Here is a 46,566-nt window from a genome sequence, read left to right as displayed (position 1 = left end):
GCGACGGCGCTGATGCGCTGCAAGCCTTGCCCAGAGCGAGTTTTGCGCATGGCAAGCAACTTTCTTGGCTGAGGGATGGGGCTAATCAGGAATGGATTTGAAGGGCGAGGTGTACTGGATCGTGGACGACACGGGTTTTCGCAAGAAGGGCAAGCATTCGGTCGGTGTGGCCCGACAGTACTGCGGGGAGATCGGCAAACAGGACAATTGCCAGGTGGCGGTGAGCGTCTCGCTGGCGACGCCGGCGGCGAGCGTGCCGATCGCCTTTGGGCTGTATCTTCCTGAGGCTTGGGCGGCCGATGCGGCGAAGCGGGAGAAGGCAGGTGTTCCGGAAGAGATCGCGTTCACCACCAAGCCAGAGATAGCGCTAGCGCAGATGCAGGCCGCGTGTGCTGCAGGTGTCGTCCGCGGCACCGTGTTGGCCGATGCAGCCTATGGCAGCAATACGGCTTGGCGTGATGCGCTGACTGCCTTGGAACTGACTTATGCAGTGGGGATTGTTTCGAGCGTCAAGGTCTGGCCGCCAGGGCAAACGCCCGAGCCGCCCGCGCCATGGAAGGGAAAGGGCCGTCCTGCGATTCGCCATCGCCGCACGGCCGATCGCCAGCCACAGTCGGTGGAGGCACTGGCGCAGTCCTTGCCTAGGCGTGCCTTCCGAACGGTGTCATGGCGGGAAGGCAGCAACGCAGCGTTGTCCGGACGCTTTGCGGCCTTGCGTGTGCGTGCCGCGCAGGGGGATCGTTTGCGTCAGGAAGAGTGGCTGTTGATCGAATGGCCCAAAAGCGAAGACAAGTCAACGCGCTACTTCCTCTCCAACTTGCCGGCAAACACGCTTCGCAAGGATCTGGTGAATACAGTCAAGGCGCGCTGGCGGATTGAACGCGATTATCAGGACCTGAAGCAGGAGTTTGGCCTGGATCACTACGAAGGACGCGGTTGGCGGGGGTTCCATCATCACGCCACGCTATGCATTGCTGCTTACGGGTTTCTGGTTGCTGAGCGCTTGCGTGGGGCGCATCAAAAAAAACCGTCACAACGCCCGCAACCTGCCCTACCCGAAGATTACCGCCCGCGCGGGGCGGCCGATGCGGGCTCAGCGCCATGTAGTGGGCTCGATCGCGACGCTGCGTTGGACAATCGCCGTAGAAATCGCAGTGATACTACTTGGAACGATGTCTCCGCACCTTCGTATTTAATGACACAGTAGGACTAGGGTCCGCCGCGGATAGGGTCAGACTGCGCCTCGCGCACGCATCCGGCACAATGCCGCACATATGCACCTTGCTTCCGCGCCCGATTTCCGTCTTTATCCTTCCAACACGCTGGATACCCTGGCTGCCCTGCTGGCGCAGGAGCTGCGCCGGCCGGTGCCCGGGCAGCCGTTGTTGCAGCCGGAAGTGGTGCTGATTCCGCAGGTGGCGATGCGGCGCTGGCTGCAGTCCACGCTGGCGGCCGAGCACGGCGTGGCGGCGAATCTGGAGTTTCTGACCCCCGGCGAATTCGTGGCGCGCGCGCTGGAGCGCAACCTCGGCCCGGCCGACGACGATCTGGACATGGCCACCACGCAGTGGCGGCTGTACGCCGCGCTGCAGGCCGATCTGGGCAGCGATGCGGCACTGGCGCCGCTGGCCGGCTATCTGTCCGATGGCGATGTGCTCAAGCCGTGGGCGCTGGCCGGCGAGCTGGGCAGCGTGTTCGAGAAGTACCAGGCCTGGCGCCGCGACTGGTTGCTGCGTTGGGAAGGCGGCGCCGATGCCGATGATCCGCAGGCGCGGCTGTGGCGTAGCATCGCCACTGGCCGGCAATACCGCGCGCGCCGCATCGGCCAGTACCTGGATCGCTATGCGCGCGCTGACGGTCCGCTGCCGCAGGGCTTGCCGGCGCGGCTGTTTGCCTTCGCCATCCTCAATATCTCGCCCGACGTGTTGCGCGTGCTGGCCACGCAAGCGCGCGTGGGCACGCTGCATTTCTATCTGCCCACGCCCACGCAAGGGTATTGGGGCGATCTGCAAACCCTGTGGCAACGCCGCCGCGAGGGCGGGGCGGCGGCATTGTTCGCCGATCAGGTGCAGGAAAACCCGCTGCTGCAGGCCTGGGGTGCAGCCGGCCGCGACTTCATGGCCTTGATCGGCGATTACGAAGTGGTGCACCCGCTGGCCGAAATCGCCGCCTATGCCGATCCGCTGGAGTCCGGCCGCCGCCTGCTCGCTGACGGCGGCCTGGGCGACAGCCTGTTGCGGCGCATGCAGAGCGACCTGTTCCATCGCCGCGCCCCGGCGGTGCCGGCCGCATTGCCGGCGGTGAATCGGCACGATCCCAGCCTGCAGGTGCACGCCTGCCATACGCGCTTGCGCGAGCTGCAGGTGCTGCACGATCAGCTGCGTGCATTGCTGGACGATGCGCGCTTCGAACCGCCGCTGCAGCCGCGCGAGATCGCGGTGCTGTCGCCGGATATCGACCCGTACGTGCCGTATCTGGACGCGGTGTTCGGCAGCCACGGCAGTGAGGATGCATTGCCTTATGCCTTGGCCGACGCCAGCCCGCTGGCGAGCGAACCGCTGGCCGAGGTGTTTCTCACCCTGCTGAAGTTGCCGATCGCACGCTTCGGCCTGCACGAAATCCTGGACCTGATTGCCAGCGCGCCGATCGCCGAAGCGGCCGGGCTGGACGAGGCCGGGCTGGAACGCCTGCGCGGCTGGCTGCATGCTGCCGGCGCGCGCTGGGGCCTGGATGCGGCGCATCGGCGCCATCACCAGGCACCGGGCGACGACGCCTACACCTGGCGCTTCGCGCTGGACCGGCTGCTGCTTGGCCACGCCAGTGGTGCCGAGGACGATATCGACGGCGTGGCGCCGTGGCCGCAGCTGGAAGGCAGCGCACTGGCCGCGCTGGACACGCTGCTGCGCCTGCTGCGCGTGCTGGAGCGGCACCAGGCCGCACTGGCCGAGGCGCTGCCGCCGGCCGCCTGGCGCGAGCGCCTGCTGGAGCTGCTGGACGCGCTGATTCCCGCCGCCCCCTCGGCCGCGCGTGCGCAGCGCGCGTTGGACCGGCTGCGCAGCCTCATCGACCAGTTCGCCCGCGATGCGCAGCGCGCGCAGTACGCCGGCAGCGTGCCGGCCGAGGTGGTGCGTGCGCACTTTGCCGCAGTGCTGGGCGAATCGGATACACGCGCGCCGCTGCTCACCGGTGGCATCAGTTTCGGGCGCATGGTGCCGATGCGCCTGCTGCCATTCCGGGTGATCTGCCTGCTGGGCATGAACGACGGCGATTTTCCGCGCCGCGACCCGGCCGCCGGGCTCAATCGCCTTACCGCCGAACTGGGCACCGAGCGCCGCCGCCACGGCGACCGCTCCACCCGCGAGGACGACCGCTTCCTGTTCCTGCAATTGTTCGCCTCCGCACAGGACGTGTTCTACCTGAGCTATCTCGGCGCCGATGCGCGCGATGGCAGTCCGCGCGAGTCCTCGGTGCTGGTCAGCGAATTGCTGGCTACCGCGGCGCACTCCCACGCCGCCGCCGATGCCGACGACACCTTGGTGGTGCACCACCCGCTGCAGCCGTTCGCCGCGGCCGCCTTCGGTGCGCAGAGCGAAGCGGGCATGGACCCGCGTCGTTTCAGCTATCGCCGGCAATGGCGTCCGGCGGTGGACAGCCTCACCGGCCAGCGCCAGCCGCTGGCGCCGTGGGTGGCCGGCGCGCTGCCGGCCGACGACAGCGGATTGCCGGGCAGCATCTCCATCGACGCGTTGCGCCGGCTGTTCGGCGACCCGGCCGGGCAGTTCCTGCGCCATCGCCTAGGGATGCGCCTGCCCGATCCGGCCAGCGAAGACAGCGACCTGGAACCGCTGCTCGCACCCACCCGCGGGCTGGATCACTACGGCTTGCAGCAACAGGTGTTCGAGGCTGCAGTGGCCGACGACGTGGACGGGCTGTACGAACGTCTGCGCGCACGCGCGTTGCTGCCGTCCGGCCCGCTGGGGCGTCGCCAGCTCGACGAGCGGCTGGCGCAATTGCGCCCGTACGCGCAGGCCTTCCAGCAATGGCGTGGCGAGGCCGACGCGCAGTCGCAGCGGCTGCAGGTGCAGATCGGCGATGTCGCGCTGCATGGCCGCGTGCCCGGCTGGTATGCGCACGGCGTGGGCCGCGTGCAGGTGGGCGCGCTCACCGGGCGCAATGCGATTGGCCACGGGCTGGAATGGTTGTTGCTGCGCGCCGCTGGCGAGCAGGTGCCATACGTGCGCTTCTTCGAGCACGACGACGGCCTGGGCCCGCATCCCATCGATGCGCAGCCGCTGTCGCCGGCGCAGGCGCAAGCCGCGCTGGGCGAACTGCTGCAGCTGTATCGACAAGGCCTGCAGGCACCGCTGCCATTTGCGCCGTACAGCAGCTGGAAATATCACCAGGCCGCGCGCAGCGACGATCTGGACAAGGCCATCAAGGAGGCGGCGGGGCAGTGGCAGTCCAGCTTCGGCTGGAGCGAATCGCACAGCCCGGAACTGCGCTTGGTCAACCGCGGACGCGACCCGTTCGCCGATGCGCAGCGGTTCAGTGCGTTTGCCAGCACCAGCCATCGGCTCTACGACCTGCTGGAACGCGCCAACACCGAGGCCGCGCTGGATCCGCAGCGCGTGATCGACAGCTGGCGGCACTGGCATGGCGCACAGGACGACGGCGAATGAGCGCGCCCACCGTCACCGACCCGTATCTGCAGCTACCGCTGGATGGCGTGCGCCTGATCGAAGCCAGCGCCGGCACCGGCAAGACCTTCACCCTGGCCACGTTGTTCACCCGTCTGGTGGTCGAGCGCGGCCTGCGCATCGGCCAGATCCTGGCGGTGACCTTTACCGAGGCCGCCACCCAGGAACTGCGCCGGCGGATCCGCGAACGCCTGGTGCTGGCCGCCACGCTGGTGCCCGACGCCTCGCGCGCCATCGTAGGAGCGCACCCGGGCGCGACCGATCCAACCACCACGCAGACGTACGATGCGCCTTCTGCATCCGTAGGAGCGGCCCAGGCCGCGACCACCCACACCGCCGACGCACCATCACCCGCAAAGGAAGCCCCCGACGCGCTCCTCACCCGCGCCATCCTCGCCACGCATCTAGCCAACGGCACCGAAACCCCGGCCGCGCTGCACCGCCGCCTGCAGCAGGCAGTGGAAGAAATCGACCTGGCCGCGGTGTTCACCATCCACGGCTTCTGTGCCCGCGTGCTGCGCGAACATGCACTGGAAAGCGGCCAGGCCTTCGCCGCTCCGCAACTGCTTGCCAACGATCGCGAACTGCTGGGCGAAGTGGCCGCCGACCTGTGGCGCCAGCGCGCCGCCGATGCGGTGATGGCCGAAGACCTGATCGCCCTGTGGTCCGGTGGCCCGCCGGCGCTGGCCACGGATCTGCGCGCCTTGTTGCGCCACACCGTGCTGCTACCGGCGGTCTGCGCCGACACCGACGATGCCGCCGCCTTGCTGCAGGCCGTGCATGCCGCCAGCCACGCCCTGGCGGTTGCCTTCCAGGCCCATGGCACGGCGTTTTTCGAAACCCTCATGGCCGCCATCGACGGCGGCGTGCTGAGCAAGGTCAGCTACAAACCCGACTGGCTCACCGCGCTGTGGCACTGGTTCGAGGATTTCGCTGCGACACCGTCGCAGGACAGCACCCCGCATCCCAAGCTGGTCAAGTTGACCGCGGCCGACCTGGCCGCAGGCACCAACAAGAAGTTCGTCGATCGCACCCCGGCCTCGCCGCTGAGTCACGCCATCGATGGCTATCTCACCGCGCTGGCCCGTGTCGAGCAATGGCGGACACGCCGCCGCATCCGCCTGCTGCACGCCCTGCGCGAAGATGCCATCGCCCGGCTGGCCCTGCTCAAGCGCCAGCGCCGCGTGCAGACCTACGACGACCTGGTCGATGGCGTGGCGCACGCGCTGGAAGGCCCGCAGGCCGACGCCCTGGTCAGGCGCCTGCGCGCGCAGTACGCCATCGCGCTGGTGGACGAATTCCAGGACACCGACGACCGCCAGTGGGCGATTTTTTCCAACGTGTTCGGCAACGGCGCGCTCGCGCTGGCGGCCGGGTTTGCGCCGTCGCTGTTTCTGATCGGTGACCCCAAGCAGGCCATCTACGGTTTCCGCGGCGGTGATGTGCGCACCTACCTGGCTGCGGCCGTCAGCGCCGAACTGGCCCCGCCGTTGAGCCACAATTTCCGCTCCCGCCCGGGCGTGCTGGCGGCGATCGATGCGCTGTACGCGCAGGCCGGCTACACCGATGCCTTCCTCACCGACGGCATCGCCTTCCACCCGGTGCAGCCGGGCACCAAGCGCCTGGACACCGACCTGCAACACGAAGGCGCCACCGCCCCGGCGCTCACACTGTGGCGCGCCCCAGAACCACCGCCGCCCACGAAAGGCAAACCCAAGCCCTGGAGCGCCGGCCGCGCCCGCGAGCTGGCCACCGCCGCCTGCGTGGCCGCGATCCGCGGCTGGCTGGCCGCTGGCCGCGATGGCACCGCCACCATCAACGCACGTCCGGTGCAGGCCGGCGACATCGCGGTGCTGGTGCGTAGCCATGGCGAGGCCACCCGCATCCAGCAGGCGCTGGGTGCGGTGGGCATTCCCGCCGTGGCCGCCGGCAAGCAGAGCCTGTTCGCCACCGACGAAGCGCTGGAACTGCTGGCGCTGCTGCAGGCCTTGCTCGACCCGGGCGACGACAGCCGCCTGCGCGCCGCACTGGCCACGGTGCTGATCGGGCAGGACGCCATCGCCATCGCCACCCTGGAACACGACGGCGAGCGTCACCGCCGCTGGCAGCAGCAGGCGCTGGACTGGCGCGAACGCTGGCAACGCGGCGGCCCGCTGGCGCTGATCGGCGAACTCGGCGCCGCGCACGGGCAACGCCTGCTCGCCCTGGTCGATGGCGAACGCCGCCTCACCAATTACCTGCAACTGGCCGAACTGCTGCAGGAAGCCGACGCGCGCGCACTCGGCCCGCACGGCCTGGTGGACTGGCTGGCGCGCCGCATCGCCAATGCTGACGACAACGACGAGGCCCAGCAACTGCGGCTGGAATCGGACGCACGCCGCGTGCAGATCGTCACCCTGCACAAGAGCAAGGGCCTGGAATATCCGCTGGTATTCCTGCCGTACATCGGCATCGGTCGCAGCGACAAGGGCGCCGGCCGCCATTGTGTGGTGCATGCGCCGGACCTTGGCCGCCAATTGCACTGGAACGTGTCCAAATGGAGCCGGGATAAGAACGACCCCGCCTGGAGCGATGCCGAAGCGGCCTGGAAGCAGGAACAGCGCGCCGAAGATGCGCGCCTGCTCTACGTCGGCCTGACCCGCGCCGAGCACGCGCTGTGGATCGCCAGCGGCAGCTTCCACCAGCACGAACGCACCCCATTGGCCGACATGCTGCGCGCGCCCGATGCGCTGCAGGGCGCGGCGGGCGAGGGCACGGTGGTGATCGACACCAGCACCCCGCCGGCCAACCTGCCGCGCCTGCCGCCACCGCCCGACGCGCAGGTGCCGCCTGCGCGCATCCCGCATCGGCATATCGCCCCGGAATGGTGGGTCTACAGCTTCACCCAGCTGGCCAACGCCGATGCCGGTGCGGCCACCGACCCCATGGCCAGCGCCACCGTGGTGGGTAGTGGCGGCACCGACGAACCGGCCGCCAGCGACGCCGCGGCAGTGGTCACCGAAGCCGAGCCGTTCGATGCGCGCTTTGCCGGCAACCGCTTCGGCGTGGTGATGCACGACGTGTTCGAGCGCTGCGACTTCGCCGCCTGGCAGCGCTGGCGCCCTGGCGACCCCGCCCCCGACGGCCAGGCCGCCCCCATCATCGACGCGCTGCAACGCGGCGGCTATGCGCAGGACGAACACGATGACGGCCTGCACATGCTCACCGCGCTGATCGGCAACACCCTCACCGTGACCCTGCCCGAAGGCACCGCCCTGGCCGCCGTCCCCGAGCCGCAGCGCCGCAACGAAATGGAATTCCACTTCGCCATGCAGCCCACCCGCGTGGACGCGTTGCTGGCGCTGCTGCACCGCTTCGGGGTGGCCGGCGATCGCCAGGCCTTCGGCGCACGCCAGCGCCTGGAAGGCCTGATGACCGGCCTGATCGACCTGACCTACACCGTCGACGGCCGCTGGTACGTGCTGGACTACAAATCCAACCGTCTGCCCAGCTACGCCCCCGACGCCCTGGCCCGCGCCATGGCGCATAGCGAATACACCTTGCAGGCACTGATCTACACCGTAGCCCTGCACCGCTGGCTGCGCTTCCGCCTGGGCGAGGCCTACGACTACGCCCGCGACTTCGGCGGCGTGCGTTACCTGTTCTGCCGTGGCCTGGATGCCGGACGCCAGTGCACGGACCAGGCCGTGCCCGACGCCATGGACGTACCGCTCGCCGGGGCCGACTCCCCGCGCGACAGCGCACCCGCGCCCGGCGTCTACGCCTGGCGTTTCGACCCGATGCTGGTCCAGGCGCTGGACGCCCTGTTCGCCGGCAATCCGATAGACCCCGGTTCCAGCGACGCCCTAACGCCCCTCTCCCTGCAAGAGAGCGCCGCCCCAAAGCCCCTTTCCCCTCGGGAGAGGGGTTGGGGTGAGGGTCCGTCCGCCCTGGGACCCCCCACCCCATGAGTCATCCACCCCTGCTCACCGCCCTCAACCAGGCCGGCGCCCTGCGCACGCTGGACCTGGCCTTCGCACAAAGCCTGCAGCGTCTCGCCTCTGACACCGACCCACTGGTCCTGGCTGGTGCCGCGCTCGCCTCGCTGGCCGTCACCAGCGGCCATGCCGGGCTGGACCCGGCCCGCGCCGCGATGCTGCTGGACCCGCGCGATGGCCTCCCGCCCACCTTGCCGGATCCCACCGACTGGCAACGCGCACTCGCCGCCTCGCGCTGGGTCGCCCAGCCCGCGCCCGACCAGCCTGCCGCCGCCGACTGCCCGCTGGTGCTCGAACATGGCCTGCTCTACCTGCGCCGCTACCGCGAGTACGAACGTCGCCTGGCCCTGGGTCTGCGCCGCATCGCCGCCCAACCCATGCCCGCGTTCGACCCCGCCGCGCTGGCGCCGCGCTTCGCCCAGCTGTTCCCCAACGCCGCCACCTCATCCCCTCTCCCCCCGGGAGAGGGTGCCCGAAGGGCGGGTGAGGGTACGGGCCTGCCCGAGCCATCCATCGACCGCCAGGCCCAGGCCGCCGCGCTGGCGCTGCGCCGCGCGCTGCTGCTGGTCACTGGCGGCCCCGGCACCGGCAAGACCACCACCATCGCCCGCTTGCTGCTGCTGCGCATCGCCCAGGCGCAGGTCGCCGGCCATCCACCGCCCCGCATCGCCCTGGCCGCCCCCACCGGCCGCGCCGCCGAGCGCATGGCCGAGAGCCTGCGCCTGGCGGTGGCCCGCGCCATGGAACAGGGCCTACCCCAGCACGCTGCCGCACAGCACTCAGACGCCTCCCCTCTCCCGCCTACCGCGCCGACCCCGGATACGTCCCCTCTCCCGCCTGCGGGAGAGGATGCCCGCAGGGCGGGTGAGGGCAACGCCCCCCCCGCCCCCCACCGCGACACCGCCCTCCCCACCGGCGCCAGCACCCTGCATCGCCTGCTCGGCGTCATCCCCGACTCCCCGCAGTTCCGCCACACCGCCGACAACCCGCTGCCATTCGACCTGATCGTGGTCGACGAGGCCTCCATGATCGACCTCCCGTTGATGTGCAAGCTGGTCGACGCCGTCGCCGACGGCACCCAGCTCATCCTGCTCGGCGATGCCGACCAGCTGCCCTCGGTGGAAGCCGGCGACGTACTCGCCGCCATCCTGCAGGCCGCCGGCCCCGGCGATGCGCTGCAGCCGGATGACGCCCACGCCCTGCAACCGCTGCTCGGCAGCCCCCCAGCCGCCTCCCCACCGGCCGCCGCCGACACCAGCCCCCTCACTGGCCACCGCGTGCACCTGCTGCGCGGCTACCGCCAGGCAGACGATTTCGCGCTGGCCCCACTGGCCGACGCCATCCGTGCAGGTGATGCCGACACCACGCTCGCCCTGCTGCGCAGCGGCGAGTTGGCCGGCGTGCACTTCCACGAAGACGGCGACGACCCGCTGGCCCTGGGTCACGACGCACTGCTCGCCCACTGGCGCGCGCTGGCCGACGCCCACGACCCGGCCGACGCCCTGCGCGCTGCCGGTCGCCTGCGCCTGCTCACCGCCGTACGTACCGGCCCGCAGGGCGCGCGTGGCCTCAATGCGCGCATCGAGCAACTGCTGGCCGACACCGGCGCCGGCACCCGCCGCCTCGGCAGCGGCTCGCCCTGGTTCCACGGCCGCCTGTTGCTGATTACCGAAAACAGCTATCGCCACGGCCTGTTCAATGGCGACGTCGGCATCTGCCTGCGCAGCGAAGCCAACCCCCTGCAAGGCCATGCCCAAGGCCCGTTGGTGGCCTGGTTCGCAGGCGATGGCGACGGCCAGGTGCGCGGCTTCCACCCCGCCGCACTGCCGGCCCACGAGAGCGCCTTCGCCATGACCGTGCACAAGGCGCAGGGCAGCGAATTCGACACCGTCTGGCTGCAGCTGCCCACCCGCGATGCCCGCGTCCTCAGCCGCGAACTGCTCTACACCGGGATCACCCGTGCCCGCCAACGCCTGCACCTGGCCGGCAGCGAGCCGGTCATCCGCGCGGCCCTCGCACGGCATGCCGCGCGCATCTCTGGCCTGGCGTGGCGCTTGGGTGCCAACGATGATAAACCGACGCCGAGTGCTGCCCCCACGCCAGCGCCAGCCCAGCCGCCGCCTGGCAGTGCGCCGGTACAAGGTGCATTGTTCTGATCGAACCCAACTGGCGCCCGCGGCCAGCGACCCACGGCTACGGACCATTCGGTCATAACGGGTTGCGTTATATGACGTAATCCGTTATGGTTGGGTCATGATTAGAAGCTTTATCGACAAGGAAGCCGAAAGGATCTGGTTGGGTGAGCGCTCCCGCCGGCTGCCGGCCGACATCCAGCCGGTGGCGCGCCGCAAGTTGCGCATGCTCAACGCTGCCGCGCACCTTGACGATTTACGCATTCCGCCCGCCAACAGGCTGGAGGCATTGAAAGGCGCACGGCGCGGCCAGTACAGCATCCGGATCAACGACCAGTGGCGCATCTGCTTTCGATGGATGGAAGGCGATGCAGCCGAGGTCGAGATAGTCGATTACCACTGAGCACGAGGCATCTGTCCATGACAGTCCTACCCAACATTCATCCTGGCGAAATTCTGCTTGAGGAGTTTCTCGAGCCTCTGGGCATCAGCCAGAACGCATTGGCGCGGGCCACCGGCGTGCCGCCGCGCCGCATCAATGAAATCGTACTGGGCAAGCGTGGCATCACCGCCGACACCGCCGTGCGCCTGGCTGCAGCGCTGGGAACCACCGAGCGCTTCTGGCTGGGCCTGCAAGCCGACTACGAACTGGAACAAGCGCATCGCGCGCTGGGCGATCTGCCGTCACGGATCAAGCGGCTGGCGGCTTGAGTCGGGAGTCACACCATCGCGATGTGGATCGTGAGTGATAACCTGCCAGCGAAATGCACCGTCAGATCCATGCGCTCATGCAAGAGCGCCATGATCGATACTGAAGCGTGCTCTTGCAGCAGGCAGCATACATAGTGGTATCCCAGGTCATTCCAGTACATGGGCAACTCTGGAACTGCCGAACTCGCAAGCCAGCACTCAGCGCCTCGCGCCTGCGCAGCGAGGTCAGGCCTGCACCTGACCTCGTTTGCCGCTTGACGGCCCGGGCAGCTTACTTGCCCTTCTTTTCCTGCTTGGCCGCACGCTTTTCCTTCAGCGTCTTGGTCGGCTCCTTCTTCTGGTTCTTCTTCTGGTCCATCCCCTTGCTCATGACACCCTCGTAGTTACTGGATTGATTGGGCTGGCAGCGCCACGACCCTGGCGTGCCTGCGCACTGTAAAGCTTGCACGCTATGGAATGGCAGAGGACTCGCCAGGCGAGGCGACGAACGGCGCTACAGGCATCGTACTGCCGGGCCGGAACAGGCGCCCTCCGCCGGCCGCTGAGGCAGGCGATGGCAGCGTGCGAACGCCGGCCACTGCCAGTGGTCGGCACGAGCGCGGCTGATGGCCTTACTGGCCGGTACGCGCCGGTACTACCCGACGGCAGTGTTACATCGGCTCCGCCCGGGACCGTACCAAGAACGTTCAAAGGAGCCGAGGTCGATCTACTACACCGCCGGCCTACTGTCCTTGACATGTTCGCTGTGCTGATCTTTCCAGGTACCGGTGCTGGACCATGGCAAGACGCAAGGACGCATCAAGTGGCCCCGATACTGCGTTGCGCGCAGGCCAGTTTGCACTTGCTTTGGAGGGGCCACAGCCCGTCGCAACGAGCCGCCCAGCGGAAGCTAAGCTGCCGGATCGCTACAGCAAGTACATCAGCACGAAATCCGCAAGGAAAAAGGTGATTTCAGGTTTGCCGGCCGATTGCAAAAGCAGGGCTTCCTGGAGGAGCTGACCGAGATCATCGATCACAACAATTTCATCTTGATCAGTTGCGTGATCGACAAGGCTCGCCTACGCGAGCGATCACAGTTGGAGAACAACCCCTATCATTTGGCGCTGGGCTTTTGCCTGGAAACGCTGTTCGAATTCCTCGGGGAGAAAAGACAGGTCCATTGTCCCACCCATGTAGTGGTGGAGTGCCGGGGCAAGAAGGAAGATCGCGATCTGGAATTGGAGTTCAGGCGGATATGCGATGGAGCCAACCGCTGGGGGAGCCCGCTACCCTTCAACATCGTGTTTGCGGATAAAAAGACCAATTCGTCCGGCTTGCAACTGGCCGATCTGGTCGCGCGCCCCATCGGTCTATCTGTCATCCGTCCGCAAAGCGCGAATCGGGCGTTTGAGATTCTTCGGCAGAAGTTCTTCTGCAAAGGGGGAAGGGGGCGGCTCGGGATCGACTTTGAGGGCTGGGGCTATAAAATTTTCCCACCCCCAGACAGCGAAAAGCCCCGGTGATCGCACCGAGGCTATAACGCCGACCGGGTACTCCCAGTCCACTTGCCAACAACTCTAAAGGTTGGTCTACCCAAATTCAAGCTGTCAACCCATTGGCCGTCATGCGACCGGCGATACAAGAGCGCTGCGGCAACAGCCGCCTCGCAAGCGTGTCGGTCTGATCGACACGCCCCTGGAGCCCGGGGTAGCCCGTTTTTAACGCGCTTACTTGGCCGGCACGCGCCGGTACTGCTCGCCGCCGGTGTTGAGTTGGCCGTTGCTCTCGTCGATGACGAAGTTCACAGTCTCCCCATCATTGGTGACCTGCAGCGCCCCGTCCTTGTAGACCGCCGGGTAGCTCTCGGTCTGCGGCTTGCGGCTGAAGAACTTCGGCGTAGTGCTGCGGACCATGAAGGTCTCGCCATTGCGCTCGACGTCCATGGTCTCTTCCTGCGTCTGCACATTGACCCAGTGGCCGACGAACTTCTCGCCCTCCACCTTGGCGCAGCCGCTCACCAGTAATGCCGCGGCCAGCGCGGTGCCCATCCACTTCATCATCGTGCGTTCTCCAGTTGAGGCTGGAGGCAGCATGGCGTACCGGAGATGTGGGGGAAGTCAAAATCTGAAGCTGTCGAACACGCCAACTGAAGGGACTAGGCTTGGCCCTTGTACCGGCTGGCAGCGCCGCACCCAGCCGAGCAGTGATTCTGGACCGCAAAGCTCGGCAGCCGAGCGCCCGGTTGCTGCCCGCAATACGATCCAGGCCGAGGGCGGCATCACACACCATGCGATAGTCCGATAATCCGCATTGCGTGCGGCTGTGGAGGCTGGACGCTCGTAGGTCTACCCCTCCCTTTCCCCAGCCTTGTTACTTGAGAAGAAGGGCATCTCACCGCGTGGGAAGGGCATGACCAACTTCAAAGGCCAGCCAATTTGTGAACAAAAAATAAATTCAAGAAGCAATAGGGTTGCGCAAGGTGATTTTATGAGATAAATGATGGTTGCCATTTTGGCACCAGAGCAATTACAGTGCAGCCACCAGTACAGGAGACCTCAACATGAAGTAGGCACGATCAGCCCACACAGACGCCGAACTCCGACCAAGCCTACGGCTCGGCCAGCAACGGCAAATATGAAATGAATATTAGGAGTTACCTATGCACGCGACCAGTAATGACCGGGCAAGAATCACCACCCGAGTCACCGCTTACGCGCAGCAAGCAATTGAACAGGCAGCTGAGATGACGGCAACAACGACGAATCAATTCGTCGCCCAAGCCGCGCTGCGGGAAGCTGAAAGAATTATCGAAGAGCACTCGATCATTCGACTGAGCCAGAAAGATACGAAGATGTTTCTGGATGCACTCGACAACCCGAAGCCGGTCCCCGATCGCCTTGCTGTCTCCTTGAAACGTCATATGGAGACAAGAGACCATGGCACTGGAAGTAGAAGTAGTACCGTTCGCTGGACACCTAAGTCGCGCTGATTTCGACTGCGGCAACAAAGATCTGAATGAATGGTTGCGCACAAAGGCGCGACAGCATCAAGAGCGCGGCATCAGCCGTACGTTCTTGGCAATCCCGAAAACGGGAACCCTGGACGCTTGGCAAGAAGTAGGATTCAAGGACGTTGTGGACACCACGGTCCTCGGATACTTCACCTTGTCCTCGGCGCAGGTAATGAATGCAGAGCTTCGGCCGGCTGGCTCAAAACTGCCGCGCAACGTCCCTGTCGTGCGATTGGGCCGCTTGGCAGTCCATCAGCAGCTCAAGGGTCGCGGTTTCGGCACGATGCTCCTCATGGAAGCCATCACGCGAGCGGCGCAAGTGAGTGACGCCATTGGTGTCACCGGATTGTTTGTGGACGCCAAAGATGAAGCTGCGCCCTTCTACGAGAAATTCGGGTTCCAGCGTGCGGAGTTGGACCCTCTCAAGCTCTGGCTACCCCTGGCAAGCATTACTGAGCTGCTGAAAGCGTAAAGACTGCTCGGCAATCGCACGTTGCACGTCGAGCGATCGTGATCGAGCGTGACGTGATCTGTCCGTTGGCTGGCAGGACCCGGCTGCGAGTCCATCGGTATCGCGCACTGGCTATCGCCCCGCAACAGCACACGCAAGCTCTACCCGACACTGCGTGTAGGCCGCGAGGCGTTGGTCAGGCGCTGGCCAATGGAACCGGTCTCACGCTGGCTAGAACGCTTACGCACACTGCCCGACGCAGTGCGCACGCAGATGACGTTGGTGCTGTAAAACGTGGGGATACCTAAGAACCTGACCCTGATGCTTACCGACTCGCGGAATCAGTTGGGTGGTGCAATCTCATAGTCAGGCTGCTCATGAAAAAACTGGGCAGTAGAGGTATACAGCAGCATATTAAAATCCGCCGAATTACCCTTTATGATTCCATGCATAACGCCTGACGCATTAACCACTGGTCCCCCGGAATCACCTGGACCTATGAGGTCGCCAAAGTCGGCCGTTGCGCCGAGCAGTCCGGCAGTAATGGTCTTTCCCGCAGGAATTCGCGCATCCGTCCAGTAGCACATCACGTCAGTCGTTCTACCGCTTGTGCAGAATCGTTCGGTCGGGGATGCGGGGGCATGCCCGCTCACTGCTATCGAAGCAAGCCCCTCTTCTCGCGAGCGGTAGAGAGCTGCTCGCGAGAGTAAAACTTTTCCTAATGCACGCGGCTCATACCTCGAAACAACTGAGCAGGTAAGTCCAGTTGATGGCGCAGAGCAATACCGATAACTATGGTTGACCGGCTCCACACGGATCAATTCAAGATCTGAAACATTCGACTTCCAAGAAACATAGCCAAGGTCCGATCCTCTGACCGAGACTGCGCTATTGTAATCACCACAGTGTCCTGCGGTCAGAACGAATCTCACAGCTCGCCTATATGGGGTCAAGTTGGCAAGAAAACCCTTTTGCTTGAGCACAAGGCCGGCAGTACATTCGTTGCCAAGGCTCATTGTCAAAACCGTGCCGCCAACAACAGGCTGATGGAGCCGAGCTGGATCAATAGCCAGTGCAGAGCCAGATGTAAAGAACGTCAATACGCTTACGACGACCAGGGCGTAGCTGAAGAGTCTGGACATTTTTTGCTTTGCTTGTCGACGTACAAGCTGAGTAATTGGCATTTTCTGCAGAATATTGGGATCAAGCCGATCAGCATATAATAGATCTACCTTCTTGATTTACTTTGCAACGAAGATGCGCCGCATCAAACGAAGCTAGGCGCCACCAATCCGCTCACTCAGGAAAGCCAACACAACCGAGTAATCAATTATTCTGGTTCTTCGCGAATCACTGTGGGTGTAATCAAACCTTTGCAGGCAGCGGCGGCAGGAAGCAGGCGATGATCTTGCGCTGGAGGAAATCCTCGTCACGATAGCCGGATGTCAGATTCACTCACGCCGCTCCTCTACACTTCGGAAACTGGCTACAGCCCAGGAAGCTCTCGCCAGTGCGCCGGTTCCTTCTCTGCACAAGCGCGCTGCGGCAGCGCGGGCAGCTTGGGATGGTAGCGGCCGCGAAGGCAGTGGAATCGGGTGAAGCAAAGGCAGGCTCGATACGCTCAGATGGTGCCGTCGGTTGCGCTGTGGCGTGTTGCTGCACCGCTCGGATCATGTCCAACAACTGCTCACCGCCAATCAGTTCAATCGGCTTGCCTTCGGCAAAGCGCTCCGCATCCTTCGTCTAGCGACCGACACAGACAATCTTGACTGCGTGGGCCTGGTGATGGGCGAGCAGGCCGTACATTTCGCGCGCGACGCTGACGCCGACTTGCTGGCGTTTCCACTGTTTGCATTGCACCAGCGTGCGGCGGCCGTCCTTGCGCAGGATCAGGTCAATGCCGCCGTCCGGGCCGCCCAGGCCGGTTTCTTCGACGTTGTAGCCCTGGCGGCGGAACGCTTCGCCGACCAGTTGTTCGAACTGGCGCCAGCCGCCAGCGGCCAGGCTTTCCAGCGTTGTGCGGGTTTCCAGAAAGCGACGCCGCTGGCAGGTGCCCAGGTAGGAGCACAGCGCGGCCAGCCAGCAGAGGCCGAGCAGCATCCACGCCAATGGGGCGAACAGGCTGGCCGATTGTTGGGCAATGCCCTGCGAGAGCATCCCGCCGTGCTGCGACAGCCACCAGCCAATGCCGTGGCGGACCGCGAAATACGCAATGATTCCAGCAGCCAGACCAACTGGCCACGGCAATGCGGTCAACGCTTCGAATCCGTTTTGTTGCTTTCTGCGTCCCATGCGAGAACCCCCGTTCCAGCGTCAAACATAATCGCTGAAACAGGCTTTGTCAGCGCGCTGGCTATTTCACTGCAATGCGGATCGCATAAATCCTTGGGCCACGGGCATTCGCGCACGCTGCGTGCATCTGCATGCAAGCGCTTGAGGTCGCCTGTTTGCGCCGTAATGCCTCTCAGAAATCAGTAGGTAGCAGTGCTCGCGCGGCATCACAGTTGGAGAGTCGCAGCACCTGAGCACCATCCGGATCAGGCCGCTCCTGTGCAGACGCCTTTGAACGGGTACCTGCGGGCTTTGCGCAGCGGTTGCAGGGTCTGGCCTGCCATGCCAGCCCGCCTGCACTCTGCATCTTCCCCGCGCGGTGGATGCCACACTGTGTCAGCGTTGCAATAATGTTATAATATTCCATCCCTTACCCATAGATTGCAGCTGCCGTGATCCGTTCGTCCTTGTCGTTGACCCATGTTCTGGCAGCTTCCCTGGCCACCATCCTGTTCCCCTTGGAATCACGCGCGCAGTCGTCGGATTCGGCACTGACCCTGGGCAAGGTGGATGTGCACCATCACGCCGATGGTCAACTTGCTTCCCATCAGGTGTTCACGTCGGTGGACGTGCTTGGCACCGATGAGATCGAGGACAAGAACGTGTCGCAGAGTTGGGAGTTGCTTGGGCAGATGCCGGGCATCCAGCTCACCGAGACCCGGCAGGGCAACGAGTCGGGCAAGGTCAGCTTCCGCGCCTTCAACGGCGAAGGCTACATCAACGCCATCAAGACCTTGATCGACGGTATTCCCAGCAACGTCAACAGCGGCAACCAGCGCTTCATCGACATGCTGTTCCCGCTGGAGATCAGCTATATCGAAGTGGTGCGCGGGACCAACGATCCGCGTTACGGCCTGCACAACATCGGTGGCAACGTCAATTTCGGCACCCGCCAGGGCGGCAATTACACCGACGCGCGCCTGTCCTATGGCAGCTTCAACACCCGCGATGCGCAGTTCGCGCTGGGGCGCGAACGCGATGGCTTCGCACAGAACTATTTCCTGGGCGTGCAGGGGTCCGATGGCTATCGGACGCACGATAGCTCCAGCAAGTATTCGCTGGGCGGCAAGTGGTATTTCGGCAATCTGGACGATGGCATGCGCATCGGCCTGACCGCGCGCGTCTACCACAATGAGGCCGACGAGCCGGGCTTTGTGACCGCCGAGGAGCTACGCATGGACCGGCGCCAGTCGCAGCGGCGCAACTTGAACGACGGCGGCGACCGCGACATGCGCCAGGTGGGCGTGCATCTGGACATGAGGCTCAGCGATGCAGTGTTCTTCGGCACCAAGCTGTACTACAACGACTACGAAGACGACCGCCGAGTGACCTTCAGCGGCCTGCCGACCGGCAATGCGCCACGGCAGCGGCGGATCTGGGACGAGTCGCAGGTAGGCATGCTCAACACCTTGACCTGGCATGCCAATGCACAGGTGATCGTGGAGGCTGGACTGAATTACGAGCATCAGGACAACCGCTACCAGCGCCTGCGGTTTGCCTACAGCGAGCCAACCGACTTCACTGCGCCTCCGGCGCGGATCCAGAACGACGACCAGTACACGTTCGACAATTGGGGCGCGTACGTGCAGGCGATCTACCAGCCGATCGAGGCGCTGAAGATCGTGCCCGCCTACCGCGTGGATCGCTTCGATGGCGACACCCTGCTGCCTGGTGGTGTGCGCGGGCCGCTGCAGCGCTACGGCACGATCGAGCAGCCCAAGCTCAGCGTGGTATACGCGTTCACCGAACGCACCAACGTCTACGCCAACTGGGGCCGCACCTTCCAGGTGCTCACCGGGTCCACCGCGCCGGCCTATCTGACCCCGGGGCAGGCTGCGATCGGGCCTTCCACCAACACCGGCATGGAGCTGGGCATGAAGTTCAGCCCGTTCGCCGGCAGCCAGGCGCGCCTGGCGGTCTGGCAGCAGGACGCAGCCAACGAGATTTCCAACATGCCCGCCACGGGCACCAACGTGGTGCTGGGAAAGACCCGCCGCCGGGGCGTGGATGCGCAGATCAACGCCAAGCTGGGCGAGGCGTGGACGGTGTGGGCATCGCATGCCTACCAGGAAGCGAAGATTGCGCGGGACGCACGCGATGCCAGCGTGTCGCTCGAAGGCAACGAGGTGATCGCCACGCCGCGCCGTATCAGCAACATTGGCCTGGACTACCAGGCGAGCGATGCGTTGAAGCTTGGGTTGCAAGGTCGTGCGCAAAGCGATTACTACCTGGAAGAGCGCAACGTGGCCGGCAAGTTCGGCAGCATGGCCACGCTGGATTTCACGGCGCGCTACCAGGTCAACCCGGCGTGGAGCCTGGACCTGCAGCTGCGCAACCTCACCGGTCGCCTATACGAGTATGTCTGGTACGACAGCTTTTTCCAGGCGCAGCCGCAGCCGATGTACTCCCCGGGTGCCGGGCGGCAGGTCTTCATCGGCGTGAACATGAAACTGTAACGCCACGCGCCACGGTCGATAGCCAGCGCACGCGCAAACACTTGCCGCGCGCGCTGGCGCCGCGATCTCCGCTGGCGCCAGCGTACATTGCCGGCGTGGCGGTCTGCGAGGATGCGAGCGGGCTGGCTCCGGCACGCCTGTCCGGTCCGGCAGGATGGGTGTGGCCAGGGTTGCCGAGGAAATCGGCAGGGTACGATGCGCGCTCCTTTGCCGCACTGCCCGTTCGCTGCGCCATGCCTGTTCCCCGCTCCGTCCGCGATGGCATTGCCGCCAGCCGGTTCCAGCTTCCACCCGGCCCCTGGCGCACCGTGCTGGAGGCGTTGTGTGCCGGTTTTCCGCAGGTGGATGCCGCCACATGGAGCCAGCGTTTTTCTGCGGGCTGCGTGCTGGATGCGCAGCAACAGGTGCTGGATGTCCACGCGCCGTATCGGCTTGGCGCGGAGATCTATTACTTCCGCGAGGTGGTGGACGAGCCCGTCATCGCGGCGTCGGAAACAGTGGTGCATGCCGATGCGCATGTGGTGGTGGCGTGCAAACCGCATTTCCTGCCGGTCGTTCCGGCCGGCCAGTACGTGCGGCAGACGTTGCTGGCGCGGTTGATGCGGCGCTTGGACAATCCGTTCCTGGTGCCGCTGCACCGCATCGATCGCGACACTGCCGGGCTGGTGCTGTTCTCGGCCAACCCGGCCACGCGCGGGATCTACCAGGCGCTGTTTCGCGAACGGCGCATCCGCAAGCACTATCTGGCGGTGGCACCGCCGTTGCCGACCCTGACGTTTCCGTATCGGCATCGCAGCCGGCTGGAGCCGGGCGAGCCGTTCTTCCGCATGCGCGAGTGCACAGGTGAGGCCAACAGCGACACGCGGATCGATGTCGTGGCGCGCAACGCGGACACATGGACATATCGGCTGGAACCGATCACCGGGCGCAAGCACCAGCTACGCGTGCACATGGCCGCACTGGGCGCGCCGATCCTGCACGACCGCTTCTACCCGGAGCTGCAAACGCAGAGGTCCGACGATCTGGAACACCCGCTGCAGCTGTTCGCGCACACCCTGGCCTTCGATGATCCGGTCAGCGGTGAGCCCAGGCACTTCACCGCGACGGTTGCACCCGGGAATCGGTGATGCGGCGCGCCCCTGCACGGTGCCGAGATGTTCGATGCCTGCCTGATCCTGGAGATTCGACGGCGCAGGTTGCTGCCAGGCGCCGACGGGGAAGACAGCAATGGCGCTGACCAAATCTCGACGCGGATCCGTCCCCCGATTTTGACAACCGAGAACGCGCGTTCTACAACTGCGGCCGGCGAGACCGGCGATCCAGACCATGTGGTCCGGGTGGCTGCCCGCGCGCGCGCAGCGCCTGCAAGACTCTCTGCACGGCCTGGTGGTCGCGGCCGGCAGGCCGAACCCGGACGCGCTGGCGCAGCAGCTGCTGGTGTTGATCGACGGGGCCATTGCCGTGGCCCCTGGTGTTTGGCGGTACGTCCCCTGCCACCACCGCCCGAGATGTTGCCTGGGCAGCGCGCTGTTGCGTCCTGACTTTCCGAGGAGTTCTGCCATGTCATCGCCCGTAGTGTCCCGCCCACCGTTGCCACCATTCACCCACGACACCGCGTTGCTGAAAGTGCGCCTGGCCGAAGACGGCTGGAACAGCCGCGATGCGGCCAAGGTCACCCAGGCCTACAGCACCGGCACGCGCTGGCGCAATCGTGCCGAATTCGTGAGCGGCCGCGACCAGGTGCAGGCGTTCCTGCAACGCAAGTGGGCCAGGGAACTGGACTACCGGCTCATCAAGGAGCTCTGGGCCTTCAGCGAGAACCGCATTGCGGTGCGCTATGCCTACGAATGGCACGACGACTCCGCCAACTGGTACCGCTCCTACGGGAACGAGAACTGGGAATTCGACGCCGACGGGCTGATGCGCACGCGCTTTGCGGCCATCAACGACCTGCCGATCCAGGAGGCCGAGCGCAAGTTCCATTGGCCGCTCGGGCGCAGGCCCGATGCACATCCCGGACTGTCCGAGCTGGGGCTTTGAGCAGGCGGTCGGCGGCGGCTAACGCCGACCCTGTGGATGACGCGCGCCTGACAGGCTGGATCGAGAACTTTACGGGTGAACGTGCGCAGTGGTCAGTTCATCGACTGGATGGCCCACCGCGGTTGCGGGTGAGCGCGTAGCATGAGATCACCGCTCGGCGCGAGCGCATTATCAGCCGCAGCGGCGGGCGCAGCAGTTGGATTGGCGCGCGTGGCCACTGCGCCCGGCTGTGGTGTTCAACGCAGCTTGTACAACACCGCCGCACCGGGCCGTGGTTCGAACATCGGCACGGTCTGCTGCTTGAGCGCGGTGCCCTTGGCATCCCACACCAGCGTCTCGACGGGGTAGTCCTCGTTGCGGGTCATCGTGCCGATCTGCTGGACGATCACGGTCTTGGCGGCGGGCACTTCCGGGTTCCAGGCGAACACGCCCAGGCGGCCGTAGAACACCGCCGGCGCAGCGGCGTCCAGGCGGCGATCAGGGCACATGACCAGGCCGCGTTCCAGCATTACCCGCAGCGCGCCCACGGGCACGGCCTTGACGGTGGGCGAGGTGCGGTCGGTGCTATGGCCGGGGCAGACGTTGGCCGAGCGGGTGAGCATGTCCTCGACGACCTGGCGGTCGGGTTGGGCCAGCGCCGGCAGTGCGGCGGCGGACAGGGCAAGCAGGGCGAGAGCGGATTTCCAGGGCATCTGACAACTCCTCATGTGATGACACTCCATTCGCAGCCCGGCCACGCGGTGCTGCTGCCAGTGACGCGCCTGGATCCTAGCAACTGTGTTGTTAAGCGCGGCCGATGGCAGGCACCGTGCATCGGCGAGGGGATACCAGGCAAGGCAAGTCGCACGCTGGCGCAAGGCACGATGGTCGCCCAGCGCTGCAGGCCGGATGCGGCGGCAGGTAGCCCGCTGACCGCGTCACCCGCTGTCGGGAGACTCCCGATTGAGCCGCGACGGCCGTGCAGATAGCGTGCGCGCTATAACACTGCCGGACTGTCTCATGGAACACGCCGACCTGATTGCATCACTGCTCACCGGCATGCGGCGTGCCGAAGCCTTGCGCGCCCAGGGGGCCAGCTACAGCACCGCGCACAACGATCAGATGCAGGGCGAGCAGGGCAAGGCTGCCGATGCCGAACGGGTGTTGTCGCTGTTCGCCTTCACGCCCGAGCATCTGAAGCGACTGGGCCGCGCCGGCATCGAGAACCTGGGCGAGATCGTCTGCCATGCCTGGGCCTTGAACGGCGGCAACAACGATGCGGTGATCCGTTGGTTCCGCGAACCCATGAGTGCGCTGGACGGCCAGATCCCCGCCGTCATGATCCGTGCCGGCCAGCTTCAGGTGCTGCTGCTGGTGCTCAGGCAGCGCCTGGAGTGGGAATCACCCAAGCGCTCGGCCTGAGCACCGCCCGCTATCGCGGCGATTGCTTCGGCCGCGCCACGGCGTACATCTCCCAGGCGATCTTCTTCATCAGGGCGTTGTTGTCTTCGCCCTCCTTGTACAGATCGAAGTGGGTGCGGCCTTGCAGGTAGCGGAAGTCGCTGTTGGCGCCCAGGCCGTCCAGCACGGCCTGGAATCGGCGTGCGGACCCGTCCAGATAGAACGTGTCGGCGGTGCCGACGATCAGGTGGATCTTGCCATCCAGGTCCGGCTTGAGCGCGGGCCAGTGCGCGGCCACGCGGGCGGAAATGTCGTAATGGGTGCGCCAGTAGGCCACCACGGCCGGGTCCACCTTGCCGGTGTCGCGGTCGAACATCGGCATGGGGCGGCCGTCGGCGCCGCGTGGGGAGAACACCCATTCGAACGAGGTGAGCTGCCCGCCGTACGGGCCGAGCACGCGTTCGAGCCTGGCAAAGGTTTTCAGGTCGGCCAATACCTTGCCCTGGTCGCGGATCAACGGAAACGGGCTGCCATCGGGGCGGCGGTAGACGTTGGCATTGGGCGCGTACAGATCCGGCCCGGTGAAGTCGTGGAAGTCGCTGGGATCGGGTGAGGTGGACCAGGTGCCGCCGAACAGGCTGGGGTAGCGCGTCTGCAGCCACAGCGTGGCCCAGCCGCCGGACGAATGGCCATTCAGGAACCGGCCGCTGGCCTTGCCATCCATCATGTACTGGCGCTCCAGCGCGGGGATCAGCTCTTCGGTCAACGCAGTGCCCCAGGGGCCGTTGTTGACCGAGTCGGCGAACTCGTGGGTGCCGGTGGGCGTGGCCTGGTCCAGAAACACCCAGATCATCGGTGGCATCTGTCTGTCCGCCATCGCACGCCAGGTCTCGGCGATGCAGCCGGCAAAGCGGTTGTAGTTGCCGCCGAAGCCGTGGGTGACGTACACGGTGGGATAGCGTGCACGCGCCTTGCCGTCGTAGCCCGGCGGGGTCAGCACGCGGGCGCGGATCGAGACCGGCCGGCCCCAGAATGCGCTCAGTGCCGGGCTCACCACCGAGGCGTCGGCGCTGTGCAACCTGGCCTCGGGTACGGCATCGCGCACCGCCTGTGGCGCGCGCGGCGAGACCTGCCACGGGTCGTCGGAAAGCGGGACCTGCGTGCTCAGCGTCAGCGTGGGCAGCGGCCCGGCCTTGCCCAGCGTCGCCGGCGTGACCGCGCTCAGCAGGTCGCCCCCATCGCGGCCGATGTAGCTGTAGCTGTGGTCCGGGTCCAGCACCGCCTGCAGCAGGTACGCGCCAGCCGGCAGGGTGGAAAACCCGCTGGGAAAGGCGACGGCGTCCAGGTCGATCTGCACGCTGCCACCGGGCGCAAGGCCGGTGACTTCCTGCGCGGCCACCGCCGTTGCGCTGGGACGGAATGGGCTGGTATCCACCGCGTCCACCTTGCCGTTCTTGGCCTGGCCCTGCGCGTCCTTGGCCAGGGTGGCGAACACCAGCAGCCGCCCAGAGGCAGGTTGGTCGGATGCCCCGCCCAAGGTGACACGCAACAGCCGATGGGCCGGTGCCGGATCGGCGGCATGGACGACGCAGGCGCATAACAGGCCGACGACCAGGCCAAGGCGGGGGGCGAGATGGTGCGAGAACATGCGGATCCTTGGCGGCGCAGCAGAAGGTTGGAGGAGTCAATGCTCTGCAGACTCTACCCAGTTCCCGACCAGGCCGTGCGTCAACCACGAGATTCGGTTGACGTATCCGACCTGGCAGCTGTCGCAAGGCCATGCCGGTTGCCGGCAAGTAGCGTGCACTGGGAACCTCTGGAGTGGATAGGTTGTGCCTCGGCGTTGCCGCGCGCCTGAATACCAAGCGCGTCACATAACGGCGCTGCTGAGACGAATTGCCGTGTTTGCGCTGCGCGCCGATTCAAGATCAACGCACCAGCACCACGCCAATGGCGTCTGCCTGGAGCGGATGGGGATAAGCAGGACGATGTCGAAGGCCGATAACCATTCGCTGTTGACCGATGTACGGGCGTGCAGCGCCGAATGCCGGGCAAGACACATGCCGTCGCTGGACAAACAGCTGTGTCTGGTCATCGCTGCACCACATAATCAATCCTGAGGAGAGATCACGATGATGCATCAGACAACCGGTCGCAGTGCAGCTGCGATGTGCAGTCTTTTCATGCTGATGGCGACGTTCTGCGCGCAGGCCGCGGAGGCGCCTGTCACCGGAAAGAAATCGGTCACGTTGAGCCATGTCTTTGCCACGCTGCAGACCGGGCAGCCGGATCAGAATCCGGAAAATATCGCGGCCTGTCGCAAGCAGGTGTCGGCGCCGGGCTCCAAGTATCTGGGCGTGGTGGTCACGACCAGCTACTCCATCAATGCGCAGTCCAAGATCATGACGGCCTCCTCGTCGCTTCCCTCACCTGTGGCGACACAGCCGCTGATGCTCACGGTGCCGCTGTCCCCGTTGGGTCTGTCCGGCGAGTATGCGTTCGGTGCATTTCGACCGACCGTGCTGCCCAACACCTATGTGCTGTTCTCGATCGGGCTGGACTTCAAGGGGCCGAAGTCGTCCGTCCTGGTGCTCAACAGCGACAAGAACTACAACTGCCTGGTCACCAGTGATCCGGCGCCCTTCAAGGGTGCGCTGGGGACACAGCTAGGAAAAGACCAGGGCCGCTGATCGTCGCCACGCCGCACACGATTGCCGACTGCGTTGGAGCCTGCTTCAACGCAGTCGGTCGTTGCGCTGGCCGGAAAAACATCCAGTCTCTGGTTTCCGGGCGGGTGGAGTTGCGTGGACTGACGGCAAGCGCAGGCGCGTAGCCACCCTCGGCAGCGCGCTCATCCAGCGCCGCAGCGTCTGCAAACTCCGCCCAGGCGCCGCCAACTTACCGATATGGCCCTGGGCCGCGCCACACTGGTTCGCCCTGGCGGTAGACCTCCATCATGTTGATGACCTCGCGCGCATCGCCGATGGTCTTCAATTCCGGCGAGTCCGGCGGCAGCAACCGGCACTTGCTGGAGCCGCGCTTGAGCGCGACCTCCAGCGGGCAGACCATGCGCTGCTGGGTGCCGGGCAGGATGATGGCGATCTCCTGCATGCCTTGTTCCTTCCATGCCCGCAGCTGGGTTTCGCTGCGCACGTCGTAATAGACCTGGTAGCCGCCGATATCCATGCTGGGCTGGGCGTTGCTGCGGTCGTTGCGGCGGCCCTGGCTGATGGTGGGCGTGTACGAGGTGCCCTCTTCGGCGGCATCGGCCGGTTCGTCCAGCATGCCCGGCGGGCGCCCGGTCCAGGTCTCGGGGCGGCGCTGCGGCGGCGATGAGGGGTCTGCCGGTGCCCGCAGCGGAGTGGGGCGCTGCACCGGGCGGGTCTGACGCTGCTCGGTCAGGCTGCCGCGGCGGGTGTTGCCCTGCGGTGGCACCGGGTTCCTGGCGTTCTGCACCAGCGTGGATTGCACCGGCGAGGCGGCCGGCGGCGGCTGCACCGGCGCAGGGGTCTGCGATGGCGGCGTGGGAGTGGGGGATGGCGTGGGCTGTTGCGGTTGGTCGGTATCGCCGACGAAATCCACCTTGGTGCGGCCACCACTGGCCGAGCCTTGCGGCGGGGTCACGGTGGGCGTGGAGGCCGACAGCAGGATCAGCAGCATCAGCACATGCAGCAGCGCGCTGATCAGTGCGGCGATCCACGGTTCCAGGCGTTCGAGCAGCGGTTCGCTGCGCGGCAGCCAGTCGTGGGCGTCGAGTTGGACATGCAGGATCTGCAGGGCGCCTTCTCGCACTCGGTAGACCAGCACGTACGGGGTTTGCGTCACCACCCATTCGCGGCTGCCCGGTACCCGGCCGGCACGGCCGCGCCCGGGTTGCTCGGCCAGCGTGCGGGTCGCCTCCAGCACCCTTTGCGCCATCGCGGCGGCAGCGGCCGGGTTGAGCGCGTGATAGTGATCCTGGGCGTGGGCAAGCTGCTTGGCGGCCGGGACGGTCCACTCACGCCGCAACATCGACACCCCATCCGGCGAACAGTGCGGTGAGCTGCGCCGGTGCGACGAAGGCGCCCTGATCGGCGGCGGCAATGCCGTCCAGCACCGACGCCCGGAACCGGGCAGCGTCCACGGCGCGCACCACGTCCTGCCAGCCTGCGGTGTCGGGCAGCGTGTCGATCAGCGTATGGGCGTCTTGCTTGATGGCGGACATGGCACGGCGGTGGGGGAGTACTGTCGGCAAGTCTACCGCCGTGGCATTGATTGGCGTGTGGCACGGGCCGGCGCGCACGCGTGCCATTCACCGGCGGTGGCGACGGTGGCGAGCGACGCCAGCGCAGGGCACGCGCCGGCGCATGCCGGGCCGCAGGAGGTGACACTTGGCATCTTGTCGGTGGCGTAGCCGGGTTTCATCATGCAAGGGCCACTTCGCCAGGATCGCGCCATGCACGCCCATGCCATCGCTCCGTTCATGCCGTACCTATCGATGGCCGCCATCGGGTTGCTCTATTACCGGCGTATCCGGCGCAGCTTTGGCCGCCAGCCGTGGAAACCGCTGGCGACCGGGGTGCGGGTCGCGGCCCTGCTCATCCTGGCGGCGGCACTGGGGTTTGCGCTCTACGGCCTGCCGCAGGTGCGGTTGGGGATCGCGGTGGGGGCGCTGGCCGGCAGCGGGCTGGGCGCACTGTCGCTGCGCTATACGCATGCCGAATGGAGAGAGGGCCGCGGCTGGTACACGCCCAATCCGTGGATCGGCGCGGCGCTGATGCTGGTGCTGCTGGGCCGGCTGGCGTGGCGCTGGGCCACCAGTGCCTTCGCCACCGGCGCAGCGGCGGCTGGATCACAGGCCAGCCCGCTCACCCTGGGCATCGCGGCGGCACTGGTGCTGTATGCGTTGGTGCATATCGCCGGGCTGTGGTGGCGTCTGCGCCAGCTGCGGCTGCAGGCAGGTCCGGTGGGGGCGGCGCGCTAGCCGCCGTCACCGACACGGCGCGGTCATACCTGCGAGCGGAACGGCAACACCAGCTTCTCGCCCAGCTTCTGCCGCAGCGGCCGCGCGCGCCAGCGCTCCAGGGTGTACCGCTGCGCACGTTGCAGGTCGCGCTCGAACACCTCGGTCATGCGCGCAGCCAGGGTGCGGTCGTAGATGTTCAGGCTTGCCTCGTCGTTGAGGCGGAACGAGCGGATGTCGAAGTTGGTCGAGCCCACCGACACCAGCAGGCCGTCGATGATGAGCAGCTTGGTGTGCAGCATGGTGGGCAGGTACTCATGGATCTCGATCCCGGCCTGCAGTAGCGGCTCCCAGCTGGCCTTGGAGGCCAGCCGCACCGACACCGCGTCGATATGCTTGCCGGGCAGCAGCACACGAACCGCGACACCACGGCGGCGCGCGTCCAGCAGCGAACCGATAATCAGTGCATCGGGCACGAAGTACGCGGCGGCCAGGTCGATGCTGCTGCGCGCGGCGGCGATGGCGACCAGGTACATCAGGTGCATGCTCTCGCTGCCGCCGGCCGGCGAGGCCACGAACAATTGCGCATCGCTGTCGCCTGCCGGCTCCAACGCCGGGTAGTACTGCGCGCCGTTGACCACGCGGCCGGTGGTCTTGATCCAGTTGTCGTTGAAGGCGGTCTGCACCTGCGCCACCACCGGGCCTTCGATGCGGTAGTGGGTGTCGCGCCAATGCTCCGGGTCCTGCGCATCGCCCATCCACTGGTCGGCCACGCCCACCCCGCCGGTGAAGCCGATGCGGCCATCGATCACCAGCAGCTTGCGGTGCGTGCGGTTGTTGACGCGGTGCAGGTTGTACCAGGCCAGCGGCCGATAGCGATGCACCTCCACGCCAGCGTCGGTCATGGTGTCCACCAGCGCATGGTCCATCTTCAGGCTGCCGCCCCAGTCGATGGTGACGCACACCGCCACGCCGGCGCGGGCGCGCTCGGAGAGCGCATCACTGAACTCGCGACCGATCTCGCCCGACCAATAGATGTAGGTTTCGAAGGTGATGGTGTGCTGGGCGCTGCGGATGGCGGCCAGCATGGCCGGAAAGATCTCGTGGCCATTGTTGAGCACGTCGATGCGATTGCCAGGCAGGATGGCCGGGCCCAGCAGCACCGACATTTCGCGCTTGAACTGCGGGTGGGCCACGTCGTACAGGTGCTTGGCAATGTGCTGGAGCTTCTTCTCCGGCGTGGCGAAGTTGAGCAACAGCAGCCCCACCAGCAAGGTGACGACCACGGCGGCCACGATGATCCAGATCATGCATCCCACTCCGATTTCCCCGCCATTGCGGGCACAAACGGCGGGCAGTCTGGCAGGGCGGGCGGCATGGGGGTCGTGAAGGGAAGGCGGCCGTTGGAGTGGTGCGATTGCGTGCCACCTACCGGCGGGCATCGGGATGCCAGGCGCGATCGATGTGGCTGGCGACATGGCTCCGGCAGGTGCAGTGCTATCGTCCGCAGATGCCCAAGGTCGCTGCCACCGTTCGCTGCAAGGCCACGCTGCTGGAACCTGCAGCGCCTGAGGCGGCCACGTGGCTGTTTCTGCAGCTGCCTGCGGCGGCAAGCAACAAGCTGCCCACGCGCAGCATGGTGACCGTCACCGGCACATTTGCCGGGTATCCGTTGCAGGCCACGCTTGAACCCGACGGGCGGGGCGGGCATTGGCTGAAGGTCGAGCAAGCCTTGCAACAGGCAGCCGGCGTGGCTGCCGGTGACAGGGTGGCAGTGCAGATGACGTCGGTGGACGTGGAACCCGAGCCGGCGGTGCCGGATGATCTACAGGCTGCACTGGCCGCGCAGCCGGCCGCGCGTGCGACCTGGAACGACATCACCGCGCTGGCGCGGCGCGACTGGATCTTCTGGGTCGTGTCGGGCAAGAAGGCCGACACGCGGGTCAAGCGCATCGCCACCGCCTGCGACATGCTGGCGTCCGGCAAGCGCCGTGCGTGCTGCTTCGACCGCTCCGGGATGTACAGCAAATCGCTGACCGCGCCGACGCCAAAAGCGAGCTGAAGCGTCACGTGCAAGCCTTGGAGACTGCAGTGGAATGAGGGCCGCGCAGGCTGCAGCTCGGCCGTTTTCCATTGCACGCTGCACACGGACTGGCGGCTTGCGCGGCGCCTGCCTACGCCGAAATGCTTACATGCCCCACCCAAGCGCGCACCTATACTCCCAGGCTGTCCCACCGAAGAGGTTCTGACCGCATGAGCGCATCCCCATCGTCTCCGATCGCCGCCGGTTCTGCCGCAGCGCCCGGCAGCCTTCGCCGTTCGGTGTCCAATACGCTCAAGGGGTCGGCCGGTAACCTGGTCGAGTGGTACGACGTCTATGTCTATTCGGTGTTCGCTACCTACTTCGAATCGCAGTTCTTTTCCAAGGAGGACAAGAACGCCACCATGTTCGTGTGGGCCATCTTCGCGATGACCTTCCTGATGCGGCCGATCGGCGCATGGTACTTCGGCCGTTTCGCCGACCGTTTTGGGCGCCGCCTGGCGCTGACCATCTCGGTGTCGATGATGGCGCTGTGTTCGTTCGTGATTGCGATAACGCCCACCGTCGCCACGATCGGCATCGCCGCGCCGATCATCCTGTTGCTGGCGCGGTTGCTGCAGGGCTTTGCGACCGGGGGCGAATACGGCACCAGTGCCACCTACATGTCTGAAGCGGCAATACCGGGGCGACGCGGGTTCCTGTCCTCGTTCCATTACGTCACCCTGGTGGGCGGGCATGTGCTGGCGCAGGCCACGTTGCTGGTGATGCTGCATTTCTTCGATGCCTCGCAGGTGTCGGCGTGGGGCTGGCGCGTGGCGTTCGGCCTGGGTGGTATCGGCGCATTGGTGGTGTTCTGGCTGCGCCGGACCATGGACGAGTCGCTGAGCTCGGAATCCATCGCCGATTCGCGCACCGGCAAGGCCAAGGCATCGGGTTCGCTGCACGAGCTGTTCGTCAACCAGTGGCGCCCGTTGCTGCTGTGCTTCCTGATTACCGCCGGCGGCACGATTGCGTTCTACACCTACTCGGTGACCGGCCCGAAGATGATCCAGACCGCCTTCGCCGGCGGTGACGTGATGGCCGGCACCATCATCAACCTGGTCGCCTTGACGGTATTGATGCTGATGCAGCCGGTGGGCGGCTGGTTGTCGGATATCGTCGGTCGCAAGACCTTGCTGGTGTTCTTCGGCATCGGCGGCGTGCTGTACACCTGGTTCCTGGTGACCGAGCTACCCAGGCAGACCGACTGGCTGAGCGCATTTGCGATTCTCACCGTGGGTTTCGTGATCCTGACCGGCTACACCTCGATCAATGCAGTGGTGAAGGCAGAGCTGTTCCCCACTCACGTGCGCGCGTTGGGCGTGGGGCTTGGCTACGCGCTGGCGAACTCCGCTTTCGGCGGCACGGCGCCACTGCTGTACCAGGCGTCGTTGAAGACCGGCCATGTGAGCGAATTCGTGATCTATGCAACCGCGGTCATCGCGGTGTCGTTGGTGGTCTACCTGTTCTTCCTGACCAACAAGGGCAGCAACTGGCTGGACGATGAAGCGGCGATGTCCAAGCGCGTGCGGTGAGGTTGCTCGTCAGCTGTGCGAGAGCGGCAAATTCGGCAAGGTCGTCACTGGTCGCGCCGATAGCCACATTGCTGGTCATCCCCCACGCATAGGTGCGAGATCACAGGGTCCGCTACAGCCAAGTGAGCCAGACAGCTGCTCTCGTAACGGGAGGGAGGGTGACAACCGCATCGTCACAATGCTCATGCATCTATTTCATTGCAACCGCGATCAATCAGGCACCAGCTCCGACACTCAATCCGCGCATCGATTCCCGACTCCCCAACATCACACCTCCCGCACCGTCCGAAACGCGTCCATATCCGCGAACGTGCAAAAGTGAAAACGCGGGATCGTGATCGGGCCTGCGGCCGCGAGCCGCTTGAGCCAGTCGCCCACTGCGGCGCGATAGGCCGCCCGTTCTGCGCTATCGAGCGTTTCGCACAGGTAGGCCAACGAGATATGAAACTGGAAATTGACGTAGTCCGGGCGCTGCAGGCGGGTCAGCGTCATCAGCCCCTGGCGGGTGGCTTCCAGGCGCTGTGCGGTCTGCGTATCGGCAGGGCGCAGCGGGATGAGCAGGTTGTTGTTGTTGCCGGTCTTTGCCGCAGCCGGATTCACCACAAAACTGCACGCACCCAGCGGCGCTGCCGTGCGCTGCGTCAGCCGCGCGAGAAAATCGGCATGGATCTCGCTCAATGCCACATCGCGCGTCAGATCGCCGGGCCATGGCCCGCTGGCGCGGTCGCTCTCGTTGACTCCGCCCAGCAAGGTCACGTGATAACTGCTGGGCGGCAGCAGCGCGAACTTGTTCGCGAAGCGGTGCTCGGGCAGTTCGCGGTAGATATCCAGCACGTGGTCGAAACTGTCGTAGCCGTCGCCCTGTTGTTCGAGATGACCAACGAAGGTATTGCCGGCAAATGCCATCGGCCGCCGCGAGCGCAAAAACTTGCGCCCCACATCCAGCGGCGGTGTGTTGGCCAGCGCAGGCAGACCGTTGGTCAGCAGCGCGGCGCTGGCGGTGGCGGCCATCAGATGCCGGCGGCTGATGCGTGTGTCCAGAAACGACGACATAGGGATTTTCTCAGAGTTTGACGCTGATGCCGAGCATCACGGTGGGCGCCATCTTCCAGGCCGATTGCACGTATTCTTGATTGCGGCCGATGCGGTACTGGTAGCCCTGACCGGCCAGATTGAGCACGTCCAGGCTCACTGCCAGCATGGGCGACATATCCCAGGCCAGTTTCAGGTCCAGGCGGTCCAGCGGTTGCTGGTAGCGGTTGCGATAGAACTCCTGCTGGCTGCTGTAGTTGGGGTAGCGGTCGTCCCACAGCTCGCCGGTGCGACTCCAGGCCAGCGTGCTGCGCAGCGGCCCGCTGGCGTAATTCAGGGTCAGGTTCCACAACTGCCTGGGCTGCTGCGGCAGCACGTCCAGCGTGGTGCGGATGCCATCGCCGAGCACCACCGGGTAGTCCACGTGCAGGAACGTCACATTGGCCCCGACCGACAGCCCGGCAAGCGCGGGCAGCCACGGGCCGAGTTCCTTGATCGCGCCGAGTTCGGCGCCGCGCATGCGCACCGGGTGGTCGGTGTTGCGCGGCTGGGTGACCAGCACCTGCTGGCCGTCGATTTCCTGCAACTGGCCGTAGCGGAAAATCTCGTTGTCGATGGTCTTGCGGAACAGCGCGATCGACAGCAGGCTGCCGCCGTCGTCGAAGGTCCAGTCGTGGCCAAGGTCCAGATTCTGCGAGCGGCGCGGTTGCAGGTCCGGGTTGCCCTGGTTGAGCGTCGGCTGGGTACTGCCCAGTGTGAGCACGCCGCCGTTGAGCGCCATCTGGTCCAGCCTCGGGCGCCCGATCGAGCGCGAAGCGCCAACACGCAAGGTGCCATTGGCGCTTGTCTGCCACTGGCCGGCCAGCGACGGCAGCCAGGTGCGGTAGGTGCGCTCCGCGCCGACCGGACTCCACACGCTACCGCTCAGCTGCTGGCCGGTGCTGTCGAAGCGGGTCTGCTCCAGGCGCACGCCACCGGCCAGACGCCAGCGTTCGTCTCGCCACTGCGCCTGGGCGAAGCCAGCGCGCACCTGCTCGTCGACGGCGTAACTGCCGCTATTCTGCGCGGTAGTGTCTGGCACCCCGCGCGCCTGGCCAGCAACCGCATCCCAGCGTGCGTCGGCCAATGCCGGGTCGATGGTCATCATCTGCGTGGTGCAGCCCAGGGCGCAGGTCGGGGGACCCAGCACATCGGCCAGCGAATACGGCAACCCGCTCCAGGTGGTGCGTTGGAATGCGGTCTGCATATGCGTGCGCACCTGTCGCAGGCCCCAGGCCAGGCCCAGCCCCTGGCTGTCTTCGTCCATGTTGCGACTGAACTCCAGTTGCAGGTCGTTGACCCGCTCGGCGTAGCGCGTGCGCTCCTGCTGGTGGTTGAGGTTGGCGTAGCGGGTGGGATCCTCGGTCAGGGCTGGGCTCACTGGCGCGAAGGCGGCCAGTTCGCCGCTCCAGTCGAAGCCATAGGCCAGGCGGTTTTGCTGGAAGCGATCCCAGGTCTGCGGGTTGTCCACCGTGGCACGCGAGGTGCTTGCGCGCAGCGCGCCGCGCCACTGCGCCGGCAGTTCGGCCAGCAGTTCGCCGTTGATGCCGGACAGGCCGCGCTTCCAGCGCAACTGCCCCAGCTCGACGAGCTGGTTGAGGTTGTCCAGCGTGCCGCTTTGCGGGCCGGTGCGGGTCAGGCGCGCGCTGTTCTGGACCTGCGCAGCCTGGGTGGCGCGGTTGGAGGCCTCGCGCTGGCGGAACGCATATCCGGACACATGGCCGCTGAGCGGGCCGTCGGGCTGCCAATCCACGCGCGCGGTCAGGCCGCGGCGCTCGCGGGTGTTGTCGTAGTTGTACCAGCGCCGTTCGCTCGGTACCGCGTCACCGACCCCGCCGTAAGGCACCGGCGCGCGCGTGCCGTCGGCGTTGTACCAGTTCAGGGCGCCGCCGTTTTCCTGCTGCGGCACCGAGATCTCGCGGTGCCAAACGCTGGCTGCGCCCAGGAATGCAAACGTGCCGTCACGCCCGAAGCGCCTGCCCCATTTGAGCTCGCCTTCGCCCACCGGCGTAAGGCCGCCATAGCGGCTTCCCATCAGGTTGGCGCCGCCCTTGGCCGAGGCGGTCAGCAGGCCGTCCGGGCGACCGAAGCCGGTGGCGGTGACCAGGTTGGTGACCCCGCCGATCGCGCCGCCGTCGTTTTCCGGCAGCAGCGACTTCACCACATCGATGCGGTCGACGAAGTTCGCCGGCAGCACATCCATCAGGGCCTGACGACTGCCGATGTCGTTGCTGGCGAATGCAAAGCCGTCGATCAGCATGCTGTTGTAGTTGCCGTTGAGGCCGCGCACTGTCACATAGCGCGGCTCGCCCTGGTACTCCACGGTGCTCACGCCGGTGACGCGGCGCAGCGCATCGCCGACGTTGAAATCCGGCAGTTGCCCGATGCTGTCGGCGGCGACCGAATCCACGATGGTGGGCGCGGCCTGTTTGGTGGCGATGGCGCGCGTGTTCTGCGACTGGAAAGAGGTGCGGACCTGCACCGCATCGAGGGTCTGCGCTGCGGCATCGGCGGGCGCAGCGGCGGCGGGCGCCGGCGCCTGCATCCAGCCCACCACGGCCATGCCCAGCGCGTACGACACCATGCGACGCTGTGGGATGCGGGCTGGAGCGGACCCAAGGGGACCAGAGAACGAGGAATGAAAAAGACGCAAGGCACGATCCGCACTGTCGGGCGGCCCCAACGCGGTGGCCGCAGGTCGATCAAATTGACCTGCTTAATTTAAACTTATGTGACAACACTGGTCCTTTTGCTGTCCCATGTCTTCATTCTTCGCCAGCGCGGCTATCCGTTCGCGTTACCGCCGCCGCAGCGACGGGCAGGCAGCCGGTTCCAGGGAGCGCGCGTTGCTGGGTCTGATCCGCACGCCGGCCAGGTGGCGCGTGCCGATCTGCCGCGCGCCAGCGGGCTCAGCGTTCCTGGCACCAAGGGCATCATCGACCTGCTGGTTGTACATGGGCTGCTCCAGCTCGGCCCGTTGCTGCGGCGAGGTCGCGGCCAACCCAGCGTCCAGTTGAGTTTGGTGCCCGACTACGCGTACAGCGTGGGAGTGTCGTTGATGGTCGATGGCATCGCGATGGTGCTGATCGACTTCGCCGGGCAGATGCGCGGCATGCGCCAGCTCACCGCGTTCCCGCTGACGCTGGAACGGGTCGCGGCGTGGCTGCCGGAACTGGTGGAGCAGTTGCTGCAGGCCGCCGGTGCGGACCGGCGGCCGCTATTCGGGGTGGGGGTCAGCATGACTGGCCCGCGCATCGGCGACGGCACGCGGGTCAATCCGCCGCTCACGCTGGCCGCCGATTGGATGCAGGTGGAGCTGGGCCGGTTCATCGCCGACCGCTGCAGTTGCCGGTCTGGATGGACAACGACGCCCATTGCGCCGCCCTGGCCGAAACTTTGTACGGAGTCGGCCGCCAATTGCCGGATCTGGTCTATCTGACGATCGCCGATGGGTTTGCCGCAGGTGTGATCGCCGCCGGTAAGGTGCGCTGCGGCACACACACGGCAATGTTGGCGAAATGGAGCGTATCTCGGCCATCATCGGCAGCGCGCGGCCAACGCTGGAAAGCCTGCGCCAGGCGCTGGTCGCCGATGGCCATGTGCGGCCGCACCTGCACACCATGCTGCAGCACGACGATCCGGCATGGCCGCAGGTCGACGCCTGGTTGGATGAGGTGCAACCCACAGTGACCCAGGCGGTGGCGGCGGTCATCGCGTTGATCGACCCGCGTGTCATCGTCTTCGGCGAGCGTCTGTCGGCAGATCTTGCGCAGCGGCTGGTCGCACGCATCGCCTTCGAACCCGCGCCACGGCGCGGCGTCGCATTGCCGTATCCGGCGTTGCTGGTCGGGCAGGTGCAGGCACATGCGACGGTGCTGGGCCCAGCCATGCTGCCGTTCAAGGAAACGCTGTTCTAGCGCAGGCCGTGGACCAACTGATGCGCGTGCCGGCGTTGCGGCGGGCATTGTTTCGCATCGTGGCGGCATAGTTCGCCTCGGTTGCGCATTGTCATATGCCAAGCGCTTTACTGACAGCCCGCAGTGCTCTCGAGATCGTCATGCGTATTGCTCCTTCGCAACTAGTTGCCACGCCCACCACCGCGCTGGCAACACCGACGCACACCAGCCCGACCACCCCGATGGAGGTGCCGCACGTGCCCGGCGGCAACCCGCCACTAGGTCCACGTCCGCGTCGCCGGGCGTTGATGCAACCGCCACTGGCGCCGTTGGACAACAGCGCCATGACCGGCAAGCAGGCACTGGTGGCACTGGACAGCGAGTTTTCGGAGCAACGCCTGGTTGAAGTGCAGGCAAGGCAGATCACCTTGCAGGCCGCGCAAAGCACGCTTGCCAGGCAGCTTGCAAAGGCCGGCAAGGTGACCAAGCCCGCCAGCATCGCGGCACGCTTTGCCGCCGGAGCGCTGGACCCGGTGTATCTGGATACCGCCGCGTTCGATGCAATGACAGCCGACTTGCCGGATCACTCCCGTGCAGCGGCGGGCCCGGTGCTGGTCGATGCGCATCAAGGCCGCATCATCTTCGATCTGCAGCGCGCGTTTGCGCCTGACGACACCTTCAGCGATGCAGCACGCGCTGCGTTGCGCAAGGCGCTGGATCTGTCCGGCCATGGACTGAAAACACCTGGCTGGCTGAAGTCCACCGCACCCATGCAGCCGCGTCGCAAGTTGCAGCAAGCCGCGCGCTACCACGGACACGAGGTACCGGCGCGCGACGGCGGCGCAGCCTTCTTCAAGGCCAACGACCATCGTCTGGTGGCCGGCAAGGACGCGCTTTTGCGCAAGCACCGCAAGGAGCTCGTGCACGACGCGTACTTCCAGGCGCCCAGCACGCGCGCTCTGGGCAAGGACGTGATGGTGCACCGGGGCCTGTTCGACAACCACGCCGGCATTCCGGAAAACTCGCTGGCTGCCATCGATCGCGCCTACGCACAGGGGTATCGCAACCTGGAGCTGGATGTCGAGGTCAGTGCCGACGGCGTGCCGGTCTTGATGCACGACTTCAGCATTGGGCGCATGACCGACGATCCGCAGAACAGGCTGGTCTCGCAGGTACCGTTCGCCCAGCTGCGCGAGATGCCGCTGGTGATCCGCAACCCGGTCGATGGCGACTTCATCAAGACCGATCAGACCATTGCCGCCGTGGAGCAGGCACTGGAGCATGCGCTGCAGAAGCCGGAGGCGATGTCGGTGGCGCTGGATTGCAAGGAAGATACCGCCGAGGCGGTGGCGATGCTGCTGATGCGCCGGCCGGATCTGTGCCAGGGGGCCGCGATCAAGCTCTATGCCAAGTACTACACGGGTGGATTCGATCAATTTTTGTCCAATCTTTACAAGCACTATCAGATCAATCCGCTGCACTCCCAGGATGCGCCACGCCGGGCCGCGCTCGATCGCCTGCTGGCCAAGATCAATGTGGTGCCGGTCTTCAGCCAGGGCATGCTCGCCGACGCGCAGCTGCGCGAGTTCTTCCCGGGCAAGGACGATGGCCCGGAGGGACTGGCCGATACGGCGGTCCAGTGGCTGGAAAGCTGGAACAAGATGCGCCCGGTCATCGTGGAGGCGGTGGCCACCGATCAGCAGAGCGCTGCGGGCAAGGCCATGGAGCTGACACGCACACGCCTGCGCCAGCCGGACTCGTCCTACGCGCAGGCGGCGTTTTCGTCAGGCTATCGGTATGAGGATTTCTCACTGCCGCGCGCCAACCACGACAAGGACTATTACGTCTGGCGCAACTTCGGCGAGATGCAGAAGCTGAGCGACGAAGCCTTCGGGATCCAGCGCACCACCGCCGGCGCCTTTCGCGATGCCGGCGAAAGCCTGCTGACCGACCAGCCCGACGAAGAACTACTGGCGCTGCTGGAAAACCGCACGCTGGCGCGTGGTCACACCGGCATGGAACTGGACCTGCCGCCCGAGACCCCCATCGATACCGCACGCGATGCGGCGATCGTGGAGCAGCGCACCGTCGAATTCCGCGCCTCCTCCAGGCCCGCAGACCCGGCTCATGTGGCGGCAGTGCGCGAAGGCCGCCTTCTGGATCGCTCGGCAGAACGCGCGTACGACACCGCAGCCAGGCAGGCGGTGGATGCACGCGCCGAATCCTTTGGGCGACTGACCGATCAGTACCGTGGTGCACCGGTGACCCATTACCTCAATGAGCAAGCCAGACAGACCGAGCCGGAGCTGTGACAGTGGCACGTGATCCTGCGCAGCCGCAGCCTGACACGGCGGCATGCGGGGCCACGCCGTGCCAGCGCCGCGCCCAACGTTACGGTGTCTCCATCAACGCGATCGCCTCGCGCTCCTGCGCCTCCACCGCCACCAGGCGTTGCAGCAGCAGCGATAGCGTCACCACGTCCTGGTGGTTGTGCTCGGCCACGCGGCGCAGGTTGCGCGCGCTGCCGCCGCGCAGATAGCTCAGCCAGGCGGCCGGCGCCTCGGAGCCGGGCAGGTCGTCTTCGCGGACCACGCGCAACAGTTGCCGCTCGATGGTGGACAGCTTGCAGTTCTCCCAGGTGCCGCGGTACCGGCGGCGGGTGGGGAACAACAGGTCGACATGGTCCAGCGCGGACAGCGGATCGCCGCGCCGCGCCAGCCGGTAGCGCGTCTTGAGTAGCGGGGCGTCGTAGCATCGGCCGTTGTAACTGGACAACACCGTCTGTGGCGTTAGCCAGCTGCGGAACAGGTCCAGCATCGCGCTTTCTGCCGCCATCGTGGACATCATCAGTTGCCGCACGCCCAGCCCGGTGCCTTGTACGGTATCCGTGCACCACTGCGCCACGCCGATCATGAAGGCACGCGTGCCGGTGCCACCGGCCAGCCCGGTGGTTTCGGTGTCGAAGAACAGCAGGTCCAGCGGGTCCACTGCGTCCTCGCGCTTGGCGAAGGCCAGCGATAGCGCCTGGCATGGGATCGGCTGTGGCAGGAAGGCTTCGATCAGGTGCAAGCCAGGTGCGATCTCGCTGCCGGGCAGATGCCGGTCGGTCGATGGCGTGCGTACCGGCGTGTGCGCCGACACCGCGCGTTCGCGCAGGCCGATCATCTTGCGCAGGCCGGCGATGTCGGTGTGCCGCTGGGGTGCCGGGATGGCGGTGGGCACAGCAGGTGTCGCGCGCATCGCCGGCACGCGCGCTGCCGCATCGGCCGCCGCGCCGGCCGGCTTGTGGCGGACCTCGTGGTCCACCCAGGCAAACGCCGAGCTATCGCGTGCATGCGGTGCCACCACCGGCGCCTGCAAGGCGCGGCGTGTCGTGGCCGGTGTTGCGGGCTGGGTACGCGCTGCACGGACGGCATCCACACTGCCCGACGGCGCGCTTCGTACCGCAGTCTCGCGCGGCACAGCGCGCGAGACAGATGCAGCAGCACCCGACGCCGGCTGACGTTGCGCACGCGTGGGCATCACCGCAGTGTCCTTGTGCGCCGTGGGCGTCAGCCCGCCGACCTGACGGCGTAGCAGGCGCAAACGTTCTGCGCTCAGCCCAGGATCGCTGCCAGGCATCGGCGGCTGCGCCGTGGCAGGCATCTCACGTGCGGCACGCGCGCGCACATCGCCTGCAACAGCATCCGCACCCACCGCATCAGCAGAGGTTTGGCCGACCACTGCCGAGCGCATCGGGTGTGTATCGCCATCCGCATCAACCGCAGCGCACCCATCCGCACCATCCACTGCACCGCTATCTGCAACCGCCGCCGGCACATAGGCGTGCCCGGCCTGACGCCGCAACAACCGCAGGCGGTCCGCACTCACGCTCATGCACCTACATCCAGCGCCAGGTCGTCATCGGCCTGGGTGGCATGGCGTAGCGGCGCATCGGCATCGAACAACAGCGCCAGCACGGTCAACGCCAGCGACTTGGGCGATTCGCCCTTGCCTTGCTCGTGCGCGGCCAGCACCGGGCCGACGCAGGCCGGGCAGCCGGCCGTGCAGTCGCAGCGACGCACCAGTTCGTCCGCGCGCTGCAGCAGCTCGGCCTGGCGCAGCCACAGCGGCTCGCTCAAGCCCACGCCGCCGGGGAAGTTGTCGTACAGGTACACCGTGGGCACGAAGGCCTGCTGCAGTTCCACCGCGCCTTGCTCGCCTTCTTCCACGCCGCGCAATTGCCCGCGCCCGGTCTGGTCGGCCACCGCAAACCAGGCGCCGTCGCCATTGCCCACCGCTTTTTGCAGGTCGCGCGCATCGGCCATCACCGCCACCGTCGCCACCACATGCAGCGCATACGCCGCCCCTAAAAATCCATCCAATGCATCCTGCCTGGAGGCGAATGCCTTGCCCAGCGTGGCCTGCGGCAACTGCCACCACACCGCCGTGGTGTGCAGCTCCTGGTCGGGCAGGTTCACCGGGCCGTAGCCGATGTTTTCGTGCGTGTAGTAGCGGATCTTCTTGTAGCCGGAGACGCGCCGCACCACATGCACTTCGCCATGATGGCAGTCGCCACGCCCGGCCAGGCTGCCTTCGAAGCGGTCCAGCACTTTCAGCTTGGTGTAGTCGATGCTGTCGGTGTAGTAGTCCACATGCGTGCGCGTGACATAGGCCTTGCGGCCTTCCCAATCCAGCCGCTCCACTTGATACGGCGTGCTTTGCACCATGTGGATGGCGCCTTCGTACAGGGTGAGCGCGGCGGCCGAATAATCCACCTCGGCGATGATCTGCTGCTTGCCGTCGCTCTTGTCCACCACCACGAAGTTGCCGTCGGCCACCGAGCGCAGGCTCACCGCGTTGGCCGGGTAGCTGTCGGCAATCCATTCCCAGCGGTCGCCTTCCTGGTGGACGACTTCGCTTTCAGCCAGCGCTTCCAGGAACACCAGCGGGTCGATCGGGCCGAATGGTTCGCTGGCAATGAACGGCAATTCGAACGCCGCGCAGCGGATGTGGTCGAACAGGATCAGCGGCTGGTCTGGCGCAATGCGCGCATGTTCGGGCGAGGCATCGGCAAAGAAATCCGGGTGCCGCACCACGTACTGGTCCAACGGTTGCGAGCTGGCCACCAACACGCCCAGCGCCGGCTGCTGGCGCCGCCCGGCGCGGCCGAAGCGCTGCCAGGTGGCCGCCACGCTGCCGGGGTAGCCATTGAGGATCACCACGTCCAGCGCGCCGATATCCACGCCCAGTTCCAGCGCAGAAGTCGAAATGATGCCGTCGATGGTGCCGGCGCGCATCGCGCGTTCCACCTCGCGGCGTTCGGTGGGCAGGTAGCCACCGCGGTAGGCGCGAATGCGTGGCGGCTTGCGCGGGTCGTGGTCGAAGATGTCTTTCAAATATTTGGTCAGCACTTCCACCATCAAGCGTGTCTGCGCGAACACCAGCGTCTTCAACCCACTCTTGATGGCGATACGTGCAATGCGGTTGCTCTGCGAACGCGCCGAAGCGCGCAGGCCGAGATCGGCATTGACCACCGGTGGGTTCCACAACAGCACATGCTTGTCGCCGGTGGGCGCGCCGGACTTGGTGATGGCATGCACGCGCTCTTCGATCAAGGCCTGCGCGTGCGCGTGCGGGTTGCCGATGGTGGCCGAGCACAGGATGAACTGCGGGCTGGCGCCGTAGAACGCGCAAATGCGCTTGAGCCGCCGCAGCACGTTGGTGACATGGCTACCGAACACCCCGCGATAGGTGTGGATCTCGTCGATCACCACATAGCGCAGGTTCTCGAAGAACTGCGCCCACTTGGTGTGATGCGGCAGGATGGCCTGGTGCAGCATGTCCGGGTTGCTCACCACGATGTCGCCATGCAGGCGGATCGCCTGCCGCGCATCGCCAGGCGTATCGCCGTCGAAGGTGAAGGCCTTCACCCCGAGCTCGCCGGCGCGGTTGAGCTCCAGCAGCTCGGCCACCTGATCCTGCGCCAGCGCTTTGGTCGGGAACAGGTACAGCGCCTTGGCGCCACTGGTCATCGCTGCGCTCACCACCGGCAGCGTGTAGCACAGCGATTTGCCAGAGGCGGTAGGCGTCACGATCGCCACATGCTCGCCACGCTGGCTTGCTGCCCAGGCGTCGGCCTGATGGCTGTAGAGCTGGCCGATACCGCGCGCACGCAGTGCATCGGCCAAGGCGGCCGGCACATCTTCCGGGATCGGTGCGTAGCTGCCTTCGCGCCCGGGGAGGGTGAAGCTGCCGGTGATGCGGTCGTGGTAGCGCCGTTCCAGGCGCTGGGTGAGCAGTGCGCCGTCGCGGCTGGGCCGACCATCGGTGGTGGCCAGGGCGCGTTCGGCGGTTTCGGTACGGGGAGCGAGGGCAAACGGAGGCATACGGCGGCTCCCAAAGAGGAGCATGAGACAGGGGAGGTGTCTCAGGGTATGAGACACGGCCCGAATGGGCGAGCCCGTGTCACTGAGCCAATTCAGCAAGCGGGTATGCTGTGGACCCCACAGCGTCATGCCCAACCTGCAGGCTGTGGGTTCCCCCTCTCCAAGACCCACCGTGCCCGTGCCCCCCAGCGCCCTCGTTCCGCATTACCAGACTCCCGCTGCCCGCCGTGCGGATGTGATCGTGCACGCTGCCGGTCTGTTCCTGGCCATCGTCGGTGGCGCCTGGATGATCTGGCGCGCGCATGCCAACCAGACCCTGCTGCTGGCCACCTGCGTCTACGCGCTGGGCCTGCTGGTGATGTTCGCCTGCTCGGCGGCGTACAACTTCGCCCCGCCATTGCGCCAGCCGATGTTGCGCAAGTTCGACCATGCCGGCATCTTCGTGATGATCGCCGGTTCGTACACCCCGTTCTTCCTGGTCGCGCTCGATGGTGCCTGGCGCTGGGCCATGATCCTGACGGTGTGGAGCGTGGCGTTGTTCGGCGTGTTCGCCAAGCTGTGCCTGCCCGGCATCGCCAAGGGCTTCTGGGTGGCGATCTACCTGCTGCTGGGCTGGGCGGGCGTCGTGGTGATCAACCAGATGATCGCCGGGCTGGACAGCGCGGTGTTGTGGCTCATCGTTGCCGGCGGTGCGTTCTACACCGTGGGCGTGGGCTTCTATGTGCGCAAGTCCATGGTCTACAACCGCGCCATCTGGCACGCCCACGTCTTGGGCGGCGCGTTGTCGCACTGGTGCGCCATCTGGCTGTGCCTGCGGCCGGTGGTGGGCGTATAGGGCGATTCCACTCCCACAGCGGCCATGCGTGCGCGTCATCGCTCAGTGGTTTGGCCCCGGCCGACCATGGCGCGCGATGGATCAGTAAGTCAGCAGTAGACGGTCGGCGACCAGTTCAGACTCCAGCGTTTGGCCGTCCATCTGGAATCTGCGCAGCATGGACCGGCCACAGTTGACCAAGGCCTCGCGCTTGAACAGACCGGCTGGCGGATCAATCTGCACGACATTGTTGCCGGACTTCTTGGTCCCATCGATGCTCAAGGCCACATAGACCCCACGCCGCTTGCACGCTGCAATGGCCTCGAACAACTCAGGCAATCGAAAGCCTTGCGCACCGTACAAGATGGACTGCGAATCCACATAGGGCGGATCGCAGTACACCAAGTCGCCCGGTTTGGCGCGCTGCATCAGTTCGCGATAGTCCGCGTGGTGGAATCGCGTACCCTTGATCCGCTGATGCCAGGTATGTGCGCGGCTCGCGAAATTAGCGGGCGGCATCGGTCGATGCGGGCCACACGGTGTGGACATGAAGCCGTCGGATTTTCTGAAGCGAATCACTCCGCCATAGCAGGTGCGCGACAGGAACAGCAGATCAGCACCATTGGCGGCGCGGTTGTACGAAGCCAGGACAGACTTGTAGGCCGGAATCTTGCCCATGTCCTCAATGAGGGCATGTCGCTCCTGGTACCAGGCGACCAACCGCTGCGGATCGTCTTTCAGCGTCGTCCAGATTTCAATCAGCGGCCCGAAGACATCGCCAGCGATCGCGCGTTCGGGGGCCAGCGTCGCCAGCACGGCGCCACTACCGATGAACGGTTCAACGAAGGTGTTGAAGTTCGCTGGAAAGTAAGAAATCAACTCTTCGGCGAATCGCTGCTTGTTACCGACCCATTTCAGGAGTTGGCCCTTGAACGCATGGCGCTCTGGCATGGGTGGGCGGGTGAGCTGATTCATGCCGGCAAGAATATCCTGAATTGGGATAGTTGGCAACTCGGCTCTAGAGTGCCGCCGATGACGACGCCCATAGACCGCTACGCGCTGCTTGCTCGACTGCTTCGCGATCTGCGGATCCAGTCCGATCTGACCCAGACCGACGTCGCCAGCGCTCTCGGCAAGCCGCAATCCTACGTCAGCAAGTACGAAAGCGGCGAACGCCGCGTGGACTTCGTTGAGTTGATGGAGCTGTGCCGCGTTCTTGGCGTCGGCCTCCATGATTTCATTGCATTGTTCGAGAAGGGAGAGCAGTGAGAGGCAATCCAGAATTCATGCGGCAGCCGCAGGCGTTCTGGGCGCTGGTTCGCACACTATCGGAACAGCTGGGATACACGAACCGCGTAGCGCGCGGAGCGCTCAAGGGTTCTGGAACGGTGAAGATCCATCGTGTCGAGCAGATGGCGACTGCGTTGACCGACCTGAGGCTCAGCCCCGCGCTGGTGCTGCGCAATGGCTGTGCAACGGAACTGGGGGAAACACTGCACCGTTATTTTGCCTATCGCGCCGATGTGCTCAACAACACGGTACGGCCCAATCTCATGAATGCAGCGGATGCCAGCGCACTCTATTGGGAAGTAAATGCGCGCGTCAATCCGCTGCGTTTCGTTCCACTTCCCATGAACAAACAGAAGGGCGCAATGGCTGCACCCGCCTTCCTGACGGGTTTGGTCAACATGCTGGTGCACGAAGTCATCGGCGATGTAGCGTGCGACTACGACCCACGTCAGCTGACGACATTCACCCGCAATGGCATCCCGCTACGCACGCTGGCACGCCGCGTCGATGGCGCGTTTCCTTCGACCGTCAATCCCATAGCGGTCTGGGAAATCAAGGAGTATTACTACACCACTACCTTCGGCAGCCGCGTGGCAGATGGTGTCTACGAGACGCTACTGGATGGCCTGGAGCTTGATGATCTGGAAAAGAACGAAGGGGTGCGCGCGGACCATATCTTGATCGTGGACTCGCACTACACCTGGTGGGTGTGTGGAAAATCCTATCTCTGTCGCATCATCGACATGCTCAACATGGGCCTGGTCTCCGAAGTGATCTTTGGTCGCGAGGTCGTGGAGCGCATACCGGCACTGGCACGCGAATGGTTGAATGCCGCTCGTTCGTCATGATGCTTCGACGTGCAGTCGCGGGAATCGAGTGCACTGGCACGGCTAATCGTCTGCCTGCAAGAATCACTCAAAAGAACATTGCCGTTTATTGATGGGAAGCTGCTCGCAGGACGCTGGCCATTGGGGTGCTTCCCACAGCGATGCCCACGTTCGAAGACGCGTTGATAGCCGGCTGCTGATTTCCCTGCGTCATGTTGCCGTGGCGTGAAGCGGACTCCACCTTCGCGATAGGGCCTGGCTGCCAGTCCTTACGAACTCTTTATGCTGGCAGGCCGTGGTGCCGATAGCTCCTTTATGCCACCCGGGCCTACCTTGGCCTCCCCGCACTACGGTGCGTTGAGCCAAACACGATGTGTATCCTGATTTTGCAAGGCCCGCAGACTGATCCGGCGCCATCGGCGCCAATGCAGGCCGACTGTGCCGGCCGTGCGTTGCGCACGCTGGCGTGCAGCGATGTGGAAACCCTGATTGCCGGCCTGCAGGCGGCCGGCGGTGATGCCGAGGTAGAGCTGGTGCTGCTGGATTCGGGCGATCTGCCCCTGTCCGAGCGTGGCTGCG

Annotated in this window: 33 protein-coding genes and 4 pseudogenes (1 of these 37 cut by a window edge); 24 read left to right on the top strand and 13 right to left on the bottom strand. The window is 65.7% G+C overall.

The features are described from left to right. Window positions 1-112 precede the first annotated feature (112 nt). From XcuCFBP2542_RS10460 to XcuCFBP2542_RS10425, 7 genes and pseudogenes are all read left to right on the top strand, one after another. Window positions 113-1,207, top strand: a pseudogene (locus tag XcuCFBP2542_RS10460) (IS701 family transposase); the annotation flags it as partial. Between the two features lie 67 nt (window positions 1,208-1,274). Beyond that, the gene (gene recC / locus XcuCFBP2542_RS10455) at window positions 1,275-4,679 is read left to right on the top strand and encodes an exodeoxyribonuclease V subunit gamma (RefSeq protein WP_104603502.1); all 3,405 of its coding nucleotides are present in this window, start codon (window positions 1,275-1,277) and stop codon (window positions 4,677-4,679) included. Then, entirely contained in the window at window positions 4,676-8,647 is a 3,972-nt protein-coding gene (gene recB, locus XcuCFBP2542_RS10450) for an exodeoxyribonuclease V subunit beta (RefSeq protein ID WP_104603501.1), read from the top strand. Before recC ends, recB begins: the two co-directional genes overlap by 4 nt. Then, on the top strand, window positions 8,644-10,830 hold the full coding sequence (gene recD, locus XcuCFBP2542_RS10445; RefSeq protein WP_104603500.1) for an exodeoxyribonuclease V subunit alpha: 2,187 nt from the start codon (window positions 8,644-8,646) through the stop codon (window positions 10,828-10,830). Before recB ends, recD begins: the two co-directional genes overlap by 4 nt. 97 nt (window positions 10,831-10,927) lie before the next feature. Continuing rightward, on the top strand, window positions 10,928-11,209 hold the full coding sequence (locus XcuCFBP2542_RS10440; RefSeq protein WP_104603499.1) for a type II toxin-antitoxin system RelE/ParE family toxin: 282 nt from the start codon (window positions 10,928-10,930) through the stop codon (window positions 11,207-11,209). 17 nt (window positions 11,210-11,226) lie between these two features. Next, the gene (locus tag XcuCFBP2542_RS10435; RefSeq protein WP_104603498.1) at window positions 11,227-11,517 is read left to right on the top strand and encodes a HigA family addiction module antitoxin; all 291 of its coding nucleotides are present in this window, start codon (window positions 11,227-11,229) and stop codon (window positions 11,515-11,517) included. A 968-nt stretch (window positions 11,518-12,485) separates the two neighbouring features. Next, complete coding sequence (locus tag XcuCFBP2542_RS10425) at window positions 12,486-13,019, top strand: DUF3800 domain-containing protein (protein WP_211292995.1); 534 nt, start codon at window positions 12,486-12,488, stop codon at window positions 13,017-13,019. Window positions 13,020-13,223: 204 nt separating this feature from the next. Here XcuCFBP2542_RS10425 and XcuCFBP2542_RS10420 read toward each other — a convergent pair whose 3' ends face one another. Continuing rightward, complete coding sequence (locus XcuCFBP2542_RS10420; RefSeq protein WP_104603496.1) at window positions 13,224-13,556, bottom strand: hypothetical protein; 333 nt, start codon at window positions 13,554-13,556, stop codon at window positions 13,224-13,226. A 599-nt stretch (window positions 13,557-14,155) separates the two neighbouring features. Between XcuCFBP2542_RS10420 and XcuCFBP2542_RS10415 the strand changes: the two genes are divergently transcribed. From XcuCFBP2542_RS10415 to XcuCFBP2542_RS10405, 3 genes and pseudogenes are all read left to right on the top strand, one after another. Then, the gene (locus tag XcuCFBP2542_RS10415; protein ID WP_104603495.1) at window positions 14,156-14,485 is read left to right on the top strand and encodes a type II toxin-antitoxin system TacA family antitoxin; all 330 of its coding nucleotides are present in this window, start codon (window positions 14,156-14,158) and stop codon (window positions 14,483-14,485) included. Further along, complete coding sequence (locus XcuCFBP2542_RS10410; RefSeq protein ID WP_104603494.1) at window positions 14,433-14,978, top strand: GNAT family N-acetyltransferase; 546 nt, start codon at window positions 14,433-14,435, stop codon at window positions 14,976-14,978. Before XcuCFBP2542_RS10415 ends, XcuCFBP2542_RS10410 begins: the two co-directional genes overlap by 53 nt. Window positions 14,979-15,044: 66 nt before the next feature. Beyond that, window positions 15,045-15,248: pseudogene (locus XcuCFBP2542_RS10405) on the top strand (IS4 family transposase); the annotation flags it as partial. A 50-nt stretch (window positions 15,249-15,298) separates the two neighbouring features. Here XcuCFBP2542_RS10405 and XcuCFBP2542_RS10400 read toward each other — a convergent pair. Beyond that, a complete protein-coding gene (locus XcuCFBP2542_RS10400) occupies window positions 15,299-16,141 on the bottom strand; it encodes a chymotrypsin family serine protease (protein WP_104603493.1) in 843 nt (280 codons plus the stop codon). 271 nt (window positions 16,142-16,412) lie between these two features. Beyond that, a pseudogene (locus XcuCFBP2542_RS10395) lies at window positions 16,413-17,249 on the bottom strand (restriction endonuclease). A gap of 452 nt (window positions 17,250-17,701) precedes the next feature. On the opposite strand from XcuCFBP2542_RS10395, the gene XcuCFBP2542_RS10390 reads away from it, so the two are divergent. From XcuCFBP2542_RS10390 to XcuCFBP2542_RS10380, 3 genes are all read left to right on the top strand, one after another. Further along, complete coding sequence (locus XcuCFBP2542_RS10390; RefSeq protein ID WP_104603518.1) at window positions 17,702-19,744, top strand: TonB-dependent receptor; 2,043 nt, start codon at window positions 17,702-17,704, stop codon at window positions 19,742-19,744. Window positions 19,745-19,977: 233 nt separating this feature from the next. Continuing rightward, window positions 19,978-20,871 (top strand): pseudouridine synthase, encoded by an 894-nt coding sequence (locus XcuCFBP2542_RS10385; RefSeq protein WP_104603492.1) that lies wholly within the window; start codon window positions 19,978-19,980, stop codon window positions 20,869-20,871. A gap of 433 nt (window positions 20,872-21,304) precedes the next feature. After that, complete coding sequence (locus tag XcuCFBP2542_RS10380) at window positions 21,305-21,784, top strand: nuclear transport factor 2 family protein (RefSeq protein ID WP_104603517.1); 480 nt, start codon at window positions 21,305-21,307, stop codon at window positions 21,782-21,784. A 236-nt stretch (window positions 21,785-22,020) separates the two neighbouring features. Here XcuCFBP2542_RS10380 and XcuCFBP2542_RS10375 read toward each other — a convergent pair whose 3' ends face one another. Continuing rightward, on the bottom strand, window positions 22,021-22,476 hold the full coding sequence (locus XcuCFBP2542_RS10375) for a hypothetical protein (protein ID WP_167526790.1): 456 nt from the start codon (window positions 22,474-22,476) through the stop codon (window positions 22,021-22,023). Between the two features lie 307 nt (window positions 22,477-22,783). Here XcuCFBP2542_RS10375 and XcuCFBP2542_RS10370 point away from each other — a divergent pair, with 307 nt between their 5' ends. Further along, the gene (locus XcuCFBP2542_RS10370; protein ID WP_104603490.1) at window positions 22,784-23,185 is read left to right on the top strand and encodes an antitoxin Xre/MbcA/ParS toxin-binding domain-containing protein; all 402 of its coding nucleotides are present in this window, start codon (window positions 22,784-22,786) and stop codon (window positions 23,183-23,185) included. A gap of 10 nt (window positions 23,186-23,195) precedes the next feature. On the opposite strand, the gene XcuCFBP2542_RS10365 is transcribed toward XcuCFBP2542_RS10370, so the two are convergent. Then, the gene (locus XcuCFBP2542_RS10365; protein WP_104603489.1) at window positions 23,196-24,812 is read right to left on the bottom strand and encodes an alpha/beta hydrolase; all 1,617 of its coding nucleotides are present in this window, start codon (window positions 24,810-24,812) and stop codon (window positions 23,196-23,198) included. A 541-nt stretch (window positions 24,813-25,353) separates the two neighbouring features. On the opposite strand from XcuCFBP2542_RS10365, the gene XcuCFBP2542_RS10360 reads away from it, so the two are divergent. After that, on the top strand, window positions 25,354-25,854 hold the full coding sequence (locus tag XcuCFBP2542_RS10360; protein ID WP_425478024.1) for a hypothetical protein: 501 nt from the start codon (window positions 25,354-25,356) through the stop codon (window positions 25,852-25,854). A gap of 208 nt (window positions 25,855-26,062) precedes the next feature. Here XcuCFBP2542_RS10360 and XcuCFBP2542_RS10355 read toward each other — a convergent pair whose 3' ends face one another. Both XcuCFBP2542_RS10355 and XcuCFBP2542_RS10350 read right to left on the bottom strand, forming a co-directional pair. Then, a complete protein-coding gene (locus XcuCFBP2542_RS10355) occupies window positions 26,063-27,175 on the bottom strand; it encodes a type II toxin-antitoxin system RelE/ParE family toxin (protein ID WP_104603487.1) in 1,113 nt (370 codons plus the stop codon). Then, window positions 27,162-27,368, bottom strand: coding sequence for a hypothetical protein (locus XcuCFBP2542_RS10350; RefSeq protein WP_104603486.1), 207 nt, complete (start codon window positions 27,366-27,368; stop codon window positions 27,162-27,164). The genes XcuCFBP2542_RS10355 and XcuCFBP2542_RS10350 overlap by 14 nt, the downstream gene beginning before the upstream one ends. 231 nt (window positions 27,369-27,599) lie before the next feature. On the opposite strand from XcuCFBP2542_RS10350, the gene XcuCFBP2542_RS10345 reads away from it, so the two are divergent. Then, window positions 27,600-28,127, top strand: coding sequence for a CcdC protein domain-containing protein (locus XcuCFBP2542_RS10345; protein WP_104603485.1), 528 nt, complete (start codon window positions 27,600-27,602; stop codon window positions 28,125-28,127). Between the two features lie 23 nt (window positions 28,128-28,150). Here the strand turns inward: XcuCFBP2542_RS10345 and XcuCFBP2542_RS10340 are convergent, their stop codons facing one another. After that, window positions 28,151-29,416 (bottom strand): phospholipase D-like domain-containing protein, encoded by a 1,266-nt coding sequence (locus tag XcuCFBP2542_RS10340; protein WP_170066978.1) that lies wholly within the window; start codon window positions 29,414-29,416, stop codon window positions 28,151-28,153. Window positions 29,417-29,616: 200 nt separating this feature from the next. On the opposite strand from XcuCFBP2542_RS10340, the gene XcuCFBP2542_RS10335 reads away from it, so the two are divergent. Together XcuCFBP2542_RS10335 and XcuCFBP2542_RS10330 are read left to right on the top strand one after the other, a co-directional pair. After that, the gene (locus XcuCFBP2542_RS10335) at window positions 29,617-30,168 is read left to right on the top strand and encodes a YdeI/OmpD-associated family protein (RefSeq protein ID WP_104603515.1); all 552 of its coding nucleotides are present in this window, start codon (window positions 29,617-29,619) and stop codon (window positions 30,166-30,168) included. Between the two features lie 191 nt (window positions 30,169-30,359). Then, entirely contained in the window at window positions 30,360-31,721 is a 1,362-nt protein-coding gene (locus tag XcuCFBP2542_RS10330) for an MFS transporter (RefSeq protein ID WP_104603484.1), read from the top strand. 267 nt (window positions 31,722-31,988) lie between these two features. Here the strand turns inward: XcuCFBP2542_RS10330 and XcuCFBP2542_RS10325 are convergent, their stop codons facing one another. Both XcuCFBP2542_RS10325 and XcuCFBP2542_RS10320 read right to left on the bottom strand, forming a co-directional pair. Next, window positions 31,989-32,774 (bottom strand): DUF1868 domain-containing protein, encoded by a 786-nt coding sequence (locus XcuCFBP2542_RS10325; protein ID WP_104603483.1) that lies wholly within the window; start codon window positions 32,772-32,774, stop codon window positions 31,989-31,991. A gap of 10 nt (window positions 32,775-32,784) precedes the next feature. Further along, window positions 32,785-35,376 (bottom strand): TonB-dependent receptor, encoded by a 2,592-nt coding sequence (locus XcuCFBP2542_RS10320; protein WP_249027639.1) that lies wholly within the window; start codon window positions 35,374-35,376, stop codon window positions 32,785-32,787. Between the two features lie 175 nt (window positions 35,377-35,551). Between XcuCFBP2542_RS10320 and XcuCFBP2542_RS10315 the strand changes: the two are divergent. After that, window positions 35,552-36,709: pseudogene (locus XcuCFBP2542_RS10315) on the top strand (ROK family protein). Between the two features lie 140 nt (window positions 36,710-36,849). Continuing rightward, window positions 36,850-39,000, top strand: coding sequence for a type III secretion system effector avirulence protein AvrBs2 (gene avrBs2 / locus XcuCFBP2542_RS10310; protein ID WP_104603482.1), 2,151 nt, complete (start codon window positions 36,850-36,852; stop codon window positions 38,998-39,000). 79 nt (window positions 39,001-39,079) lie between these two features. Here the strand turns inward: avrBs2 and XcuCFBP2542_RS10305 are convergent, their stop codons facing one another. Together XcuCFBP2542_RS10305 and XcuCFBP2542_RS10300 are read right to left on the bottom strand one after the other, a co-directional pair. Further along, a complete protein-coding gene (locus XcuCFBP2542_RS10305) occupies window positions 39,080-40,564 on the bottom strand; it encodes a ribonuclease H-like domain-containing protein (protein ID WP_104603481.1) in 1,485 nt (494 codons plus the stop codon). After that, window positions 40,561-43,056 carry a DEAD/DEAH box helicase gene (locus tag XcuCFBP2542_RS10300; protein WP_167526793.1) on the bottom strand — a complete coding sequence of 832 codons (2,496 nt, stop codon included), beginning with the start codon at window positions 43,054-43,056 and terminating at the stop codon, window positions 40,561-40,563. Before XcuCFBP2542_RS10300 ends, XcuCFBP2542_RS10305 begins: the two co-directional genes overlap by 4 nt. A gap of 172 nt (window positions 43,057-43,228) precedes the next feature. On the opposite strand from XcuCFBP2542_RS10300, the gene trhA reads away from it, so the two are divergent. Then, window positions 43,229-43,891, top strand: a complete 663-nt coding sequence (gene trhA, locus XcuCFBP2542_RS10295) for a PAQR family membrane homeostasis protein TrhA (protein ID WP_167526794.1) — start codon at window positions 43,229-43,231, stop codon at window positions 43,889-43,891. 81 nt (window positions 43,892-43,972) lie between these two features. On the opposite strand, the gene XcuCFBP2542_RS10290 is transcribed toward trhA, so the two are convergent. Beyond that, window positions 43,973-44,845 carry a DNA adenine methylase gene (locus XcuCFBP2542_RS10290; RefSeq protein WP_104603480.1) on the bottom strand — a complete coding sequence of 291 codons (873 nt, stop codon included), beginning with the start codon at window positions 44,843-44,845 and terminating at the stop codon, window positions 43,973-43,975. A gap of 57 nt (window positions 44,846-44,902) precedes the next feature. On the opposite strand from XcuCFBP2542_RS10290, the gene XcuCFBP2542_RS10285 reads away from it, so the two are divergent. From XcuCFBP2542_RS10285 to XcuCFBP2542_RS10275, 3 genes are all read left to right on the top strand, one after another. Further along, window positions 44,903-45,139 carry a helix-turn-helix domain-containing protein gene (locus tag XcuCFBP2542_RS10285; RefSeq protein WP_104603479.1) on the top strand — a complete coding sequence of 79 codons (237 nt, stop codon included), beginning with the start codon at window positions 44,903-44,905 and terminating at the stop codon, window positions 45,137-45,139. A 17-nt stretch (window positions 45,140-45,156) separates the two neighbouring features. Continuing rightward, window positions 45,157-46,008, top strand: a complete 852-nt coding sequence (locus XcuCFBP2542_RS10280) for a DUF7687 domain-containing protein (RefSeq protein ID WP_104603478.1) — start codon at window positions 45,157-45,159, stop codon at window positions 46,006-46,008. 350 nt (window positions 46,009-46,358) lie between these two features. Continuing rightward, on the top strand, window positions 46,359-46,566 hold the 5' end (the start) of the coding sequence (locus tag XcuCFBP2542_RS10275) for a hypothetical protein (protein WP_104603477.1). Its footprint extends 218 nt past the window's final position; only the first 208 of its 426 coding nucleotides appear in the window; the start codon lies at window positions 46,359-46,361; the stop codon falls past the right edge of the window.

Origin of the sequence: Xanthomonas cucurbitae, assembly GCF_002939885.1 — a bacterium.
GTDB classification, from domain to species: Bacteria; Pseudomonadota; Gammaproteobacteria; order Xanthomonadales; family Xanthomonadaceae; genus Xanthomonas; species Xanthomonas cucurbitae.
This window is presented reverse-complemented; position numbering and strand designations above follow the sequence as displayed.

What these genes read in the sequence shown, in the direction of transcription:
- recC (WP_104603502.1), top strand. Translation starts at nt 1,275, where the DNA reads ATGCACCTTGCTTCCGCGCCCGATTTCCGTCTTTATCCTTCCAACACG.
- recB (WP_104603501.1), top strand. Translation starts at nt 4,676, where the DNA reads ATGAGCGCGCCCACCGTCACCGACCCGTATCTGCAGCTACCGCTGGAT.
- recD (WP_104603500.1), top strand. Translation starts at nt 8,644, where the DNA reads ATGAGTCATCCACCCCTGCTCACCGCCCTCAACCAGGCCGGCGCCCTG.
- XcuCFBP2542_RS10440 (WP_104603499.1), top strand. Translation starts at nt 10,928, where the DNA reads ATGATTAGAAGCTTTATCGACAAGGAAGCCGAAAGGATCTGGTTGGGT.
- XcuCFBP2542_RS10435 (WP_104603498.1), top strand. Translation starts at nt 11,227, where the DNA reads ATGACAGTCCTACCCAACATTCATCCTGGCGAAATTCTGCTTGAGGAG.
- XcuCFBP2542_RS10420 (WP_104603496.1), bottom strand. Translation starts at nt 13,556, where the DNA reads ATGATGAAGTGGATGGGCACCGCGCTGGCCGCGGCATTACTGGTGAGC.
- XcuCFBP2542_RS10415 (WP_104603495.1), top strand. Translation starts at nt 14,156, where the DNA reads ATGCACGCGACCAGTAATGACCGGGCAAGAATCACCACCCGAGTCACC.
- XcuCFBP2542_RS10410 (WP_104603494.1), top strand. Translation starts at nt 14,433, where the DNA reads ATGGCACTGGAAGTAGAAGTAGTACCGTTCGCTGGACACCTAAGTCGC.
- XcuCFBP2542_RS10400 (WP_104603493.1), bottom strand. Translation starts at nt 16,141, where the DNA reads ATGCCAATTACTCAGCTTGTACGTCGACAAGCAAAGCAAAAAATGTCC.
- XcuCFBP2542_RS10385 (WP_104603492.1), top strand. Translation starts at nt 19,978, where the DNA reads ATGCCTGTTCCCCGCTCCGTCCGCGATGGCATTGCCGCCAGCCGGTTC.
- XcuCFBP2542_RS10380 (WP_104603517.1), top strand. Translation starts at nt 21,305, where the DNA reads ATGTCATCGCCCGTAGTGTCCCGCCCACCGTTGCCACCATTCACCCAC.
- XcuCFBP2542_RS10375 (WP_167526790.1), bottom strand. Translation starts at nt 22,476, where the DNA reads ATGCCCTGGAAATCCGCTCTCGCCCTGCTTGCCCTGTCCGCCGCCGCA.
- XcuCFBP2542_RS10370 (WP_104603490.1), top strand. Translation starts at nt 22,784, where the DNA reads ATGGAACACGCCGACCTGATTGCATCACTGCTCACCGGCATGCGGCGT.
- XcuCFBP2542_RS10365 (WP_104603489.1), bottom strand. Translation starts at nt 24,812, where the DNA reads ATGTTCTCGCACCATCTCGCCCCCCGCCTTGGCCTGGTCGTCGGCCTG.
- XcuCFBP2542_RS10360 (WP_425478024.1), top strand. Translation starts at nt 25,354, where the DNA reads ATGGCGACGTTCTGCGCGCAGGCCGCGGAGGCGCCTGTCACCGGAAAG.
- XcuCFBP2542_RS10355 (WP_104603487.1), bottom strand. Translation starts at nt 27,175, where the DNA reads ATGTTGCGGCGTGAGTGGACCGTCCCGGCCGCCAAGCAGCTTGCCCAC.
- XcuCFBP2542_RS10350 (WP_104603486.1), bottom strand. Translation starts at nt 27,368, where the DNA reads ATGTCCGCCATCAAGCAAGACGCCCATACGCTGATCGACACGCTGCCC.
- XcuCFBP2542_RS10345 (WP_104603485.1), top strand. Translation starts at nt 27,600, where the DNA reads ATGCACGCCCATGCCATCGCTCCGTTCATGCCGTACCTATCGATGGCC.
- XcuCFBP2542_RS10340 (WP_170066978.1), bottom strand. Translation starts at nt 29,416, where the DNA reads ATGATCTGGATCATCGTGGCCGCCGTGGTCGTCACCTTGCTGGTGGGG.
- XcuCFBP2542_RS10335 (WP_104603515.1), top strand. Translation starts at nt 29,617, where the DNA reads ATGCCCAAGGTCGCTGCCACCGTTCGCTGCAAGGCCACGCTGCTGGAA.
- XcuCFBP2542_RS10330 (WP_104603484.1), top strand. Translation starts at nt 30,360, where the DNA reads ATGAGCGCATCCCCATCGTCTCCGATCGCCGCCGGTTCTGCCGCAGCG.
- XcuCFBP2542_RS10325 (WP_104603483.1), bottom strand. Translation starts at nt 32,774, where the DNA reads ATGTCGTCGTTTCTGGACACACGCATCAGCCGCCGGCATCTGATGGCC.
- XcuCFBP2542_RS10320 (WP_249027639.1), bottom strand. Translation starts at nt 35,376, where the DNA reads ATGGTGTCGTACGCGCTGGGCATGGCCGTGGTGGGCTGGATGCAGGCG.
- avrBs2 (WP_104603482.1), top strand. Translation starts at nt 36,850, where the DNA reads ATGCGTATTGCTCCTTCGCAACTAGTTGCCACGCCCACCACCGCGCTG.
- XcuCFBP2542_RS10305 (WP_104603481.1), bottom strand. Translation starts at nt 40,564, where the DNA reads ATGAGCGTGAGTGCGGACCGCCTGCGGTTGTTGCGGCGTCAGGCCGGG.
- XcuCFBP2542_RS10300 (WP_167526793.1), bottom strand. Translation starts at nt 43,056, where the DNA reads ATGCCTCCGTTTGCCCTCGCTCCCCGTACCGAAACCGCCGAACGCGCC.
- XcuCFBP2542_RS10290 (WP_104603480.1), bottom strand. Translation starts at nt 44,845, where the DNA reads ATGAATCAGCTCACCCGCCCACCCATGCCAGAGCGCCATGCGTTCAAG.
- XcuCFBP2542_RS10285 (WP_104603479.1), top strand. Translation starts at nt 44,903, where the DNA reads ATGACGACGCCCATAGACCGCTACGCGCTGCTTGCTCGACTGCTTCGC.
- XcuCFBP2542_RS10280 (WP_104603478.1), top strand. Translation starts at nt 45,157, where the DNA reads ATGCGGCAGCCGCAGGCGTTCTGGGCGCTGGTTCGCACACTATCGGAA.